The following is a 56,780-nucleotide window of genomic DNA, read 5'->3' as shown; positions in this document are numbered from 1 at the left end:
AGGCCGCCGGCGGAGGCGTCGACGCAAGTGACGCCGTACTGAAGCGCCGCGAGGGTGTTGGCCAGCGCCTGGCCGTAGGTGTCGTGGAAATGGACCGCGAGCCTGGTCGCCGGGATGCTTGCCTCGCTCAGGGCGGACAGCAGCTCCAGCACATGGCCGGGGGTGGCCACGCCGATGGTGTCGCCCAGGCTCAGCTCCTCGCACCCCATGTCCAGCAGGCGGCGGGCGACCGAGACCGTCTGCGAGACGGGGACCGCGCCCTCCCACGGGTCGCCGAAACACATCGACAGATAGCCGCGCACCCCGGCGCCCGCGGCGCGGGCCTCGGCGACCACGGGCTCGAACATCTCCAGCACCTCGCTCACCGAGCGGTTGAGGTTGGCGCGGGCGAAGGACTCGGTGACGCTGGCGAAGACGGCGACGTCGCGCGCGCCGAGCGCCAACGCGCGCTCCAGGCCGCGCTTGTTCGGCACCAGCACGGGCAGCCGGGCCTCGGTGCCCTCCAGCAGCGGCATCAGCTCCTCGGCGTCGGCCAGCTGGGGCACCCACTTGGGGTGGACGAAGCTCGTCGCCTCGACGGTGGTCAGCCCCGCCTCGACGAGCCGCCGGATGAACTCCGCCTTCACCGCCACGGGGACCAGCGTCTTCTCGTTCTGAAGCCCGTCCCGGGGGCCCACTTCATGGATGCGCACCCGGGCGGGCAGCCCGGGGGCCGGGAAGGTCATGGGGAGGCTGTCGGGGAGGGCCATCACTCACGCTCCTCGGTGTCGTGCGGGGTGACGACGGCCAGCGGCTGGTCCATGGCGACCGTGGAGCCGGGGGTCACATCGAGCTCGGTGACGGTGCCGTCGTGCGGGGCGGAGATGACGTGCTCCATCTTCATGGCCTCGACCACCACCAGCCCCTGCCCGGCGGTGACCCGGTCGCCGACGGCCGCCTTGACCACCGTGACCGTGCCGGGCATGGGCGCGGTGAGCTCCCCGGCGTGGGCGCCGGCCGCCCCGCCGCGCAGCGCCGCCTCCACCGGGTCGTGGTCGGCGACCTGCCAGGCGTCGCCGTCCCGGCCCAGCCAGTGGCCGGCGCCCCGCGCGGCGTACGCGAAGGTGTGGGTGACGCCGCCCCAGTCCAGCACGGCCCTGTCCACGGCGCCTGCCTCGGACAGGGTGAGCCGCGCGCGGACCGTCGCGTCGGCGGTGGGCGTCTCGGGCGTCTCGGGGGCGTCCGGGCCCGCCACCCATACCTCCGCGTCATGGGCCCGGCCGCGCACTCGGACGGTCACCGGGGGGTGTCCGGGCACCCGCAGCGCATGGACGGTCCAGGCCGGCTCGCCGCCCAGCCGCCAGCCGGTCGGGACGGAGAACGGGTCGACCCAGCCCGAACCGGCCATGGCGGCAGGCCCGCCCGGCTCCAGCGCCGCCTGGCGCAGCAGGGCCGCCGCCGCGTACACCTCGTCCGGGATGGTGGCGGGGACCAGGCCGGGGGCCTCGCGGTCGACGAGGCCGGTGTCCAGGTCGCCGGAGGCCACGGCCGGGTGGGCGGCGAGGCGGCGCAGAAAGCCGGTGTTGGTGTCCAGGCCCAGGGTGGTGGTGCGGGCCAGCGCCGCGCGCAGCCGGCGCAGGGCGGTGGGGCGGTCGGGGCCGTGGGCGACGACCTTGGCGAGCATCGGGTCGTACACCGTGCCGACCTCGGTGCCGACGGCCAGCCCGGAGTCGACCCGCAGGCCCTCCCCGTCCGGCTCGGACAGCGCCAGCACGGTGCCCGCCGAGGGCAGGAAGTCGACGGTGCCCGACGCGGTGATACGGGCGGTCTCCGCGCAGATGCGGGCCTCGACGGCGTGGCCGGTGAAGGTGATGTCGTCCTGGGCGAGCGGCAGATGCTCGCCGGCCGCGATCCGCAGCTGCCACTCCACCAGGTCGAGCCCCGTGATGAGCTCGGTCACCGGGTGCTCGACCTGGAGGCGGGTGTTCATCTCCATGAAGCAGTACGCCGCCGGGTCGTCGCCCGGGACGATGAACTCCACCGTGCCCGCGCCCACATAGCCGCAGGAGCGCGCCGCCTGGACCGCGGCCTCGCCCATGACCGCCCGGGTGGCGGCGTCCAGAAGGGGGCTCGGCGCCTCCTCGATGATCTTCTGATGGCGGCGCTGCAACGAGCACTCGCGCTCACCGAGGTGGATGACGTGGCCATGGCCGTCGGCCAGCACCTGGATCTCGATGTGCCGCGGGCGGTCGATCCAGCGCTCGACCAGCAGCGTGTCATCGCCGAACGCGCCGCGGGCCTCGCGCCGCGCGGCCGCGATCTCATCCGCGAGCCGCGCCTCCTCCCGCACCAGCCGCATGCCCTTGCCGCCGCCGCCCGCCGAGGGCTTGAGCAGCACCGGCATGCCGATCTCGCGGGCGGCGTCCGCGAGCTGGGTGTCGGTCAGGGCGCTGCCCGTGGAGCCGGGCACCACGGGCACGCCCGCCGCCCGCACGCTCTCCTTGGCGCGGATCTTGTCGCCCATCAGCTCGATCGCGGCCGCGGGCGGGCCGATGAAGGCGAGCCCGGCGCCGGTGCAGGCGCGTGCGAAGGCCGCGTTCTCCGCGAGGAAGCCATAGCCGGGGTGCAGGGCCTGGGCGCCGGCCCGGTCGGCCGCGTCCAGCAGCCGCTTGGCCGACAGATAGCTCTCGGCGGGGCTCGCCGGGCCCAGCCTGACCGCCGTGTCCGCCTCGCGCACATGCAGCGCGTCGGCGTCGGCGTCGCTGAACACGGCGACCGAGCGCACACCGAGCCGCCGCAGCGTACGGATCACCCGGACGGCGATCTCCCCGCGGTTGGCCACCAGGACTGTCTCGAACATCGGGCTCACACTCTTCAGCTCCACGGTCCCTCACATCCGGAAGACGCCGAAGCCGGGCGTCACGGGATCCTGGCCGGGCTTGCCGGGAAGCGGCGCGTTCGCACAGGCGGTGAGGGCGAGGCCCAGCACCGTGCGGGTCTCCAGGGGGTCGATCACGCCGTCGTCCCACAGCCGCGCCGTCGCGTAGTAGGCGTTTCCCTGGGTCTCGTACTGCTCGCGGATCGGCGCCCGGAACGCCTCCTCCTCGTCCGCCGGCCACTCCTCGCCGCGCGCCTCCAGCTGGTCGCGCTTGACGGTGGCCAGCACGGAGGCCGCCTGCTCGCCGCCCATCACCGAGATCTTCGCGTTCGGCCACATCCACAGGAAGCGCGGCGAATAGGCGCGCCCGCACATCGAGTAGTTGCCCGCGCCGTACGAGCCGCCGACGACGACCGTGAGCTTGGGCACGCGGGTGCAGGCCACGGCGGTGACCATCTTGGCGCCGTGCTTGGCGATGCCGCCCGCCTCATAGCTGCGGCCGACCATGAAGCCCGAGATGTTCTGAAGGAACACCAGCGGGATGCCGCGCTGGTCGCACAACTCGATGAAATGGGCGCCCTTCTGGGCCGATTCGGAGAACAGGATGCCGTTGTTGGCGACGATGCCCACCGGATGGCCCATGATGTGCGCGAAGCCCGTCACCAGGGTCGTGCCGAACTCGGCCTTGAACTCGGCGAACCGCGAGCCGTCCACCACCCGCGCGATCACCTCGCGCACGTCGTACGGCGTGCGCGAGTCGACCGGCACCGCCCCGTAGAGCCCCGCCGGGTCGACCGCGGGCTCCTCGGAGGGTGTCACCTGCCACGGCAGCTCCCCGCGCGCGGGCAGGGGCGCGGGGAGCGTCGAGACGATCGTGCGGACGATGCGCAGGGCGTGGGCGTCGCTCTCCGCGAGGTGGTCGGTGACGCCGGAGACCTTGGAGTGGACCTCGCCGCCGCCCAGCTCCTCGGCCGTGACGACCTCGCCCGTCGCCGCCTTCACCAGCGGCGGCCCGCCCAGGAAGATGGTGCCCTGCCCGCGCACGATGACCGCCTCGTCGCTCATCGCCGGGACATACGCCCCGCCCGCTGTGCAGGACCCGAGCACCGCCGCGATCTGCGGGATGCCGGCGCCCGACATCCGCGCCTGGTTGTAGAAGATCCGGCCGAAGTGGTCCCGGTCGGGGAAGACCTCGTCCTGCATGGGCAGGAAGGCTCCTCCGGAGTCGACCAGATACACGCACGGCAGGCGATTCTCCAGCGCGACCTCCTGGGCGCGCAGATGCTTCTTGACCGTCATCGGGTAGTAGGTGCCGCCCTTGACCGTGGCGTCATTGGCGATCACGACCACCTCGCGGCCCGCCACTCGCCCGATCCCCGCGATCACGCCCGCCGCCGGGGCCTGGCCGCCGTACATCCCGTCGGCCGCGAGCGGGGCCAGCTCCAGGAACGGCGAGCCCGCGTCCAGCACGGTGTCGACCCGGTCGCGGGGGAGCAGCTTGCCGCGCGCGGTGTGCCGCGCCCGCGCCTTTTCGCCGCCGCCCAGCCGCGCCGCGGCCAGCTTCTCGCGCAGCCGCGCGGCCAGCTCGCGGTGCGCGGCCTCATTGGCCGCCCAGGCGTCGGACGCCGGATCGGCGGCGCTGCCCAGCACCGGTGCCTGCTCCATGACTACGGGCTCCCTTGCTCGTGGTCCGGTTAATGAGCGTTAACCCATCCCTGCCAGGTTAACGACCACTAACGCCGCTGTCTAGAATCTCTTCCATGAGCACGCAAGCCCCTGCCCCCACCCGCCGCGAGCAGATCCTGAAGGAGGCGGCGCGCCTGTTCGCCGAGCGCGGCTTCCACGGCGTCGGCGTCGACGAGATAGGCGCGGCGGTCGGCATCAGCGGACCGGGCCTCTACCGCCACTTCGCGGGCAAGGAGGCCATGCTGGCCGAGCTGCTGGTCGGCATCAGCGGCCGGCTCCTGGCGGGCGGCAAGCAGCGCGCCGCCGAGGCCTCGGAGCGGGAGCGGGACCCGGCCGCGGTACTGGACTCGCTGGTCCGGAGCCATATCGACTTCGCCCTCGACGACCGCCCGCTGATCATCCTCCACGACCGCGAGCTGGACCGGCTCCGGGACACCGACCGCAAGCTGGTGCGCTCGCTCCAGCGGCAGTACGTCGAGCTGTGGGTCCAGGTGGTGCGCGAGGTCCATCCGCGGCTCGCCGAGCCCGAGGCGCGGGTGTGCGTCCACGCCGTGTTCGGCCTGCTCAACTCCACCCCGCACCTCAGTCGCCCCGGCACCCTCCCGGGCCGCGCGGCCGCCGCCGAGCTGCTGCACCGCCTGGCGCTCGGCGCCTTCAGCGCCGCGGCGGACGGGGGCGCTCCGGACGCCGGGGGCGAAGCCGGATCCGAAGCCCGGTCCGAAGCCGGGTCCGGGGCCTGAGCCGCGGGCCCGCCGGGCGGGGGCGGACAGGCCTGGACAGGCGGCCGACCGGCCGGTAGCTTTCGCTGAGCAAGCGCTTAGCCAGCTGACCGAGGAGGCCGCCGCAGATGCGCCGCACGGTGTTCAACGAGGACCACGAGGCGTTCCGGGAGACCATCCGCGACTTCATCGCCGCCGAGGTCGTGCCGTACTACGAGGAGTGGCGGGAGGCCGGCCAGGCCCCGCGCGCGTTCTACAAGAAACTCGGCGAGCTGGGCATCTTCGGCATCGAGGTGCCCGAGGAGTACGGCGGCGCGGGCGAGACCAGCTTCAAGTTCAACGCGATCATCACCGAGGAGACCGCCCGGGCCGGGGTCAGCTTCGGCGGCAGCGGCGTGCACACCGCGCTGTGCCTGCCGTACCTCCTCAAGTACGCCACCGAGGAGCAGAAGCGGCGCTGGCTGCCCCCGTTCGTCTCCGGCGACCTGATGACCGCCATCGCCATGACCGAGCCGGGCACCGGCTCCGACCTGGCGGGCATGAAGACCACCGCCAAGCTGTCCGAGGACGGCACGCACTACGTCCTCAACGGCGCCAAGACCTTCATCACCGGCGGCGTGCTCGCCGACCGCGTCCTGGTCTGCGCCCGCACCGCCCCCGCCACCCCCGAGGACCGCCGCGGCGGCATATCCATCCTCGTCGTCGACACCAGGAGCGAGGGCTACGCGGTCGGCCGCAAGCTGGAGAAGCTGGGCCTGAAGACCTCCGACACCGCCGAGCTGTCCTTCACCGACGTCAGGGTGCCGGCCCGGGACCTGCTGGGCGAGGAGGGCCGGGCGTTCGAGTACCTCGCCCACAACCTCCCGCAGGAGCGCCTGGGCATCGCCGTCAGCGCCTACGCGCAGGCCGCGGCGGCCGTCGAGTTCGCCAAGGCGTATGTGGCGGACCGTACGATCTTCGGCAAGACGGTGGCGTCCTTCCAGAACACCAAGTTCGCGCTCGCCGACTGCAAGTCCGAGGTGGACGCGATGCAGGCGGTCGTCGACCGGGCCCTGGAGGCGCACGACGCCGGCGAGCTCACCGCCGCCGACGCCGCCTCCGCGAAGCTCTTCACCACCGAGCGCGCGGCCGTCGTGATCGACAAGTGCCTCCAGCTGCACGGCGGTTACGGCTACATGATGGAGTACCCCATCGCCCGGCTGTACGCGGACACCCGCGTCACCCGCATCTACGGCGGCACCAGCGAGGTCATGCGGTCCATCGTCGCGAAGTCGATGGGCCTTTGAGCCCCGCAAGACCTGTAAGACCCGAGCCATCTTGGTCTGCAAAACTCCTTAAACCATGAACGAAGCACCACAAGGAGCACCGCGGGGCGCATCGCCCAGCGCGCTCCAGAACCTGCTGGATCTGCTCGACCTCGAGCGGATCGACGAGGACATCTTCCGCGGCACCAGCGGCGCGGCACCCCTGGTGCCGCGCGTCTTCGGCGGCCAGGTCGCCGCCCAGGCCCTGATCGCGGCCGGCCGTACCGTCCCGGCCGACCGCCCGGCGCACTCGCTGCACTCCTACTTCCTGCGCCCCGGCGACCCGAACGTGCCCATCGTCTACACCGTCGACCGCATCCGCGACGGCTTCTCCTTCACCACCCGCCGGGTGGTCGCGGTCCAGCACGGCCGGCCGATCTTCCACCTCTCGGCGTCCTTCCAGCGCCACGAGGAGGGGCTCGAGCACCAGGAGCCGATGCCCGAGGTGCCCGACCCGCTCACCCTCCCGGCGGGCGAGGAACTGCTGCCCCGGTACGCGCACCTCTTCAGCGGCCCGAGCGTGATCGAGCGGATGCTGGAGGCGCGGGGCGCGATCGACCTGCGGTACGTGGACGCGCCGCCGTACGCGAGCGTGGGGCAGCCGCGCGAGCCGAAGTCGCAGGTTTGGTTCCGGACGAACGGCAAACTGGACGGTGTCGCCGACGACCCCCTGATGCACATCTGCCTGGTCACCTACGTCTCCGACATGACGCTGCTGGACTCGGTGCTGCTCGCCCACGGCCGCGGCGGCTGGGTGGTCGGCGACATCGTCGGCGCCAGCCTGGACCACGCCATGTGGTTCCACCGCCCGTTCCGCGCGGACGAGTGGCTCCTGTACGACCAGGAGAGCCCCTCCGCGTCCGGTGGGAGGGGCCTGGCCAAGGGTCGTATCTTCACCGCCGACGGTCAGCTGGCGGTCTCGGTGATCCAGGAAGGCGTCATGCGCGTCCCGCGCCCCCGTTGACGACGGGCCCTGGGGTCCGGTTCGGGCCCGCTCGGGTCAGAACCGGGCCGTGAGCCCCGCCGCGTCCAGCAGATAGGCGACCATCGGGTCGTAGAACCGCGGGTTGGTGACATGGTCGTCCAGCGGCACCACCACCTGGAGCGTGCCCTCCGCCTCGCCGAGGAACAGCGCCGGGTCGTTGCAGTCCGCGTACCCCACCGCGTCGATGCCCCGCTGCCCCGCGCACCCCGCCCAGCCGTGGTCGGCGACCACCAGATCGGGCAGTGGCCGCCCCTCCCGCTCCAGCCCGTCCAGGATCGCGGCCATCGGGGCGGGGGAGTGGGTGTGCCACAGCGTCGCGCCGCGCTCCAGCATCGCCACGTCGCAGAACTGGAAGACGTACCCCTCGTCCGCCTCCAGGCCGCCCGGGATCTCCACGATCTCGCACCCCGCGGCCCGCAGCGCCGCCGCCGTGGAGCGGTGCACCTCCAGCAGCCCGCCCGGGTGCCCGGTGGCGAACAGCACCCGCTCCTTCGCCTCGGCCGCCTTGCGCAGCACCGAGGCCATCCGGTCCAGCGCCCCGACCGTGAGCTCGGGGTCGATGGTGTCCTGCCCCATCCGGTGCTGCGGGTCGTCGACCACGCCGCAGCGCTCCGCCATGACCGCCAGCACGTCCTGTTCATCGGCCCAGCGGTCGCCCAGCTCCAGACCCAGCCAGTAGTGGCGGTCGCCGTTCGCGAGCTTGCGGTAGTGGGAGAGGTTGTTGTCTCTGGGCGTGGCGACGTCGCCGGCGATGCGAGTACGGACCAGGTGGTCGATCAGTTCGGCCCGGCCGGGCACGGAGCTGGGTATCGGCATGGGGCCTATTGTCGCCCCTGACGCGAGGAAATGGGGGCGACTACCGAGGTGCGGGCCCTGACAGGATCATGATGCCGACCTCGGCCGGGACGCCCCCGCCCGGCGGCCGCGCCGCCGGCCACGGCCCCGGCGCTGCCCGCCGGCGCCCGGGGCCGCCTGATCCGGGGCCGGTGCGCTGATGGTGACGGGGACACCCGAGGGGGCCTGCGCGCCGGTGATCCGGGCCAGCTCCGCGTCCTCGGAGTGGACCCGGGTGATGTGCGGGGAGATGCCCGCGTCCGTCATCAGGCCGTTCATCGCACGGCGCTGGTCGGGCAGGACCAGCGTGACAACGGTGCCCGAGCCGCCCGCGCGGGCGGTGCGGCCGCCGCGGTGCAGATAGTCCTTGTGGTCGGCCGGCGGGTCGACGTTGACGACGAGATCGAGGTCGTCGACGTGGATGCCCCGGGCGGCGACATTCGTGGCCACCAGCACGCTGACATGGCCGGTCTTGAAGTAGTCCAGCGTCCGGGTGCGCTGCGGCTGGGACTTGCCGCCGTGCAGCGCCGCCGCCCGCACCCCGCTGGCCAGCAGATGCTTGGTCAGCCGGTCCACCGCGCGCTTGGTGTCCAGGAACATGATGACGCGGCCGTCGCGGGCGGCCACCCGGGTGACGACGGTGCGCTTGTCGGTGTCCGCGATGTGCAGCACATGGTGCTCCATCGTGGTGACGGCGCCCGCGGAGGCGTCGACCGAGTGCACGGCCGGATCGTCGAGGAAGCGGCGCACCAGCTGGCCGACGTTGTGGTCGAGGGTCGCCGAGAACAGCATGCGCTGACCGTCGGCCGGGACCTGCCGCAACAGCCGGGTCACCTGGGGGAGGAAGCCCATGTCGGCCATCTGGTCGGCCTCGTCCAGAACCGTGACGCGCACCTGGTCCAGGTGGCAGTCGCCGCGTTCGATCAGATCGTGAAGCCGTCCCGGGGTGGCTATGACCACCTCGGCGCCGTCGCGCAGCGCGCCCGCCTGGCGGCCGATCGACATCCCGCCGACCACGGTGGCCGCGCGCAGCCGCAGCGGCCTGGCGTACGGGGTGAGCGCGTCGGTGACCTGCTGGGCCAGCTCCCGGGTGGGCACCAGGACCAGGGCCAGCGGGTGGCGGGGTTCGGCGCGCTGCCCGGCGGTACGGGCCAGCAGGGCCAGGCCGAAGGCCAGGGTCTTGCCGGAGCCGGTCCGTCCACGGCCCAGGACATCGCGCCCGGCGAGCGCGTTGGGGAGCGCGGCCGCCTGGATCGGGAAGGGCACGGTCACGCCCTGGCGCGCCAGCTCGGCGGCGATCCCGTCCGGCAGGTCCAGCTCGGTGAAGGAGTCGACGGCGGGCAGCAGCGGGGTGGTGCTCGGCGGCAGGGCGAACTCGTTCCCGTCGGCCGGTATGGGGGCGGGCGCGGGGGATGTGCGACGGTTGCGGGGGCGCGCGGAGGCGCTGCGGGACGAGGCGCTGCGCGAGGAAGCGCTGCGGGACGAGGCACTGCGGGGCGAGGCGCTGCGGGACGAGCGGGCGGGGCGGTTCATGCGGAGCCTTCCTCGTACGGCGCGTTTCGAGGGGGACTCCTCAGCGGGGATGATCCCGGGGACGAAAGAATGCAGAACGTGCCGGAGAGCGAAATGGGTGACGGGCAGGCGCGAGCCGGGGCCCGCACCCTTTCGGGCGCGGGCCCCGGCTCACTCACTGTGTACTACGTCAGGCGGGCACGATGTTCTCGGCCTGCGGGCCCTTCTGGCCCTGCGTGACGTCGAACGAGACCTTCTGGCCCTCGTGGAGCTCGCGGAAGCCCTGGGTGGCGATGTTCGAGTAGTGGGCGAAGACGTCGGCGCCGCCGCCGTCCTGCTCGATGAAGCCGAAGCCCTTTTCCGCGTTGAACCACTTCACGGTGCCAGTCGCCATGTCATTCTCCTTTGACAGGTGCAGAACCGAAATCCGAACCTTACGGATTCCGCGTCGCCGCAATGACCCCATCCGGAATGACCGGAAAAACAAAATGCGCCTGATCGCTACATACTCGTCAGGCGCACATAACGTTCATGGGTACCAAAACTGCAACTGCTAACACGCTAGCACGTGTGGTACCCGGGCGGGGGAGCCACGCCGTGTGATTCTGCGCGTCCGCATCGGGCCGCGGGCCGGCAGCGCGTCGCCAAAACGGGGCGGGACATGGACGTGGCGTCCAAAACGGCGGCCGTGATCATCGGGAACGTACATGTGCCGGGATGCCCGGCCTGCCTACCCTCTGAGCCATGACCACAGCAGACCGCCGCCCCCTCGGCCCCGTCGACTCCTCCCGCGTCCCCCGCTACGCGGGCCCCGCCACCTTCGCCCGGCTCCCGCGCGTCGACGAGGTCGGCGGCGCGGCGGACGTCGCCGTGGTCGGCGTGCCCTTCGACAGCGGCGTCTCGTACCGCCCCGGCGCCCGCTTCGGCGGCAACGCCATCCGCGAGGCGTCCCGGCTGCTGCGCCCCTACAACCCGGCCCAGGACGCGTCCCCCTTCGCCCTCGCCCAGGTCGCGGACGCCGGTGACATCGCCGCGAACCCCTTCAACATCAACGAGGCCGTCGAGACCGTCCAGGCCGCCGCCGACGACCTGCTCGCCACCGGCGCCCGCCTGATGACCCTCGGCGGCGACCACACCATCGCCCTGCCCCTGCTGCGCGCCGTCGCCCGCAAGCACGGCCCGGTCGCCCTCCTCCACTTCGACGCCCACCTGGACACCTGGGACACCTACTTCGGCGCCGAATACACCCACGGCACGCCCTTCCGCCGGGCCGTCGAGGAGGGCATCCTCGACACCTCCGCCCTCTCGCACGTCGGGACGCGCGGCCCCCTCTACGGAAAGCGGGACCTGGACGACGACGCCAAGATGGGCTTCGGGATCGTCACCTCCGCCGACGTCATGCGGCGCGGCGTGGACGAGGTCGCCCAGCAGCTGCGCGAGCGCATCGGCGACCGCCCCCTCTACATCTCCATCGACATCGACGTCCTCGACCCCGCCCACGCCCCCGGCACCGGCACCCCCGAGGCGGGCGGCCTCACCTCCCGCGAGCTCCTGGAGATCCTGCGCGGCCTGGCCTCCTGCCACCTGGTCTCCGCCGACGTCGTCGAGGTCGCCCCGGCCTATGACCACGCCGAGATCACCTCCGTCGCCGCCTCCCACACGGCGTACGAGCTCACCACGATCATGGCCCGCCAGATCGCGGCGGGGCGCGCTTCCGGCGGCGCGTGACGCCTGGCGGGTGTGGTTCGGCGACGGCAGGTAGCAGGTAATAGCGTCGGGCCGCATGGCGATCGAGGACTTGAAACACGGCCGGTGTGCTTCTTGCGGCAGCCAGGAGATCCACCAAGCGGAGATCAGCGGGCAGCTCCGCATCTACAAGCCCGGTGGCATCACGTCGAAGCAGTCCAGGTTCGCGGCCTTTGTCTGTGCCGCGTGCGGCTTCGTCCAATGGCATCTGAAGCTCAACGATCAGGCGCGCCACTGGCTGCGGGCGAAGTTCCCCCGTGTCCCGCCGAGGTGACGGTCGTCGCCGCCGGTGTCGGCGGGCCCGGGGTGTCGGACAGCGAGAACCACACGCTCTTGCCGGTGCGCTGGATCCCGCCATGCCACACCGTCCCCCAGGCGTCCGCACACGCCTGCACCAGCAGCAGCCCACGCCCGTGCTCGGCGTCGGCCTCCGCCTCGGGGGTGCGGGGTTCGGGTGGCCAGGGGGCGCCGTTGGGGTCGTCGTCCCGTACGGACACGTGGAGTCGGTGGCCCCGGATCGTCGCTTCGAGCGAGAGCAGCGGCACCTTGGTGTGCAGGTGGACGTTTGCGACGACCTCGCTGACCAGGAGGCGCGCGGTCTCGACGAGGGCGGGGTGGCCGGTGGCCGCCAGCAGGCCCGCGACCATGTCGCGGGCCACTTCGGCGGTTTCGGGGATGTTGGGGGCGCGGAGTCGGTAGCGGTGGGCCGGTTCCGTTGCCTCGGTGAGGAGTTGGGGTGGCAGCTCTGCCATGGTGGTCCCTTCCGGCGCCGCGCGCGTGTCATATCGGTAGCGGTACGATCACAGACGGTATGGATAAACTCTGTGCCGGTACAAGGTTTTTCTCCGTGTCTCACTCATGTGGGTGGTGGAGAAGGAAGGACTGTGACGGCCAATGCCCCCAAGGGACACTCCGACGGTTCGACAGATGCGCCTCGGGTCCGAGCTGCGGAGAATGCGGGAGCGAGCGGGCCGGACCGCCCGGGAGACCGCGGCGCTGCTCGGCGTCGACCAGGCCAGAGTGAGCAACATCGAAGCGGGCCGGATCGGGATCAGCGGCGAGCGCATCCGCCGGCTCGCCACCTTCTATGCGTGCGCTGACGCCGCGTTGGTCGACGCGCTGTGCGCCATCGCCGAGGAGCGGCGGGGGCAGTTCTGGTGGGACGAGTATCGCGGAATCCTTGCACCGGGCTTTCTGGATGTCGCCGAGATGGAACACCATGCGGTGTACGTCAGGTCCATGCAGGCGATGGTGATCCCGGGTCTGCTTCAGATCGAGGACTACGCGCGGGCTCTCTTCCGGGGCGTTGTTTACGAGCTGCCGACCGAGGAGATCGACGCGAGGGTTGAGCACCGCATGAGGCGGCAGGCGATCCTGATGCGCGAGGAGCCGGTGCGACTGACGGCGACGATTCACGAGGCTGCGCTGCGTATGCGGTTCGGCGGCCGCAAGGTAGCTCGCGCGCAGCTTGAGCATCTGGTGGAGGTGTCCGGATGCGACGTCGTCACCGTGCGCGTTGTCCCTTTCACGAACGAACACTTCGTCGAGACCACCGACCAAATCGCCTACGCCGCTACGACGGTTCCCCGTCTGGACACGGTTCAGGTGGACAACATCGTCGGGGGACACTTCCTGGACACCGAGGCCGAGCTTCAGAGGTATCGAAAGCTGCTCGACAAGGCTGAGAGCATGGCGCTCAGTACGGAAGAATCGCGGCAACTCGTTCATCACATCGCGCGAGAACTGTGAGAGGCGTGGTCATGAGTACTTCGATCCGGTGGCGGAAGTCGTCCTTCTCGGGCGGCGACGGGCCGAACTGCGTCGAGTTCGCCCGGCGCGCCGACACCACCCTCATACGCGAGAGCGACGACCCCCACGTCGTCCTCGCCGCCACCCGCCCCGGCCTCGCCGCGTTCATAGCCGCCGTGAAGGCAGGGGACTTCGACCACCTGGCCGTGGCACGAGGAGGATCCGCGGGATGAGGACGAACCGGCTCGGGCGCAGCGCGGTCGAGGTTACGGAGCTGGGGTTCGGGGGCGGGCCGCTGGGTGGGCTCTTCGAGGCGCTGGACGACGAGACCGCGGCCGGGGCGCTGGCCGAGGGGTGGGACCTCGGCATCCGGTACTTCGACACCTCGCCCCACTACGGCATCGGCCACTCCGAGCGCCGGATGGGCGAGCTCCTCCGTGACAAGCCGCGCGACGAGTTCACGCTGTCGACGAAGGTCGGCAGGCTGCTCGTCCCGCAGGACCCGGCGGGCCGCATGGACGACGCGTTCCAGGTGCCCGCCACACACCGCCGCGTGTGGGACTTCTCCCGCGACGGTGTACGCCGCAGCGTCGAGGACTCCCTCACCCGTATGGGCGTCGACCGCATCGACATGCTCTTCCTCCACGACGCGGAGAAACACTTCGAGGACGCGCTGCGCACGGGCTACCCCGCGCTCGCCGAGCTGCGCGCCGAGGGCGTCGTAGGAGCCATCGGGGCGGGGATGTACCACACCGGCATGCTCACCAAGCTGGTCCAAGAGGCGGACGTGGACGCGGTGATGCTGTCCGGCTACTACACCCTCCTCCAGCACAACGCCCTCGACGACCTGCTGCCCGCATGTACCGAGCGCGGCGTCTCCGTACTCGCGGCGTCGATCTTCAACTCGGGTCTGCTCGCCACCCCGCGCCCGGCCGAAGGCGCGCACTTCGAGTACGCGCCCGCCTCGCAGGAGCTGGTCGGCCGGACGCATCGCATCGCGGATGTCTGCGAGGCACACGGCGTGACGTTGCCGCAGGTGGCGATGGCGTTTCCGCTGCGGCATCCGGTCGTCGCGGGCATCGTCGTGGGCATGCGCACCGTCGAGGAGGCGCGGAGCAACGTCGAGTCGTTCGGGGCCGAGATCCCGGACGGGGTGTGGGCCGATCTGCGGGGCGAGGGGCTGCTCGACGAGCGGGCGCCAACCACTGCATAGGGCCTGAATTCAACCGGCGTGCTCGAAGGCGGCGTTGATGACGGCCATGACGTAGGGCCGTTCGGAGGCGGTGCCCGTGGGGTTGAGGGAGTAGACCACACGGCGTGTCAGGTCGCGGGTGGCGAACACGCCGTTGGTCCACCCCGGGAGGGAGCCGGTCTTGCCCCACACGGTGACGCCGTTGTCGAGCGTGACCCGCATCAGGCCGCCGGCGCTGAAGCAGCTCGTTCCGTTGATGCAGTGCGTGTTGGTCGGCGCGCTGGCTACGTTGGGCACGGTGAACGCCAGCTTCTGCTGGGCGGGCGGGAGGAGCCGGCCGCGGAACAGGGCGGTCATGAACCGGTCCAGATCGGCGGCGGTGGAGATCATTCCGCCCTCGGCCCAGGCCCAGGGGCTCTGCTCGGTCACCTCGTCGGCACCGACGTAGACGCGAGCGTGCGGTGTGGCGATCGACAGGTCGTCCGATGCGGGGAGGCTGGTGTCGCGCAGCCCCAGCGGCAGGATGATGCGGCGGGTGAGTTCGTCGTTGAAGCTGCGGCCGGTCACCTTTTCGACCAGCAGGCCGAGGACGAATGTGTTGACGCCGTTGTACTGCTGGACACTGTCGGGCTCGGTCGGCTGCGTCCCCTGGCTCGCGGCGGCTGCGAACGCATTGCGCACCACGTCCCGCGGCGACACGCTCTTCTGCCACCAACCGGGACCGTCGGCAGGCCCGGGTATGCCGGCCGGGGCCGGCAGGCCGCTGGTGTGGTCCATGAGTTCGCGCACGGTGACCGCGCCGTATGCGGCCGGGATGAGGTCGGGCAGATAGCGCCGGACGGGCGCGTCGACGGCGATCCGGTGCCCGGCGGCCAGCTGGAGCACGACCGTGCTGGTGAAGATCTTCGTCACGCTGCCGATGCGGAAGTGAGCGTCCCGGGACACCTCCCCCGCGGTTCCGGCCCACGGCATCGCCGGGCCGTCCCCCGCCACCCTGACCAGCGCACCGGCGACAACCGGATCGGGGAGGCGGGCGAGCAGATCGCGCATCGGCGCGGGGTCGAACGAGTCGGCGACCGCCGCCTGTTGCGGCCCCGCGGCAGACGCCATCGCTGCGGGAACGCACGTACCCGCGGTGATCGCGGCGAGGGCGACGCCGGTCACGGCCAGGCGGCGGAGGGCGGACGGGCGGTGGTGCATCAGGCTGCTCCCAAGGGTGTTGCCACAGAACCGGGTAACGGTGAACCGCGGGCAACTCTGCCCGGCCCGACCGCAGGAGCCATCGGGGATCACCCTGAGCAGTCCCCCGGGACACACCCCTGAAAGTCCCCTCGGCCACAGGGGCCCGCCCGTAAGGGTTGCCTCCCGGTGCCTCGCAAGAGAACACCAGGAAGCTCCGGAATGACATGTTCGCCCCGGGCAGCCGAAGCGCGTTTTCCGGCACAACCCCCGCCCCCGGAGCCATGTCTACGCGGGTGTTCGAAAGTCACCGGCCGAAGACACCGGCCGATTCACCCCCGTTCCGCGAAGGATCACTTCTGCATGCGTAGCAAGCACGGAATCATCGCCGCCACCTCCACGCTCGCCCTCGCCCTCGGCGGAGCCTTATTCGCGGCACCCGCCGCCCAGGCGGCCACACCGGTGGCCTCCGTCGTCCACGAGGACGGCGAGCTCTGGTACAAGGGCGCCCCCGGACAGACGAACAAGCTCACGATCTCCGAAGAGATCGAACAGCGGGGCGAGTGGGAGTCGTACTACATCATCACCTTCCGCGACCGGGGTGCCATCACCATCGACCCGAGCGCGGCGACCGCCGACGAGTGCACGTACCCCTCGGCGGCCGACCACACCGTCGTCCGGTGCGCGACCATGGTCCCCCTGGGCTCCGACGACTCGGACAACTTCGACGTCAACCTCGGTGACGGCGACGACACCGCGACCGTCGACGCCGACAGCCCCGCCTACTCCTCGATCTACGGCGGTGCCGGCGACGACGTCATCAAGGGCTCCGCGCGGGATGTGCTCCACGGCGGCGACGGCGACGACCGCCTCGACGGCGGCGGCGGTGTCTGGAGCGTCGGCCCCTACGGCGATGCCGGCGACGACACCATCACCAACTGTGCGATGGACTGCTACGGCGGTCCCGGCAACGACTCCATGTCCGGAGGCACCAACGACACAGAGAACAACATGTACGGCGAGGACGGGAACGATGTGATCCACGGCCTGTCCGACGCCGACCACATCTACGGCGGCCGGGGCGACGACATCCTCTACGGCGAGCAGGGCAACGACACGATCTACGGCAACAGCGGAAACGACACGCTGTACGGCGGCCCGGGCACGGACACGCTCTCGGGCGGCCCGGGCACCAACAAGGTCTACCAGGACTGACCCGAGCGGGGTCGCCCTGATTCTGTGGTGGATATGGGACAGCGACACGCCGTCGCCACGGCGTGTCGTTGTCCTGAACTCACCGCAAACTCAGACGCCGAACCAGCGTTGGACAGCCGACCGCAGGCCGGCCAGCTCGGTTGCGTCGGGTCGGGGCGAGCCGCAGGCCCAGGCGACATAGCCGTCCGGGCGGATCAGCAGGCCGGTGAGGCCGACCGGGCCGCCCTGCGCGACAACGGGGGAGACGGCGTCCTGATCGCCCGCCAGTATGGCCGCCAGTGAATGGTCCTCGGTCAGGTCGACGAGCAACGGTCGGGCGTCTCGCGCTATTTCGGCGATCCGGACCTTCCCCGTGTCGGCGATCAGCTCCAGTTCCGGTGCGAAGTAGCCGACTGCGGGGTGGGGGTCGGCGATGCCCATGTCGTAGCGCACATCGGTGCCCGCGATCAGGTCGGCGAGGTGCTGGACGACCGGCTTGTGGCTGAGCAGTTCGGTGAAGAGTTCGCGCAGGCCTGTGGTGTCGCTGCCCGGGGCGTCGAGCGCGGACTGCGCCTGGGCGTTGAGCACCATGCGGCGGGCCGCCTGGCGGCGCTCGGTGTCGTAGGTGTCGAGCAGGCCCTGTGGGGCGGTGTCGCGCAGCGTCGCGGCGAGCTTCCAGCCGAGGTTGACGGCGTCCTGGAGGCCGAGGTTCAGCCCGGGGCCGCCGCCGGAGGCGTAGACGTGGGCGGCGTCGCCGATCAGAAGGACCCGGCGGTCCCGGAACCGGTCGGCGACCCGGGTGTTGCCGCCGGTCAGCCGCCGCAGCACATGCGGGCCCGCTCCGTCCGGCGGGCCGAGCGGCAGGTCCACGCCGAGGACCCGCCGGATACTGGCCTCCATTTCGGCCAGGGTCATCGGCTCGTCCGTGGCGGGCTGGTCCCACTCGGTGGTGCTGACCAGCGGCGGCAGTCCGGGGAACGGCGCGTAGGAGAAGCCGCCCTGTTCGGTGCGGTGCGGCAGGAAGGGCAGGACCGGCCCATGGCCGGGGATGGCGAGGGCGCCGTTGACCGGGTCGATCCAGTCGGCCGGGACGGTGGCGTGGGCGGTGCGGTTGGTGCGGCGGTCGTAGCTGACGCCGGGGAAGTCGATGCCGGTGAGCTTGCGGATCACGCTGTGCGCACCGTCCGCGCCGACCACGTAGTGGGCGTGGAGCCGCTGGTCGCCGTCGGGTCCGGTGACGTCGAGCGTGACGGCGTCCTCGTCCTGGGTGACGGCGCTGACCCGGTGTCCGCGTCGCAGGTCGACGCCGAGGGTACGGGCGTGCTCCTCCAGGACCTCGACGATGCGGTGTTGCGGGGCGGCGAGGCCGAACACCGGACTGTCGTCCAGCAGGCCGAGGTTGAGGCCCATGGCGGCGAACATGAAGTAGGCGGTGTTCGGCTGCGGGGGTTCCGGGCTGCCGCTGAGCCGCTCGTGCAGACCGCGGTGGTCCACCAGGCGCACTACCTGGCCCAGCAGGCCGTTGGCCTTGGGTTCGGTGCTGGGCTGAAGGAGCTGCTCCAGGACGATCGGGCGGATGCCGGCCAGGCTGAGTTCGCAGGCCAGCATCAGCCCGTTAGGACCGCCTCCCACAATGATCACGTCGGCTGTCACGTCGGCTGTCACGGTCGGATCTCCTTGGTGCGAACGGGGAAGGGCGGCACCGGAAGCGCGTCGGCCGCCGCTGTTGGCTACGGGACGGGCAGGCCGGCGGCGAGCTGCTCGAAGACCTGGGCCAGGATCGCGCCGAGCGGCGCGGGCTTCTCGGCGCGCAGGCTGTGCTCGACCGCCACCGCGCTGCCGGCCGCGACCACGGAGGCGACCAACTTCGGGTAGACGTCGCGTTCCGCGTCGGTGCCGGTGCGCCGCGCGACGGCCTTGGTCAGCTCCTCCTGGGCGGCCGCGTTGGCCTTGACGATCTCACCGGCCAGCGCGGGTTCGGCCAGCATCAGCCGCACCCCGGCACGCCAACGCTCGTTCTGCGGCGCGGAGTCCTGCTGCGCCGAGCCCTCCGGCGGTACGAACTGGTCCAGGACGGCGTGCAGCAGCGAGTCCCACAGCGGTTCGCCGGCCGGGCGGGCGAGCAGGTCGTCGGCCACCCGGAGCATCCGCTCCACGTGGCTGGCGGCGATCGCCTCGGCCTTGCCGGCGAAGTAGTTGCGGAAGGTGCGCACCGAGACGTCGGCCTCGGCGGCGATCTGTTCGACGGTCACGTTGGCCCAGCCGTGCAGGACGCACAGTCGGATCGCCGCCTGGCTCAGCGCGACCCGGGTCTGCCGCTTCTTGCGCTCGCGGAGTCCGGGCTGCCCGGTCGTGCGGTTCTCGTCTGCGGGTGCCATGCGAGCAGCGTAGGGCAAATATTGCCGATGAGGCAAGATTTCCAGAACGGCAAGTTTTTGGGCTGGCTGCGATGACCGGTGCTCATGGCTCTGTCACCGGACCCGCCGGGGCGGCCTCACGCCCCGCGGGTCCGCTGCGCGACCCAGCCCGCCATCGCCCGTACGCCGACGCCGATCGCGCGCTCGTCCGGGAGGAAGTCGGGGTAGTGCGGGTAGCAGGCGGTGATGGGCGCGCCGGGGGCGCGGACGCCGAGGAAGGTGTAGGTGCCCGGGACGCGGTCCAGGTAGAGGGCGAAGTCCTCGCCGTTGAACGGGAAGGCGGCGTGGAGTTCGGTGACCGGGTCCCCGCCGAGTTCGCGACGGAGGTGGCGAGCGAGGGCGCGGGCGTCCGGTTCGGGGCAGACCATGGCGGGGAACGGCTCGCCGGGGAAGCTCACCCCGGTCCCTGCGTACGACATGGCCAGCCGCCGGATGTCCGCGCGGACCTCCGCGTAACGCTCCTGCGGCCAGCAGCGGTAGGACACGCTCACCTTGGCCTCCTGCGCCCTGGCCCGGACGGCCACGAACCGGGCCAGCGGCCCGTCGGGCGTCTGGACGTCGGCGACCATGCGCTCCAGGTCGGCGGGGGTCTGCGGCGGCGCCACCGTGGCGAGCGCGCCGATCTCGGCGGCCAGGCGCCGCGCGGCGTCGGGCGCGTCCGGCCCCGAGAGGGTCACCTCCGCGCGGTCCTGGCCCGGCAGCCCGTAGCCCGGGGTCACGGCGAACCGCCCGACCGGGAACGGCCCGCAGTGCAGCGCGTGGATCTCCTCGACGCGGGTGTGCTCGAGCACGCCCGCGTCGATCATCGCGCGAGCCCCGGCCAGGGCCTCCTCGGCGGGCTGGAAGAGGAACACCACCGTCCCGCTGAGCTGACGCCGCAGCCGGGCCAGGACCTTCGCCACGCCGAGGGCCACCGTGGTGTGGATGTCGTGGCCGCAGAGGTGGGCCGCCGCCGGGCCGCCCCCGACGATGTCCCCGGGCGGCACCGCGTCCATGTCCGCCCGGTACGCGACGGTGCGGCCCGGCAGCGAGCCGTGCAGGACGCCGACGACGCCGTGGCCGCCCACCCCGGTGGTGACGGCCAGCCCGGCGGCCCGCAGCTCCCGGGCCACCACGCCCGCGGTCCGCTGCTCCTGCCCCGGCGCTTCGGGGTGTTGGTGGATGTCGCGCCGCAGCTCGATCAGCCCGGGCTCCAGGCGCGCCACTTGGGCGTCCACCGCCCCCTGCGCCACCGGCCGCCCCCGCCCGCCGGCGGCGGCCGTCCCCGCGGTTCCCCAGCCGATTCCCGCGGCGGTGGCCGTCGCGCCGGTGAGCAGTGAGCGGCGCGTGAGGGCGTGCTTCATGGGCTCTTTCACCGTTTCCTGATCCTTCATGTGGTCTTCCGGAACGTTCGACACACCATCGCCGCTCGCGGGTGCCACCGCCCATCCGGCTGACCACCACGTGGGGGTGGGGGTAGCCCCAGCACGGCCATCACGAGGCGCCGCGGCCCGCCCGGTTCGGTGCCGCCAGCAGTGCCAGGGCCAGGACCGCCAGGCCGCACCAGGACACCACCGGCAGCCGCTCGCCCACGACCGTGACGCCCAGCAGCGCCGCCACCGCGGCTTCGGCCAGGCTGAGGGTGGTGGCCACCGCCGCCGGGGTGTGGCGCAGGCCGTGGCCGAAGAGGCGATAGGCGAGGAAGGCGGGGAACACTCCGAGGTGGAGGGCCACCGCGGCACCTCGGACGGTGGCGAGCCAGGCCGTGCCGGCGGCGAGCAGGACGGGCAGCACCAGCAGCCCCGCCGCGCCGAACATCGCACCCATGACCACACCGGACGGGTGCCCCCGCCGGATGAGCCGCCCGCCGATGAGCGAGTACGCGGCGTAACAACAGCCCCGAGAGCGTGGCGAGCGCGATCCCCGCGGCGTCCCACAACCAGCGGCCAGGGCCGAGCCGACAGGGCCGCTCGGCCCTCGCCCCGTCCGCGCGCTCGGTGTGACAATCCGGCGATGGGACGGACCTCTCGGCAGGCCCCGCCGCCCCCGCTGCGCGCGGGCACCCTCTGGGCCCGGGTGGCTTTCGACGGGAAGGCGGTGAGCGTCACATGGCGGCTCCACCCCGTCCCCGGCCTGCGGACCCGGCGCTATCCGCTGGCCCAGGTGCTGGCCGCGGACTACGCCTGGCTCGGCGGGGAGGGTGAGCGGCGCCGCTTCGACCTGGCCCTGCGCGGACGGAAGCCGGTCCGCGTCGGCGTCCACCCGGGGCTGAGCGGGCGTGGCAGGCGGAAGGAGAGCCGCTGGCAGGAGCTGGTCGCCACCGTGAAGGCGGCGGTGGGGCAGCGGATGCGGTGCGTTCTGTACGGGACGGTGGGGCGCCCGCCGTGGAGCGAGGAGGTGTGGCGGCGGGTCGAGGCGCTGGTGCCGGAGCTGACGTGTTTCGCGTACAGCCGTTATCGCTGGGACTGGGACCGGGTCGAGGAGGTGGGCCACCGCCGGGCGATCGAAGAGGGCGTGCTGGCGGACCTGTCCCGGGCGGGCTCCGACGTGCCGCCCCCGCCCTATCCGCCTCCCCGCGAGGAGTGGCACGAACGTCCGCATAGGGGCGGCGGCGCGCTTGCCGGTTTCATCGGAGACCCCTGGGACGATCCGCGCGAGCGCGAGCCCGAACTGCGCCGGGCCGAGGCCTGGCACGATCTCATCGACGCGCTCGGGCAGGGGCGGGAGGTCACGCTCTCGGCGCGGTGGGCGGCCGAGGAGGCCCCGGCGCTTCTGGCCTGGGGGCACTACTACCTTCGGCGCACGCTCGACCGCCCGAAGCCGCGTATCGTCCACACTCGTGTTCCGCGGCCGAAACGCTGACGTGATGTGTTGTATCGTCCCGTTCGCCTCCTTGTGGCCGCTATGGTCGCTGCGACCGTCACCGGCGAACCACGACGGAGAACCATGACGCACGCGCCCCGGCTGCCCCGCCCCGCCCGGCTGATCGCCCCGCTGCTCGCGGGCGCGCTGATCGCCGCGGTCCCCCCGGATTCCCCGGCGTCCGCCGCCCCCGCCGAGTACAACGCCCCTTGTGCACAAGGCGACGGCTGGGCGCTGTCGGCGACGCGGATCGATCCGGACAGCGGCTTCGACGCCGTCGTCGGCAACGGCTATCTCGGCCAGCGCGTGGCCCCCCACGGCACCGGCTACGCCGCCACCGGCGCCAAGACCGGCTGGCCGCTGTTCACCCCGCGCTACGACGGCTCCTTCGTCGCGGGGCTGTACGCGCACAACATCGCGACGACCGAGGACCGGCAGGTCGCCGCGGCCATCCCGACCTGGACGTCCCTGGACGTGACGACCGGCGGCGCCGGCGCGGAGACCTTCTCCTCCGACACCCCCACCGGCCGCGTCTCCCGCTACCGCCAGACGCTCCACCTCCGCTGCGGCCTCGTCCGCACCTCCCTCACCTGGACCGCGTCCGACGGCCGCGCCACCGACCTCGTCTACGACGTGCTGGCCGACCGCGTCAACGCCCATGTGGGCGCCGTACGGCTGCGCATGACCCCGCACTGGAGCGGCGAGGCGACCGTCACCGACCGCATCGACGGGCGCGGCGCCCGCCGGATCAGCCAGACCGGCGGCAGCGGCTACAGCTACGGCGGCCGCACGATGGACGTCGCGTTCCGTACGGACGGCACGGACACCGACGGGGCGGTCGCCTCCACGCTGCGGCCCGGCGCGGGCGTACGCGACGAGGGGCCGCACCGGGCGGGCCCCGTCAAGGATCTGTCGGCCCGTCAGTACGTCACCTTCCCCGTCGAGCGCGGCCGCAGTTACGAACTGGCCAAATACGTCGGCGTGGACACCGCCCTCACCTCCCGCACCCCGCGCGGCGCCGCCCGCGCCGCGGCGGAGGGGGCGGCGGGGCGGGGCTGGGCCGCGCTGTTCGCGGGCCACGCCGCCGCGTGGGACCGGCTGTGGCGGGCGGACATCGAGGTGGCCGGGCGCGGGCAGGAGGCGGGGGAGCTGCGGCGGTGGCTGCGCTCGGCGCAGTACGGACTGCTGTCCGCGACCCGCCCCGGCACCCGCGACAGCATCTCCCCGACCGGCCTGACCAGCGACAACTACGCCGGGCTGATCTTCTGGGACGCCGAGACCTGGATGTATCCGGGGCTGCTCGCCGCCCACCCCGAACTCGCCGCGACCGTCGTCGAGTACCGCTACCGCACCCGCGCCGCCGCCCGCGCCAACGCGCGCGCGCTCGGCTACCCCGGCCTCTTCTACGGCTGGACCAGCGCGAGCCGGGGCGATCTGTGGTCCGAGTGCCACAGCTGGGACCCGCCGCACTGCCGCACCCAGAACCACCTCCAGAGCGATATCGCGCTCGCGGCCTGGCAGTACTACCTGGCCACGGGGGACACCGACTGGCTGCGCGGGCGCGGCTGGCCGGTGCTCAAGGGGATCGCCGAGTTCTGGGCGGGCCGCGTCACGCGCAACGCCGACGGCAGCTACTCCATCAACGACGTCGCGGGCCCCGACGAGTACAGCAACGGCGTCGACGACGGCGTCTTCACCAACGCCGGCGCGGCCACCGCCCTGCGCGCCGCGACCCGCGCCGCGCGCGTCCTCGGCGAGTCGGCCCCCGCCGCATGGAACCGGATCGCGGGCGGGTTGCGCATCCCGTACGACGCGCGGAAGGACGTCTTCCTCCAGTACGCGGGCTACGACGGCTCGCTGATCAAGCAGGCGGACACGGTGCTGCTCATGTATCCGCTGGAGTGGCCGATGTCCGCGCGGACGGCCGCCGCCACCCTCGACTACTACGCCGCCCGCACCGACCCCGACGGCCCGGCCATGACCGACTCGGTGCACGCCATCGACGCGGCGGGCATCGGCGCGCCCGGCTGCTCGACGTACACCTATCTGACGCGCGCCATCAGGCCGTTCGCGCGCGGGCCGTTCGAGCTGTTCTCGGAGGCGCGCGGGCAGAAGGCGGGCGCCGCGGACCCGCTGTCCGGCTCCCCGGCCCAGGACTTCCTCACCGGCAAGGGCGGGTTTCTCCAGGTCTTCACCCACGGGCTGACCGGCCTGCGGCTGCGCGAGGACCGGGTGCGGCTCGACCCGATGCTGCCGCCCCAGCTCGCCGCCGGGGTCACGGTGCGCGGGCTGCACTGGCAGGGGCGCACCTACGACGTGGCGCTCGGCCCGCACGAGACCGAGGTGCGGCTGACGGACGGCGCGCCCTTCACGATCGAGACCCCGGAGGGGGAGCGGCTGGTGAGCGCCGGCGCCCCCGCCGTCCTCAAGACCCGCCGCCCGGACCTGGCGCCGACCGACAACCTCGCCCGGTGCCGCCCGGCGATGGCGACCTCCGAGGAGCCGGGGATGTACGCGGGGGCGGCGCTGGACGGCAGCCCGGCGACGGCCTGGGTGCCCGACGGCGTGTCGGGCTCGCTCACCGCCGACCTCGGACGCGCCGTACGGATCGCGGAGATCACACCCGAGTGGACGGCGACGCGCCCGGCCTCGTACGAGGTGGAGACGTCGCTGGACGGGCGGGCCTGGCACACGTGGGGCTCTGCCGGGGGCTCGGCGCTCGCGCGCCATGTGCGGGTGACCGTGCGGTCGGCGGACGACAAGCGGCGGGCGGGCATCGCGGAGTTGAGCGTGGCGTCGGCGGGGTAGCGGCCTCCAGGCGGCCTGGTGCGTGTCCATGTGGCGCCTGTCCATGTGGCGCGCGGCGACATGGTGTAGTGGTCCAATTCTTATACCGGCATTAGTATCACGGACATGGTGCGCACCCCTCTCACTCCGCTGGAACGCGAACGCGGCCGCCACCTCGGCCTCCTCCTCCGCCAGGCCCGCGGAGAACGGAGCATGGCCGAGATCGCCGCCGCGGCCGGGATCTCCGCCGAGACCCTCCGCAAGATCGAGACCGGCCGGGCCCCGACCCCCGCCTTCTTCACCATCGCCGCCCTGGTCGGCACGCTCGGGCTCACGCTCGACGAGCTGGCCGAGCGGTGCGCGGCGGTCACGGTGGCGGAGGAGGCCGCACCGGCGGAGGCCGGCGCCGCGGCATAGTGCGGCGCTCAACCCGGGCTCCAGCTGGGCGAATTAGCGTCCGGGCCGCGTCGGCCAACTCGGCCGCGCAGGTCAGGACGCATTCCACCGAGGAGAAACGCCCATGCGCCGCCGTCTCCGCATCGCCCTCGCCACCACCACCGCCGCCCTCGCGCTCTGTAGCTCCCTGGGCGTCGAGGGTGGCAGCGCCACCGCCCGCGCCCGTGCCCAGAACGTCGACCACAAGTGCTCCGACAACGTGGACGTCGACGGCTTCTCCGACTCCCTCGACGGGACCCTCTTCCGGAAGAGGTACGTCGGAAACCTCTCCGGCCTCGCCGTCGACCACGACGGCTCCATCGCCGCGGTCTCCGACCGGTCCCTGCTGTTCCGCCTGAAGGTACAGAGCCAGAACGGGAACCCCACCGCCGAGCCGACCGGGGTGACCGACCTCAGGGACGAGCAGGGATATCCCTCACTCGACTCCGAGGCCCTGGTGATCGACAGCGACAAGACCCGCCTGGTCACGTCCGAGATCGAGCCGTCCATCCGGATCTATGACGAGTCCGGCCGCAATCCCGTCAAGCTGCCCATGCCCAAGAGGCTGCTGGTCAAGCCCGACGGGCGGGCCCCCGACAGGAACCTGACGCTCGAAGGGCTGACCCTCCAGCCCGGCGGCAAGACGCTCGTCGCCTCCATGGAGGGGCCGCTGGAAGGGGACGGCAAGGACACTGCGGGGCATACGCTGGTGCGGCTTCAGAGCTGGCAGCGGGAGCAGGGCCAGAGCGCGAAAGACTTCAAGATCGCCGCGCAGTACGGCTACGCGGTCGACAAGAATCCAGACGTCGCGAGCAAGGATCTCGGCATCTCCGAGATCGCCGCGACTCCCGACGGCCGTCTCCTCGTCATCGAGCGCGGCCATTCCCCGAGTGGCAACACCGTCCGCCTCTACCTCGCCGATCTGAGCGGGGCGACCGACGTCACCAATACCGAGAACCTGCCCGGGTCGGCCCAGCTGGTGAAGAAGACCCTGCTCGCCGACCTCGTCAAGTGCCCCGACCTCGGCGCGCCCGCCAAGCAGTCCCAGCACAACAAGCTGCTCGACAACATCGAGGGCATGGCCGTCACCAGCGCCACCGGAGGGACGCTGAAGCTCCTGCTCGTCAGCGACGACAACGCGAACGTGGCGCAGATCACCCGCCTGTACGCGCTGACCGCCAAGCTGCCCAGCAGCGGGTCCTAGGGGCGGGAACCACAGGTCACAGCGGGGTCCAGGGGCCGAGCCCCCGGGCCCCGTTTTGTTGCGGCAGGATGAAATCCGCACGCCAGGGTGTTGGTGTCTTCCGGTAGCAAAGGCGGATCGGGAGGTCACGGGTGGCGGACGCGATGGCGGACGACGCGGATACAGCGGATACGCGGGAGGGCTGGGCGCGGCGGCTGATCCGCTACTGCTGGCGGTACCGCCGCGACGTGACTCTGGCCCTCGGCGCCTCGCTCGGCGGGATGGCCGTGACGGCGCTGGTGCCGCTCGTCACGAAGCTGATCATCGACGATGTGATCGTCAAGCACGACCGCTCGCTCGCGCCCTGGGCCACGCTGCTGGTCGTCGCCGCGCTCGTGGTCTACGGGCTCACCTTCGTCCGGCGCTACTACGGCGGCCGGCTCGCCCTGGACGTGCAGCACGAGCTGCGCACCGAGATGTTCGCGGCGATCTCGCGGTTCGACGGCAGGCGCCAGGACGAGCTGAGCACCGGGCAGGTCATCGGCCGGGCCACCAGCGATCTCCAGCTCGTCCAGGGGCTGCTCTTCATGGTGCCGATGATGATCGGCAACGTCCTGCTCTTCGTGATCTCGCTGGCCGTGATGGCGGTGCTCTCGCCGGTGCTCACCGTCGTCGCGCTCGCCGTCGCCCCCGCGCTGTGGTTCATCGCCTCGCGCAGCCGCACCCGCCTGTTCCCCGCGACCTGGTACGCCCAGGGGCAGGCGGCGGCGGTCGCCGGGGTCGTGGACGGGGCGGTCACCGGCGTTCGCGTGGTCAAGGGGTTCGGGCAGGAGGAGCAGGAGACCGGGAAGCTCCGCGAGGTCAGCCGCCGGCTGTTCGCCGGCCGGCTGCGGACCGTCCGCCTGAACTCCCGCTACACCCCCGCCCTCCAGGCCGTGCCCGCCCTCGGCCAGGTCGCCATGCTGGCGCTGGGCGGCTGGATGGCCACCCGCGGCCAGGTCACCCTCGGCACCTTCGTGGCCTTCTCCACCTACCTCGCGCAACTGGTCGGGCCGGTCCGGATGCTCACGATGATCCTCACGGTCGGGCAGCAGGCGCGGGCCGGTGCCGAGCGGGTCTTCGAGCTGATCGACACCGAGCCCGCCATCGCGGAGCGCCCCGACGCGCGGGAGCTGCCCGCCGACGCCCCCGCGACGGTCGAGTTCGACCACGTCTCCTTCGGCTACGACGCCGAGCGCCCCGTCCTCGACGACCTGTCCCTGCGGATCGAGCCGGGCGAGACGGTCGCGGTCGTCGGCGCGTCCGGCAGCGGCAAGTCGACCCTCGCGCTGCTGCTGCCCCGCTTCTACGACGTGTCGGCGGGGGCGGTGCGGGTCGGCGGCCACGATGTGCGCGAGCTGACGTACGAATCGCTGCGCGCCGCGATCGGGCTGGTGCCGGAGGACAGCTTCCTGTTCTCGGACACGGTGCGCGCCAACATCGCGTACGGGCAGCCCGACGCGACCGAGGAGCAGATCCGGGCCGCGGCCCGCGCCGCCCAGGCCGACGGCTTCATCTCGGCGCTGCCCGACGGCTACGACACCGAGGTCGGCGAGCAGGGCCTGACCCTCTCCGGCGGCCAGCGCCAGCGTGTCGCCCTGGCCCGCGCGATCCTCACCGACCCGCGGCTGCTCGTCCTCGACGACGCCACATCGGCGGTGGACGCGCGGGTCGAGCACGAGATCCACGAGGCGCTGCGGGGCGTCATGGCGGGGCGTACGACGCTGCTCATCGCCCACCGCCTGTCGACCCTCGCCCTGGCCGACCGCATCGCCGTGCTCGACCGCGGCCGCCTCGCCGACATCGGCACCCACGAGGAGCTGCGGGAGCGCAGCGCGCTCTACCGGCGGCTGCTGACCGACCCGGACGAGCTCAGCGGGATCGCCCGCGACCCGGCGGGCAGCGTGGCGGCCGGCGCGGTGGGCGGCGACGGCGCGGTGGCGGTCGCCGGGGCCTTCGGCGGCGAGGCGTCGGCCACCGGGCTCGCCGTGCCGTACCTCGACGGCGTACCCGGCCCGGACGGCGAGAGCTGGGGCGCCCGTACGGTCATCAGCAGCACTCTCGCGCGGCAGGACGGCGACGACGACGCGGCGGAAAACGGCGTGACGCCCGAGCTGTGGGTGCGGCGCGCCGACGCGGACGGGGACAGCGACCTGCCCGGCGGCGGAGCGGCCCCCGCCGCCACCGCCGCGGCTGCCGCCCCCGGCCCCGGAATGGCCGGGGCGCTCGCCGGGATGCCCGCCACCCCCGAGCTGCTGGCCAAGGTCGCGGCGCTGCCGCCCGCCACCGACACGCCCGACATCGACGAGCAGCGGGCCGCGCGCCCCGAGCGGGCGTACGGGCTGCGGCAGTTGCTGCGCGGGTTCGGCGCGCCGCTCGCGGTCAGCCTGCTGCTGGTCGCGGTCGACGCGCTGGCCGGGCTGCTGCTGCCGGTGCTCATCCGGCACGGCATCGACCAGGGCGTCCAGCGGATGGCGCTGGGCGCGGTGTGGGCCGCCTCCGGGCTGGCGCTCGTCGTCGTCCTCGCGCAGTGGGCCGCGCAGATCGGCGAGACGCGGATGACCGGGCGGACCGGCGAGCGCGTCCTGTACTCGCTGCGGGTGAAGATCTTCGCGCAGCTCCAGCGGCTCGGTCTTGACTACTACGAGCGCGAGCTGACCGGCAAGATCATGACCCGGATGACCACGGACGTGGACGCGCTGTCCACCTTCCTCCAGACCGGCCTGGTCACCGCCGTCGTCTCCCTGCTGACCTTCTTCGGCATCCTGGTCGCGCTGCTGATCATCGACGTCCAGCTGGCGCTCGTGGTGTTCGCGGCGCTGCCGCTGCTCGTCGTCGGCACGATCTTCTTCCGGCGGCAGAGCGTCAAGACGTACGAGCTGGCGCGCGAGCGGGTCAGCGTGGTCAACGCGGACCTTCAGGAGAGCGTGGCCGGACTGCGCATCGTGCAGGCCTTCCGCCGCGAGCGGGCGGGCCGGGAGCGGTTCGCGGGGCGCAGCGACGCGTACCGCCGGGCGCGGGTGCGCGGCCAGTGGCTGATCTCGGTGTACTTCCCCTTCGTCCAGCTGCTGTCGTCCGTCGCGGCCGCGCTGGTGCTGATCGTCGGCGCCGGGCGGGTCGGCGACAACACGCTGACGGCGGGCGCGCTGGTCGCCTATCTCCTCTACATCGACCTGTTCTTCGCCCCGGTCCAGCAGCTCTCCCAGGTCTTCGACGGCTACCAGCAGGCCACCGTCTCGCTGCGGCGCATCCAGGAGCTGCTGCGCGAGCCGACGAAGACCCCGCTCGCCGACGCGCCGCGCGAGGTGCGGGCGCTGCGCGGCGAGGTCACCTTCGACGGGGTGCGCTTCGGGTACGGGGACGATGGCGACGAGGCGCTGGCGGGCATCGACCTGACGATCCCCGCCGGGCAGACCGTCGCCTTCGTCGGCGAGACGGGCGCGGGCAAGTCCACGCTCGTCAAGCTGGTCGCGCGGTTCTACGACCCCTCCGCCGGGGCCGTGCGGGTGGACGGCACGGATGTGCGCGAGCTCGATCTCACGGCGTACCGCAACCGCCTGGGCGTTGTACCGCAGGAGCCGTATCTGTTCCCCGGGACGGTGCGCGACGCCATCGCGTACGGGCGCCCGGACGCGAGCGACGCGGAGGTGGAGGCGGCGGCCCGCGCGGTCGGCGCCCACGCCATGGTGGCCTCGCTCGACGGCGGCTATCTGCACGAGGTCACCGAGCGCGGGCGCAATCTGTCAGCCGGGCAGCGCCAGCTCATCGCACTGGCCCGCGCCGAGCTGGTCGGCCCGGACATCCTGCTGCTCGACGAGGCCACGGCCGCGCTCGACCTGGCCACCGAGGCCCTGGTGAACCAGGCCACGGACCGCCTGGCGGGCAGGCGTACCACGCTGGTCGTCGCGCACCGGCTGACGACCGCGGCCCGCGCGGACCGGGTGGTGGTCCTGGATCACGGGCGGGTCGTCGAGGACGGTACGCACGAGGAGTTGGTGGCCCTCGATGGTCGGTACGCCGAGTTGTGGCGCACCTTCACGGGGGAGACGGCTCCGACGGCCGTCGCCTGATGGTGTCGTCGCTCGAGGGCGGCGTCGTCTGTTGACGGCGTCGTCCGACGGCATTTACCCGTAACCCCCGTGGTGACTCTCGGCATTCAGCCGATGTTACCCACCGTTACATCACGGTTCCATACCGCTGGCCCTGGCTATCCCCTCCACCTCACGCCGGTCTCGTTCCCGCTGTTCCGCGTCCGCGGCCACCCGCTGCTTGTGACGGAGGAGGAAGTCGGGGTCCTCCGCCCGGTCCTGGGGCACCAGGACCTTCATGCCCTTGGCGTGCGGGCTGTCGCCGAGGTCGACGACCACCCGCTCGTCCTGGGAGGTGAGCAGGCCGAACAGCACCAGCAGCTCCGCCTGTAGAGCGGGGGTGAACAGCTCTTTCTCCTCCGGCCCCATGCCGAGTTCGTACGTCCCCCCGTGGACGGCCGGTGAGGTGCTCAGCTCGCGCAGCAGCCGCATGAGCAGCTCCAACGAGCGAGGATCGATTCGGTTCTGCAATTCGGTCAGATACTGGGTCAGCCGCTCGGCCCGTTCGCTCCGGTCGTGCCGTTCGTCTCGGTCCATGTAGGCAGGATGAGCCATCACAGCCCGCTACGAAAGAGGGCGGAGCCCACAACTCTCCGTATTCGGGCTCCGGTTGCCGGGTCTGGCGGCCCCACCTGTGCCCCGATAGGTTCTCGGCGATCCGTGCGAACTCATGGGGAGGGCGAATGGGCAAGGCGCTCAGATGGCTGTTGGCGCTGGTGATGCTGGTGGGAGCGGTCGGCGCCGGCGTCGGCAGCGCGTCCGCGGCACCGGCCACCGCGAAACCGGCCACCGCGGAGCCTGACATCAAGGACCGAATACTCGCGATACCCGGAATGCGGCTCGTCGAGGAAAAGCCGTATGACGGCTACCGCTTTTTCGTACTGACCTACACGCAGCCGATCGACCACCGTCACCCGGCCAAGGGGACCTTCGAGCAGCGCTTCACCCTGCTGCACAAATCCACCGACCGGCCCACGGTGTTCTTCACCTCGGGCTACAACGTCAACACCAGCCCGCGCCGCAGTGAGCCGACCCAGATCGTCGACGGCAACCAGGTGTCGCTGGAGTATCGCTTCTTCACTCCGTCCCGGCCCCAGCCCGCCGACTGGTCCAAGCTCGACATCTGGCAGGCGGCCAGTGACCAGCACCGCCTCTACCGGGCCCTGAAGCCGGTCTACGGCAAGAAGTGGCTGGCCACCGGCGGCAGCAAGGGCGGCATGACCGCCACGTACTACCGCCGCTTCTACCCGAACGACATGGACGCCACCGTCGCCTACGTCGCGCCCAACGACGTGGTCAACGAGGAGGATTCGGCCTACGACCGCTTCTTCGCCTCCGTCGGCACCGCCGAGTGCCGCACCAAGCTGAACGCGGTGCAGCGCGAGGCGCTGGTGCGGCGCGAGGAGATCCTGGCCCGCTACCAGAAGTGGGCGGACGACGAGGGGCAGACCTTCACGGTCGTCGGCAGCGCGGACAAGGCGTACGAGAACGTCGCCCTCGACCTGGTGTGGGCCTTCTGGCAGTACCACGGGGTGAGCGAGTGCGCCGACGTGCCCGCGCCGACCGCCTCGACCGACGAGCTGTACACCTTCGTCGACGACATCTCCGGCTTCGCCGCCTACACCGACCAGGGCCTGGAGACCTACACGCCGTACTACTACCAGGCGGGCACGGAACTGGGCTCGCCCAGCTTCGACACCCCGCACCTGGACGGGCTGCTGCGCTACCCGGGCATCTACACCCCGCGCAGCTATGTGCCCCGCGAGATCCCGATGCGCTTCCGGCCGAACGCGATGCGGGACGTCGACACCTGGGTGCGGCACGACGCGCGGCGGATGCTGTTCGTGTACGGGCAGAACGACCCGTGGGGCGCGGAGCGGTTCCGGCTCGGCAAGGGCGCCGAGGACTCGTACGTCTACACCGTCGCCGGCGGCAACCACGGCTCCAGCATCGCCCAGCTCGCGGCCGACGAGAAGGCCAAGGCCACGGCCGCGGTGCAGCGGTGGGCGGGCGTCCAGCCCGCGGCGAAGCCGCTGGCCCCGTACGACGCGCGGCTCGACCGCCGGGACGTCGAGCGCGAGCCGGCCCTGCGGCCGTAAGGGGGCCTGAGCGCGGAGGGCGGCGAGACAGGACTCGGCGAGTGCGCCGAAGTCCGCTCGCCGCCCTTTCCGCGCATGGGGGGCTTCCGCGGCCCCGCGGACATATCGGCCCCGCAGATCATGGCTGAAAATCGACTCCCTGACGGGTGAATCGGGAGTGACAGTTAGGGCTGCCGAGGAGAACCAGTGCTTCGGCTAGTTCCAGTCCGTGCACCTTGACACACCAGGGAGAAGCATGCGCACTGAGATTGTTCTTAAGAATGATGACCTTGACCTCGACCTAGACCTCGATCTGCGCGTCTCCGACCTTCCGGAGGGAACGGAGCAGTTCGGGCAGGGCACGTTCACCTCGCCGAGCAGCTACGCGATCGGTACCCGCTGCCCCGTTTGTTGCGCGTAGGGGCCGGATGACCGGGCGGGGCAGGCAGTGCCTGCCCCGCTGTTCTGTATCCCAGGCGAGGCGAGGAAACAGGGACGTGCGACCGGAGTCCGAAATCTTCGAGGTACGTGAACCGGTGCTGGTGCGGATCGCGAGCAGGCCCCGGGACCGCGCCGAGGCCGTGATCAGCCCCGACGACCCCGTGCCCGGCATCCGCAGCCTGGCCGCCGACCCCCTGCTCCAGCAGGCCGTCCACGTCGCCAGCGGCAGTCTGGCCCTCAGTCTCCGGCGCCTGGGCGACGACGAGGAGGCGGCGGCCTACGGCCGCAAGCGCACCCTGAGCGCCGCACGGACCCTCACCCGGTACGCGCGGCGGTCCGGCGGACGCCCCACCCCCTTCGGACTCTTCGCGGGAGTGGGCAGGGCCCGCTTCGGCCCCGCCGCCAAGGCGGGGTTCCGGGGCTCCGGCGAGGTGTCGGTCCGCCTTGACGGAGCCTGGCTGCACCGCCGCGTGACGGCCTGGCTGGCCCACCCCGGGGTGCGCCGCCGGGTGGATGTGATCCTCAACGACCTGTGCGTCCTCCGGGACGGCCGACTGACGCTGCGCACCGGCGAGCGGCAGACCTCGGTCCGCGACAACGCGCTGGTCGCCGCGGTGCGCGAACTCACCGCCGGCCCAGTCCCCTACGCCGCTCTGTTCGACGAGCTGTCCCGCCGCTTCCCCACACTCGGCCCGGAGCGCCTCGACGCCCAACTCGGCGGTCTCGTCCAGCATGGCCTCCTGCTCACCTCGCTGACCCCGCACCGCATCGACGACGAGTACCTCGACCGGATCGAGGCCGCGCTCCAGGACACCCTTCCCGACACGGCCGCGGGACTGCGCTCGATCCGCTCGGCCGCCGCCGCCCATGAACAGGACCCTCCCGGCGAGGGACTCGCCTCCTGGCAGGCACTTCTCGACCGGGTCCGCCGCCTCGACGCACCCGGAGAGAGCGGTGACGGGCACCAGCGGCCACCGGTCCACGTCGATCTGCGGATGCCCGCCGACTTCGTCGTACCGCACACGGTCGGTGCGGAAGTGCGCCGCTACGCTGCCGCGATCTGGGCGATGACGCCCGAGTGGACGACGCTCGAGTACATGCGGGACTACCGGGACCGCTTCATCGAGCGGTACGGAACCGCATCGGCCGTGCCCCTCGCCGATCTCGTCGACCCGCACCGCGGTCTTGGACTGCCGCCCGAGTACGCGGATCCGCCCGCCCATCCGCGCACCGGACCGGGTGACGACGCCGACCGCACGCGCCGTGGCGTGATCGCGGAACTCGTCCAGCAGGCCGTCCTCGCCGGAACCGACATCGAGCTCACCGACGACGACGTGGCACGTCTGGCCACCGCCGCGGGACACGACCCCGACGCCAGGCCTCCGCGCACCCTCGAACTGTGCTTCCAGATTCTCGCGGACAGCCTGGACGCCCTGGACCGGGGAGACTTCCAGCTCCTCGGCAGCCCGCACATCGGCTCCTGGACGGGCGGCGCCACCGCGGGCCGATTCGCCGCCACCACCGGCCTCACCGAGGAACTCTCCCGGCTCGTCTCGCACTCCGCCGGCTCGGACAGCCTGCTGGCGCAGGTGGACGTCGCGCCCCGCGACCCTCGTTCGCTCAACATCGTCCAGGTGCCGCGCCTGCTGGCGCACCGCATCCCCATCGGCGTCGCCGACGACCGCGGCGACCCCCACTGCCTGGACTGGCGCACGTTGCTGGTGGCGGCCGGTGCGGACGGACTGAGACTGCTGCACGAACCCACGGAGCGTCAGGTCGTGCCGGTGTTCCCGCACATGCTGGCGCTCGACACCCAGGCGCCCCCGGTGGCCCGCTTCCTGTCGGATCTGGCCGCGGCCCGTCCCCGCGTATGGTCCGGCTGGGACTGGGCCGGCCTGGACGTCCTTCCCTACCTGCCCCGGGTTCGCTACGGCCGGGTCCTGGCGGCCCCCCGCCGCTGGCTGCCGGGCCGACGGCTGCGCGACGCCGCCCGCGCGCAGGGCGGATCCGCGTGGCAGGAGGGGCTGCGCGAGTGGCGGCGGCGCCTCGTCGTACCCGACCGCGTGCAGATCGCCAGGAATGATCAGATGTACCCGATCGACCTGCGCGACCCATGGGACCAGGACCTGCTGCGCTCCGAACTGACCGCCGCGCAGCCCCGCTTCGTCCTGTACGAGGACATCACCGCCGACGGTGCGCACCTGGGCTGGAACGCGGGGCACAGCACCGAGATCGTGGTGCCTCTGGTGCGCGCCTCCGAGACCCGCCGTTCCTCCGCACCGTCCGCCTCCGCACCGTCCGCCTCCACGCCGTCCGCCTCCGCGCCGTCCGCCTCCGCACCGGTCCGGCGCGCCCCGACCCGGGTCCACCTGCCCGGTGAGGACTGGCTGTTCGTCAAGGTGTACGCGGAACCGGCAGCTCACGACGGACTCTTGACCGACCACCTGCCGCAGTGGCTTTCGGACATCGAGAAGGACGTCGACCGATGGTTCTTCCTGCGCTACCGGGACCCGGAGCCACATCTGCGGCTGCGTTTCCATGGAGATCCGGACGTGTTGAACGGTCGTGTCCTGCCCGCCCTCAGCCGCCGCATCCGCGATTCGGTCGGTTCCGGTGCCCTGCGCACCATGGCCCTGGACGTGTACCGGCCCGAGACCGACCGTTACGGCGGCGACTCCCTCCAGGAGGCGGCCGAGCGTATGTTCCAGACGGACAGCCTCTCCGCACTGCTCCAGTTGCGTGCGCGCGGGGCGGGGGCGTCAGCCATGCCCGACGAGGTGCTGGCCGCCCTGGGACACGCTGTCCTGCTGGACTCCCTGGGGGACTGGGACTGGTGCGCCTGGGTGGACCGCATGATCGCCAAAGGACCGGAACACGACGCTTACCAACGGCATCGGTCGACGGCCCACCACCTGATCCGCCCCGGCGAGACCGGCGAGACCGCCCGCCTGGCCGCCGAGGAACTGTCGTCCCCGGCGCTCGCGCGGCTATGGACCGAGACACCGGAGCCGCGCGCCTACGGCCGTCTGATTCTGGCCACTTCGCCCGCCGACCGTGACGAGGCGGTGCTCTCCCTTCTCCACATGCGGCACAACCGCCTTTTCGGCGTCGGTCCGGCGGCTGAGGCCCGCGGATACGCCGTACTTCGCGGCGTGGCCCGCGCCCACATCGGAAGGAGGGCTCATGCTCCCCGCCCTGCCTCCTCCCTGCTTACCCCCGGGAGGGCCGGATGAGCGGCACAGCCCACAGCGAGCCGGCCACCGCGCGGACACGTGCCGCTGTACGTGAACGTGCGCAGGCCGTCTCCGCCCAGATCCTCGACCGGCTGGCCGACCCCGCCGCCACCATGGCCGCCACACGCATCCCCGCCGAGGCCGCCGACGACGGTGTCCCCGAAGGCATCTGGGCCGAACTGACCCTCGGCAGTGGAAGCCCCGGCCTGTCCATCGCGTTCAGCGGAGTGCACCACCGTGCGGCTGAGCAGGCGCCCCGGGCGCATGCCTATCTCGGAGTGGCGACACGGGCGGTGGCCTCCGGGACCGTGGCCCCGAGCGGCATCTTCAAGGGGCCGGGAGCACTGGCCTTCGCGGTGCTGATCGCCCATCGCGGCACCGGCGGTTACCTCTCCGCGCTCCAGCGTCTCGACGCCTACCAGCGTGATCTGGTGGGCACCGTACTGCCTCCGGTCGTGGACGACGCCCCACTTCCCACCATCGGCCACTACGAGGTGGTCCGCGGTCTGACCGGAGTCGGCCGCTACCTTCTCGCCCGCGTCGAGAGCTGCGGTGAGGCGCTCGAAAGCGTCCTCGGCTACTTGATACGCCTGGCGCGCGGGACCGTCGGGCACCGCGGGCACCGCGTGCCCCGGTGGTGGGCTCTGGACGCTCCACGGATCGGTTCGGAGGCCGCGTTTCCCGGCGGCCACCTCAACCTCGGCATCTCACACGGTGTCGCGGGCCCTCTTGCGCTGATGTCGCTCGCCTGGCAGCAGGGCGTCAGGCTGCCGGATCAGCGGGAGGCCATCGAGTCCATGGCGGACCTGCTGGTGCGGTGGTCGGTCGAAGACGGGCACGGCGTCTTCTGGCCCGGCCATCTCAGCCTCGCCCAGTGGCTGGCCGGCCCGGAGGAGTACGGCGATCCCGCCGGATGGCCGTCGTGGTGCTACGGCGCCCCCGGCGTCTCGCGCGCCCTCCAACTGGCCGGACTGGCACTGGGACGCGAAGACTGGGCGGCCCTGTCGCGAGCGTCGGTGGAGCGGCTGCTGACCCTGCCCATGCACGACTGGGGCATCCACGATCACGCCCTGTGCCACGGCTGGGCAGGCGCCCTGCACCAACTCGGCCGTCTCAACGAACACTTCCAGGACCCGCGGATCGAGGTTCTCCGGGACCGGCTGGCCACCGAGTTGACCAGTGCCTTCGACCCGGACCTGCCGTTCGGCCACCGCTTCACCATGACAGCGGTGCCCTACGGCTCCGACGTCTCGGGCTACCTGGACGGTGCCGCGGGCGTCGCCCTGGCCCTCGATTCCTACGCGGCGGGAACCACCTCATCCGGCTGGGACATGCCCTTGCTGCTGTCCTGACCTTCACCGAGTATCCGGTGCTCAGTACGACAGGCCGTGGCCTCTCGGGTAGAGCACCCCGTGCGGCGCGTCCGCGCGCCGTACCGGGACGGGCAGCCTGCCGCGCGGGTTCACCCGGCCCGCGATGACGCGCGCGGCGGCGCGCAGCTCGACGTCCGTCCAGGAGTAGGTGGCCAGGGAGGCGATGGGGACGGCGGAGGCCTCGGGGGCCGCGTCGGGGGCCGCCTCGGCCGCTCTGCCGGCGCCGACGCGGTTGGTGCTGCGGTTGTCGTTGTCGTTGCCGTTGCCGTTGCCGTGCGTGAGGTTGAGGTACGCGACGTCGTACGGGTTCCGGATGGCCACGTGGACCAGCGGGACGCCCGTGGCGGCGAGCTCGGAGACGAGCCTGCGCTGGCGGGACCCCGCGTCGACGTCGTACGTCGTCACGATCACCGCGTCTTGGTTTTTGGCCGCCGCGACCGCCGCTTTGATCCGCTCCGGTGTCGGCTCGGGTGCGGTGCCGGTGGACAGGGTCTCGGCGGTGAAGCCGAGGGCGGTCAGCGCGCGGCCCAGGACGGCCGTCGGCGGGCCGCCGGTGCCGGAGGGGGCGGCCGGGTCCGGGCCCACGACCAGCAGCTTGCGGTGGTGGGAGAGGGACAGCGGCAGCAGGCCGCCCTCGTTGACGAGGAGCGTGGTGGTGCGCTCGGCTATTCGGTCGGCGGCGGCGCGGTGTTCGCGGGTGCCGACCGTGCGGTTCACCTCGCGGTCGGAGGTGTGGGGGTCGTCGAACAGGCCCCGGCGCGCCTTGAGTTCGAGGATGCGCAGTACGGACTCCTCGATGCGGGCCTCGCTGAGCACCCCCTCCCGGACCGCCCGGCGGACGGCCGCCCAGGCGGTCGGCAGGTCCGGCGGGTTCAGCAGCTGGTCCGCACCCGCCTTCAGGGCCAGGACCGGCACCCGTCCGTCGCCGTACTTCTTCCGCACCCCGGCCATCCCGAGCGAGTCCGTCACCACCACGCCGCCGAAGCCCAGTTCACGGCGGAGCACGCCGGTGATGATGGGCTTGGAGAGCGTGGCGGGGTCGTCGACCGGGTCGAGCGCGGGGAACAGCAGATGCGCCGTCATGATCGCGTCGATGCCCGCCTCGATGGCGGCCCGGAACGGCGGCGCGTCCAGCCGCTCCCACTCGGCGCGGGAGTGCGTGATGACCGGGAGGCCGATGTGGCTGTCCACGGCCGTGTCGCCGTGCCCGGGGAAGTGCTTGGCCGTGGCCGCGACCCCGGCGCTCTGATACCCCTCGACCTGGGCCGCGACCAGGCGGGCCACGGACCTGGGGTCGGCGCCGAAGGAGCGTACGCCTATGACCGGGTTCGCCGGGTCGACATTGACGTCCGCCACGGGCGCGTAGTCCTGCCGGATGCCGAGCGCGGCGAGCTCGGCGCCCGCGATCCCGGCGGCGGTCCGGGCATCCGCGGCGCTGCGGCCCGCGCCGAGCGCCATCGCGCCCGGGAGGAGCGTGGCGGGGGCGCCGATGCGCGTGACGATGCCGTGCTCCTGGTCGGTGGACAGGAGGACGGGGACGGGGGCCGGGCCCGCGAGCGCGGCCTTCTGGATGCCGTTGGAGAGCGCGGCGAGCTGGTGGGGATCGCGGATGTTGTGCGCCCACCCGACGTACATGATGCCGCCGACGTGGTACTTCGCTATCAGCTCGGCGGCGTTGGCGACGCCGGCCTCCTTGCGGTTCTGGGCGGCGTCGGCGGGGTCGGGGGCGGTGGCGGAGTGGCCGTAGACCCGCGCCACGAAGAGCTGGCCGATCTTCTCGTCCAGAGTCATCCGGCCCAGGAGCGCGTCGATTCGCTTGCGGTCGCGTTCGCGGTGGCGGGTGGGGGTTTGGGTTGGCGCTGGGGTGGTCTTGCGGTCCCGGGTGGCGGCGGACGGCTGTGGCGAACACGCGGCGGCGGTGGCCGCGAGGGCGGCGGCCAGGAGGGCGCGGCGGGAGGCCGCCTGAGGGAATGCAGGGTTCTGCACCCGCGCTCCTTCCGTAGGGTCGGGGAGGGGGTGGCTGTGGTCCGCATGAAGCGAACATGCGGAAAATATGCGGGAAGTGAGGCTGGGTCAATTCGCGGGACGGAGGGGAACAGCCTCGGTCAATCGGTGCACGACGCCGGTCACGGGGCGGCCGGACGCTGTCGGGGAGTGGCGTGCGGCGGTCAGTCCGCGAAACGTGGCTGCGCGGGCAGCCGGTCCTCGGGCACCTGGAAGACCGCGATGGTGTGGAAGGGCGCGTAGCACTCCGGCGGCGGCTTCGGGTGCGGGGCCGGGATCAGCCTCAGCGTGTCATCGGTGCGGTGGAGGCGCGCGGACGGCCACTGGGCGCAGCCGGTGATCGTGGACCAGCCGACCAGGGGGGTGCGGGTGAAGTCGATGTCCTTGGCCCTGGCGGTGATCTCGCGTGACCGCTCGCCGAAGAGCCGGGCGAAGGCGCTCAGCTCGTCCGGGCGGCGCAGCACGGCACGGACCTCGCGGACCGCCCCGGGGGCGCTCGTGAAGTAGACGAGCCCCGTGTCGACGCGGCCCTGGCGGGAGGGCGTGCCGGGCGGGGAGCTCGGGGTGCCGCCGTCGGCGCGGTTGACGGGGGGCACGCCGACGGCGGGATGCTGCTGGCCGCAGGCCGTGGAGAGGGAGGTCAGCGACGCAGCCAGCAGCGAGGCCGACACCGCCCTGCGGAGACTCACCGGCAGCACGCCCCTTGGACGGCCCGCGCCCCCTGCCGGTTCCGCGGCGGGCGCGGCCGCGCGGAATCGGATACGGGCGGTACGCATGTGGTCATGTTGGCAGCGGCGGTCGTGCGCGGTGCGGTGGGCGCGCCGGGGTTGCGCCGTGTGGGGGGTGCGCCTGCTGTTCGGTGGTGGGTGCGGGGGCGGGGCCTCCGGGGCTGTCACCCTGGACCGCATATTTACGGCGCCGGTGCCCGGAACGGCAGGGAACCCGGAACTTGGCGCCACAAATATGCGTAAGCGTCCAGGGCACCACCCCTGCACCCCCACCCCCTCCCGTCTCGTCGGCGGCTCTCCGCCCGGTGGCCCCAATCCGTCCGGCGTCCCGCTCCCGGCGTCTCGCCGCCGGAGCCGCGTGCCGAACCGCCCACCGGGGTGCGTCGGGGGGGCCTGGGGGTGTCCCTCACGCGGCGGAGCCGCATATCGACGCTGCCGGGAAGGGGCGGGGTGGGGAAAGCCCCCTCGCGCGTCAGACCGCGCGACTCGGCCAGTGGGCGCGGAGCAGGCGCACGGTCTCCGTGATGGCCGGGCGGCGGGCCGCGCCGGTGCGCCATAGGGCGTACAGGCGGCGGATCGGCACCGGGTCGAGGGGGACGGCCAGGACGCCGTCCGGGAGGGGGCCGCGGCCGAGGCGGGGCATCAGCGCGATGCCGAGGCCCGCCGCGACCAGGGCGACCTGGGTGTGGTTCTCCGCCGCCTGGTACGCGAGGTCAGGCTCGGTGCCCGAGGCGCGCAGCGTGCGGACCAGCCAGTCGTGGCAGACGGACCCCGGCGGCTGGCAGATCCACCGCTGCCCCGACAGGTCCTCGCGGCGCAGCGGGCCGGGCCCGGCGAGCGGGTGTCCGGCGGGTACGAGGACGTCGCACAGGTCGTCGCCGAGGACGGCCCGCTCGAGGCCGTCGGGGGCGGGCAGCGGCGCGATGTCCCAGTCGTGGGCGACCGCGAGGTCGATGACTCCTTGGGCCGCCAGGTCGGGGGAGAGGTGTGGGTCGACCTCGATGAGGCGGGCGTCCAGGGAGCGGTGCCGCTCGGCGAGTTCGGCGAGGACTTGGGGCAGCAGCCCGCGGGCCGCCGACGCGAAGGCGCCGATCATCAGCCGCCCGGCGGGCAGCCCGCGCCGCTCCTCCAGCGTGGTCTCGGCCCGCTCGACGATCGCCAGCAGTTGCTGGGCGGTGGCGGCCAGGTGCTGGGCCTCGTCGGTCAGCGCGATGCCCCGGCCCTGGCGTTCCAGGAGCGTGGTGCGGGTCTCCCGTTCGAGCTTGGCGATCTGCTGGGAGACGGCGGAGGGCGTGTAGCCGAGCGCGGTGGCCGCCGCGCTGACCGAGCCGTGGACGGAGACGGCGTGCAGTGCGCGGAGCCGGGCCAGGTCGAGCATGGCGACTCTTTCTTTTAGAGATACTGCATCCAACCATGAAGGAATCCGCGCTGGTGCTACAAGGTCGGCTGCCGTGATGCTCGACTCATGCGACCTGCACACGTGCTTCTGGCCGTCCTTGTCACCGCGGTTTGGGGCGTCAACTTCGTTGTTATCGATATTGGGCTCGACCACTTCCCGCCGCTGCTGTTCGGCGCGCTGCGCTTTCTCGTCGCGGCGCTGCCCGCCGTTTTTCTGGTCGGCCGGCCGAAGGTCGCGTGGAAGTGGGTGCTCGGGGTCGGTCTGGCGCTGGGCGTGGCGAAGTTCGGGCTGTTGTTCATCGGCATGCACGAGGGGATGCCCGCCGGGCTGTCGTCGCTGGTGTTGCAGGTCCAGGCGGTGTTCACGGCGCTGTTCGCGGCCGTGGTGCTGGGGGAGCGGCCGGGGCGTCTGCGGTTGGTGGGCATGGGGGTGGCGCTCGCCGGTATCGGGGTGGCCGCTGTTGATGAGGGGACTTCCGGGCCGCTGCTCTCCTTTGCCCTCGTGATCGCCGCCGCTGTTTTCTGGGGGGTGTCCAACGTTCTGACCCGCAAGGCCGCGCCGCCCGACCCGGTCAACTTCATGGTCTGGGTGAGCCTGGTGCCGGTGCTGCCGCTGCTGGGGCTGTCCCTGGTGTTCGAGGGCGCGGACCCCGATCTGGAGGCCCTGCGCTCGCTCGACTGGGCCGGGGCGGGCGTGATCGTCTACGTCGCCTGGATCGTGACGCTTCTCGGGTTCGGCGCCTGGAACTTCCTGCTGCGGACCTACGACGCCTCGGCGGTCGCGCCCTTCACCCTGCTGGTGCCGGTCTTCGGGATGTCCTCGGCCGCGCTGGTGCTGGGGGAGGGCATCAGCCCGCTGCGCTGGCTGGCGGCGGCGCTGCTGGTGGGCGGCGTGGCGCTGACCTCGGTGTCCCTCAGGCGGCCTCGGCGAGCAGCCGCAGCAGATGGTCCCGCGCCGCGGGAAGCAGCCCCGGAAGCTCGGCCGCCTGTGGGTACCAACGCTTCTCGTACTCCCAGCACAGCCAGCCGTCCCAGCCCGCGCGGCTGAGCAGCTCGACGGACTCGGCCAGCGGCAGCACACCCGCGCCGAGCGGCAGCGGGGTGGTGTCCTCGGCCGAGGCGATGTCCTTGACCTGCACATAGCCCAGGTGCGGGGCGAGCGCGGCGTGGGTGGCGGAGGGGTCCTCACCGCCCAGCCAGGGGTGCATCACATCCCAGATCGCGCCCACATCGGGTCGGTCGACCCGTGCGAGGACGCGGGCCACGTCGGCCCCGGTGCGGTGGGAGTCATGCGTCTCCAGGAGCAGCCGTACGCCCAGGTCGGCGGCGTACGGCGCGGCGGCCGCGAGGCGGCGGGCGGCGTTGGTGTCGGCCTCGGCGGCGTCGAGGTCGCCGCCGCCGGGGAAGACCCGGACGTGCGCCGCGCCCAGGTCGTGGGCGAGTTGGAGGAGTTCCCGGAGGTCGTGCAGCGCGGGCTCGTCCGGGCCGGCGGCGGCGGACCGGACGTAGCCGGCGACCGTGAGCACCGCGAGCCCCGCGGCCTCGAACTCCGCCGCCACCCGCGCCCGCTCGGCGGCCCCGATCCCCGGGTGCACCGGCTCCTCGGGGTGCGCCCGCAGCTCGACGCCGTGGTAGCCGGTGTCGGCGGCGAGCCGCACCACGTCCGGGATCGGCAGGCCGGGGACGCCGAGGGTGGAGAAGGCGAGCTGCATACGGGCTCCGGTTCTTCGCAATGGATCAGGTCTCCATTCTGCTCGTTACCCGGTCGCAAGGCGCCACAGCGAGGTCACCTCCGCCGCGCGGGCCTCGTGCAGCGGGTCGCCGGGGTCGGTGGCGCGGCGGTGGACGGGGCGGGTGTCCAGCCGGTCCACGACCTTCAGGCCCGCCCGGTCGAACGCGGCGAGCAACTCGGCGCGCGGGCGCAGACCGAGGTGTTCGGCGAGGTCGGACAGGATCAGCCAGCCCTCGCCGCCCGGGGCGAGGTGGTCGGCCAGCCCGTCGAGGAAGCCGTGGAGCATCCGGCCGTCCGGGTCGTACACCGCGTACTCGACCGGGGAGGTGGGGCGGGCGGGCACCCAGGGCGGGTTGCAGACGACGAGCGGGGCCCGGCCGGGCGGGAAGAGGTCCTCCTGGACGACATCCACCTGTTCGGCCAGGCCTAGTCTTGCGATGTTCTCGCGTGCGCAGGCCAGCGCGCGGGGATCCTGGTCCGTGGCCGTGATCTTCTGGACGCCCCGGCGGGCCAGTACGGCTCCCAGGACGCCGGTGCCCGTGCCGATGTCGTAGGCGAGGGGTGGTGGGGTCTCGGGGAGGGGGGCTTGGGCCACGAGGTCCACGTATTCGCCGCGTACGGGGGAGAACACGCCGTAGTGCGGATGGATCCGGTCGCCGCCCAGCGCCGGTACCGCGACGCCCTTCTTGCGCCACTCGTGCGCGCCGATCAGGCCCAGCAGTTCGCGCAGGGACGTCACCGAGGGCCCGTCGGCCGGTCCGTACGCCTCCGCGCACGCCTGCCGTACGTCGGGGGCGCGGCGCAGCGGTACGCCGTAGTCGGCGTCCAGCGGGACCAGCAGCATGCCCAGCACCCTGGCCCGCCGGGACTGGGCCTGGCGGTGCTGGTGGAAGGCCTCGGCGGGGGAGGCCGCGGGGGCGCGCCGGTGGCGCGGCCGGCGCGGGCCGCGGTCGGCGCGCCGGGCCATCGCGGTCAGCAGCTGGCGGGCGCCCCGGTAGTCGCCGCGCCACAGCAGCGCGGTGCCCTCACAGGCGAGGCGATAGGCGGTGTCGGCCGTCATGCGGTCGTCGGCGGTGGTCACCCGCCGGGGTGGGGGCGTCTGGTTCTCGGAGCGCCAGCGGGCGTCGTGGGTGTGCCCGGCTTCGGTCCATTCGATGACCTGATGCGTACTCAGGGGGTTACCTCGTGGTTGGTTTGGTGCCGATGTCGTTCTCCCTATCGTGCTACGGGCTTTGGTGCGAGTGGTTTTCGGCCGGATGACGCCCCCTCAGGTCTCTGGTCGGCCCGGGGGTCCGGTTCTACGATGGGAGCGCTCCCGCGCATCTCGCGCACCCCGCACCAGAGGAGAACAAGGGACACTTGGAGCCGTCATGATTTGTCATGAGCACAACCGGAAAAGGTGGGTGGCGCGGGCCTCGGCCGCCGCGTCCGCCGCCGTCCTGATGATCGCCATCCCGCTGGCGGACACCGCCGCAGCCCACGGCTCGGCCATCGGCCCGGCCTCGCGCAACTACGGCTGCTGGAAGCGCTGGGGCAGCGACTTCCAGAACCCGGAGATGAAGACCAAGGACCCCATGTGCTGGCAGGCCTGGCAGGCCGACACCAACGCCATGTGGAACTGGAACGGGCTCTACCGGGAGGGCGTCGCGGGCAACCACCAGGCCGCCCTCCCCGACGGCCAGCTCTGTAGCGGCGGGCACACCTCGTCCGGCCGCTACAACGCGATGGACGTGCCCGGCAAGTGGGAGGCCACGGCCGTCAGCAACAGCTTCACCTTCAAGAACCACGACCAGGCGAAGCACGGTGCGGACTACTACCGCATCTATGTGACGAAGCAGGGCTACGACGCCACTACGCAGGCGCTGCGCTGGAGCGACCTCGAGCTGGTCGCCCAGACCGGCAAGATCGCCCCCGGTGTGGGGGAGCCCTCCACCGACCCCGCGCTCAACGGGGTCACCGTCTCGATCCCGGTCAACGCCCCCGGGCGCACCGGCCGCCACGTCGTCTTCATGATCTGGCAGGCCAGCCACCTGGACCAGTCGTTCTACTCGTGCAGTGACGTGATCTTCCCCGGCGGGTAGGTCCGGCCTCCGGCCCGTCTCGACGCCTGCGGCGAGCCGCTCCCCTTCCCCGCCCGCGTCTTTCCGTGGGGTGGCAAGGGCTCCGCCCTGGACCCCGGGGTCCAGGGCGGAGCCCCAGCTGCGGGAAGGGGCGGGCAGGGGAAAGAGCCGCCGGGCACCCCCGGTCGCGGCCCCGTTACCCGGCGCGCCGCGGCGGAGCCGTGGACGCGCGGGCCATCAGTTCGGAGCGCACCATCGCCACCCCGCCCGGCGGCTGCGGCTCGCGGCCCAGCGCCAGGCGGCCGGCGCGGGCCCCCGCCTCGTGGAGGGGGAGCCGGACCGTGGTGAGCGCCGGGACCGCGTCCGCGCTGAACGGCAGGTCGTCGAAGCCCGCGACCGACACGTCGTCGGGGATCCGCAGCCCCTGGTCGCGCAGCGCCGCGCAGACGCCGAGGGCGATCGTGTCGTTGGCGGCCACGATCGCCGTCAACGCGTCGTCGCGGCGCAGCAGTTCGAGCGTGGCGTCATAGCCGGAGGAGCGGTCGTACAGGCCGTGGACGGTCAGTCGGTCCGCCGCCTCGCCCAGGCCCGCCGCCGCCAGGGCCGCCCGGTGGCCGTCCAGGCGGTCGCGGGTCGTGGTGCGCTCGGCGGGGCCCGCGACGTAGCCGATCCGGCGGTGGCCGAGGGTCAGCAGGTGCTCGGTGAGCCGCCGGGCGCCGCCGCGGTTGTCGAAGGCGAGGGTGACCGCGTCCTCGATCGGGGGGCGGCCGCACAGCACCACGCGGGTGCCGGACGCGGCGAGGCGGGACGCCTTGGCGGCGACCGCGGCCATGTGGTCGGGGTGCTCGACCGCGCCGCCGGTGAGCACCACCGCGGCGGCCCGCTGCCGCTGGAGCAGGGTGAGGTAGTTCAGTTCGCGCTCCGGGGAGCCGCCGGTGTTGCAGACGACGGCCAGCTTCTCGCCGTGGCGCCCGGACTCCGCGACCGCGCCCATCTCGGACTGCACGGCCCCGGCGATGATCCCGAAGAAGGGGTCCGCGATGTCGTTGACCAGCACGCCCACCAGATCCGACGTGGCGGCGGCGAGCGCGCTCGCCGGGCCGTTGACCACGTACTCCAGCTCGTCCACCGCGCGCAGCACCCGGGCCCGGGTCGATTCGGCGACCGGATAGTTGCCGCTCAGGACGCGCGACACGGTGGCCGCCGAGACCCGTGCCCGTGCCGCCACATCGGCCAGGGTCACTGCCATGATTCCTCCGTTGGATGGTCCGCTGGTGGTGCGCCGCTCGGTCCGTGCCCATGCTCTCACTGGTCAGGGCCGGTGCCGGAGGACGGATGCGATTGTGCTCTCCCAGGTCTTGTCCGGTCATCAGGACCATGTCTAGGGTCCTCCCCAGCAAGCGCTTTCCCTCGGCGAGGAGCCCCGCCCATGGCCGCAGCCACCACCCGTATCCGTGCCGCCGTCGTCGGCACCGGAGGCATTGTCTCCGGCAGCCATCTGCCAGCGCTCCGCGCGCTGGCCGACCGCGTGGACCTCGTCGCGGGGGTCGACGTGGACGAGGGCCGCCTGGAGGCGTTCCGCGCCCAGGCGGCCGAGCCCGGCGAGGCGGGTCCCGGGTTCACCGTGACCGGCTACACGGATCTGTCCGCCATGCTCGAGGCCGAGCGCCCCGACCTGGTCCTCATCGGCACCCCGCCCTCGCTCCACCGCGAGCAGACCGTGGCCGCGCTGCGCGCCGGTGCCTGGGTGCTGTGCGAGAAGCCGCTGTGTCTCACGCTCGCCGAGTACGACGAGATCGCGGCGGCCGAGGCGGCCGAGAAGCCCGACGGCGGCCCGTACGCGTCGGTGGTCTTCCAGCACCGCTACGGCTCGGGCGCCGTCCACGCCCGGGAGCTGCTGTCGAGCGGCGAGTTGGGCAAGCCGCTGGTCGCCCACTGCCAGACCACCTGGTACCGCAACACCGACTACTACGCGGTGCCCTGGCGCGGCCGCTGGGACAGCGAGGGCGGCGGCCCCTCCATGGGCCACGGCATCCACCAGATGGACCTGCTGCTGCATCTCCTCGGCGACTGGAGCGAGATACGCGGCATGGCCGGGCGGCTGGTCCACGACGTGGAGAGCGAGGACGTCTCCACCGCGCTGGTCCGCTTCGCAGGCGGCGCCATGGCCACCGTCGTCAACAGCGTGGTCTCGCCGGACGAGGTCAGCCGGATCCGCGTCGACTGCGCCGACGCCACGGTCGAACTCACCCATCTGTACGGGCACACCAACGACGACTGGGCCTACACCCCCGCCCCGCACGCGGCCGACGACGCCGACCGCGTCGCCCGCTGGCGCACCCCCGCCGCCGACCTGCCCAGCTCGCACAAGGCCCAGCTGGCGGTCGTCCTCGACGCGATGCGGGACGGCGTGCGCCCCCCGGGCAGCGGCCCGGACGCCCGCCGCACGATGGAGTTCATCGCCGCGCTCTACAAGTCGGCCTTCACCGGACAGCCCGTCCACGCGGGCGAGATAGCCCCCGGGGACCCGTACTACGACGCCATGCACGGAAACCACCCCGACTGGGCCCCCGCCCCGTCCGCGAAGGAGCAGTGAGCATGACCGAGCCGATCACCGTCACCCATATCCACGGCGAGCGCGTCACGGTCGCCTCCGGGGGTGTCGAGCTGCTGGCCTACGTCTACCGGCCGGACGCCGACCCGTTCGAGTCGCTCAAGCCGTACACCCACCCGCTGCGCACCCTGGCCGGCAACGCGGTCTCCGGCTACCGGCCGAACGACCACCGCTGGCACAAGGGCCTCCAGATGACGGCGAGTCATCTGTCCGAGCAGAACTTCTGGGGCGGCAACTCCTACCTCGGCCCCGAGGAGGGCTACCGGCGGGTCGAGGAGCGCGTCGGCTCGATGCGCCACGACGGCTTCGAGGAGTTCACCGTCGCCGACGACCGGCTGCGGTTCGCCGAGAAGCTCACCTGGGTGGCCCATCCCTCTGAACAGCACAGCGGCGGCCAGGAGTGGGCCGAGGAGCTGCGCACCGTCGAGGTGCACTCCGTGGAGCCCGCCGAGGGCACCTGGGCCATCGACTGGTCCATCCGCCTCACCAACATCCGCGGCGAGGAGCTGCGCTTCGGCTCCCCGACCACCGCGGGCCGTGAGATGGCCGGCTACACCGGGCTGAACTGGCGCGGTCCCCGCGACTTCACCGGCGGCGATGTGTTCGGCCCCGGCGGGCGCGGCGGCAAGGGCGAGGAGGGCGCGTCCGGCCTGATGGGCACCCCGGCCGCCGAGGCGCCGTGGATCGCCTTCACCGGCGAGCACGACGACGTGGACGGACACTCCACGCTGCTGTTCTCGCACGCCCCCGAGAACGCCGAGGCCGTGCACGCCTCTCACTGGTTCGTGCGCTCCGAGCCCATCCCCTCGGTCGCCTTCTCCTGGGCGTTCTTCGAGGAGTTCGCGCTGCCCCCGGGCGAGAGCTTCGCGTACCGCTACCGCGTGGTGATCGCGGACGGCGCGTGGGACCAGGAGCGCGCCGAGACCTACCTCAAGTCCCATGGGTGGTGAGCCGGCGATGACCGGGATCACCGACCCGCTGCCGGGCGGGGTGGGGCTGTCCCACATCAGCGCGTATGAGTGGGAGGCCGCCGACGGGGTGTGCGGCGGCAGCCCGCACCTCCATCTGGCCTGCACCGAGGCGTATGTGGTGACCGGCGGGCGGGGCGCCGTGCAGACCCTGACCGTCGAGGACGGTTACGTCGAGACGCCGCTGGAGCCGGGCGCCGTGGTGTGGTTCTCGCCCGGCACGGTGCACCGCATGGTGCAGCGCGGCGGGCTGAAGGTGACCGTGCTGATGCAGAACAGCGGGCTGCCCGAGGCGGGGGACGCCGTGTTCACCTTTCCCCAGGAGGTGCTGGCCGACCCCGAGGCGTACGCGGCGGCCGCCGCCCTGCCCGCCAAGGAGGGGCCCGAGGCCGACGCGGCGGCCCGGCGCCGCCGGGACCTGGCGGTCACCGGCTATCTGGAGCTGAGGGAGGCCCTGGAGAAGGGCGACGACGGCCCGCTGCGCGCCTTCCACGAGGCCGCGGTGCGCCTGGTCGGGCCCAAGCTGGCCGCCTGGGAGCCCCGCTGGCGCGCGGGCGCCCTCGCCGCCGCCCGGCGCACCGGCGACCACCTGGCCGCGCTCGCGGCCGGCGACCCGGCGCATCTGGCGCAGGCCCGTGTCCGCGCGGCCGGGCCCACCCGGCGGGGCGGCTACGGCATGTGCGGCCGCCGCGACGAGTACGAACTCCCCGGGGTCACGCTGCCGTACTACGGCGAGTGACCTGAACCGCTGGATCAGCACGGCCAACTCGGCGCACAGCCCTGTCCATCACAGGGAACAACCGCGATCATCGCTGGCCGACCATATTTCGGAAAGATCAGAAGGGAGGCTGGCCACAGCATGCTTCGAATCAGGACAAAGGTGTCCTGCGCTCTGGCCCTCACCTTCACCCTCTGCGCGACCCTGACCGGGTGCGGCGGCGGTGAAGGCGGCGGCTCGGGCGGCAAGGTCACCCTGCGCTTCACCTGGTGGGGCAACCCGGACCGGGCGGCCCGCACGGAAGAAGCGGTCAAGCTCTTCGAGAAGAAGAACCCCAACATCAACATCAGCACCTCGTTCGCGGGCTTCGACGCGTACAAGCAGAAGCTCGCCACCCAGGCGGCGGGCGGTGACGCCCCCGATGTGATGCAGCTCGACTACCGCATGATCAACCAGTACGCGGACGGCGGTGTGCTGCTCGACCTGGGTGAGCACAAGGAGCTGAGCACCTCCGAGATGGACAAGGGGCTGCTGGCCACCGGCGTCGTGAACGACAAGCAGTACGCGATCCCGGTGGCGCGCGGCTCGGAGACCGTGGTGTACGACTCGGTCCTGTGGCGCAAGGCCGGGGTGCCCGAGCCCAAGGTCGGCTGGACCTGGGACGACTGGGCGGACGCCATGGTCAAGCTGTCCAAATCCAAGGCGACCGGCGGCCGGGTGGGCGGCACCGATCCCGGCCAGAGCGAGGACGTCTTCGAGATCTGGCTGCGCGGCCAGGGCAAGGTCCTCTACACCGACGACTACAAGCTCGGCTTCACGGCGGACGATCTGGCGCGCTACTGGGAGTGGTGCACGGGGCTCCGCAAGCAGGGCGCGGTCAGCTCCGCCCAGCAGACCACCCAGATGGACGGCTCGGTGGAGAACACCCCGTTCGGCCGGCTCACGGCCGTCTCGGACTTCAACTGGGACGCCCCCGCCAGCGGCTATCTGGCGATCATCGGGGAGGGCGTGAAGCTCGCGCCGATGCCGGCGGGCGAGAACGGCACGCCCGGCCAGTACTTCAAGCCGTCGATGTTCTTCGGGGCTTCGTCGAAGACCGGCCACCCCAAGGAGGCGGCCCAGTTCATCGACTTCCTGCTGAACGACCCCGACGCGGGCGCCATCCTCGGCAACTCCCGCGGCATCCCGGCCAACGACTCCATCCGCAAGGTGGTGACGCCCAAGCTGGAGGGGTTCGACGTGGTGGTCTCCGCGTACCAGAAGCAGTTCGAGGGCAAGCTCAAGGATCCGCCGCCCGCGCCGCCCAAGGGCGACGCGTCGTTGCAGACCACCTTCAGCCGCGACTACGACCAGGTGTCGTTCGAGCAGATGTCGCCGCGTGAGGCGGCCGAGGACTTTGTCACCGAGGCGAAGGCGGAGCTGAGGCAATGAGCGCGACCGCAACCCGCCCCCAGCCGGCCCCGGCGAGCGCCGGCCGGCCGGGCAAGCGCCCCCCGAAGCGCGAGCGCCAGGGCGCCGCCTGGGTGTTCCTGTCCCCGTGGGTGCTCGGCGCCAGTGTGCTGACGCTGCTGCCCATGGCCGTCTCGCTGTATCTGTCGTTCACCAACTACGACATGTTCAACAGCCCCAGCTGGGTCGGGGTCCGCAACTACGTCCAGATGTTCACCGAGGACCCCCGCTACTGGCGGTCGGTCACCTCGACCCTCACCTATGTCGTGATCGCGGTGCCGCTTCAGCTCGCGCTGGCCCTCACGGTCGCGCTGGCGCTGAAGTCGGTCAAGCGCGGCAAGGGCTTCTACCGCTCCGCCTTCTACGCCCCCTCGCTGCTCGGCGCGTCCATGAGCATCGCCCTGGTCTGGCGGGCGATCTTCAACGACGGCGGCACCGTGGACAACATGCTGTCCTGGTTCGGCCTGGACATCGGCGGCTGGATCAACAAGCCGGGCTGGGCCCTGCTGGCCGTCGCGCTGCTGACCGTCTGGCAGTTCGGCGCCCCCATGGTGATCTTCCTGGCCGGGCTCCAGCAGATACCCGGCGAGCTGTACGAGGCGGCGGCCATGGACGGGGCCGGATGGTGGCGGCAGTTCCGCTCCATCACGCTCCCCATGCTGTCCCCGGTGCTCTTCTTCAACCTGGTGCTCCAGACCATCCAGGCGTTCCAGGTCTTCACCCCGGCCTTCGCGGTCAGCGGCGGCAAGGGCGGACCCGCGGACTCCACGCTCTTCTACACGCTCTACCTCTACGACCGCGGCTTCACCGCCTCCCACATGGGCTACGCCTCGGCCATGGCCTGGGTGCTGCTGGCGGCCATCGGCATCGTCACCGCGGTGCTGTTCCGCACCTCCCGCTCCTGGGTCTTCTACGCCAACGACGACAATGAGGGGGCCCGATGACCACCGTGGACACCACCGTGGCGGCGGGCGCCACGGCCCGCCGCCGCCCGCGCCCCGCCCGGATCGCCCTGCACGTCGTGCTGATCGCCGTGCTGCTGGTGATGCTCTACCCGCTGGCCTGGCTGGTCGCGACCTCCTTCAAGCCGGCCAACGAGGTGATCGCCAGCCTCAAGCTGCTCCCCAGCCATCTGGAGTGGAGCAACTACTCGACCGCGCTGGACGGCGTGAACGAGGTCAGCGTCGGCCAGTTGCTGTGGAACTCGCTGCTGATCGCGGGCGGCGCGGTGCTCGGCAACGTCATCAGCTGCTCGCTCGCCGCGTACGCTTTCGCGCGGCTGCGGTTCAGGATGCGCGGCCCGCTGTTCGCCTTCATGATCGCGACGATCATGCTGCCGCACCACGCGGTGCTGATCCCGCAGTACATCGTCTTCAACCAGCTCGGCATGGTGAACACCTACTGGCCGATGATCCTGCCGAAGTTCCTGGCCACCGACGCCTTCTTCGTCTTCCTCATCGTGCAGTTCATGCGCTCGCTGCCGCGCGAGCTGGAGGAGGCGGCGCGGATCGACGGCTGCGGGCCGTTCCGCTCGTTCTTCAGCGTCATCCTGCCGCTGACCAGGCCCGCCCTGATCACCACCGCGATCTTCACCTTCATCTGGACCTGGAACGACTTCTTCACCCAGCTCATCTACCTCTTCGAGCCGGAGAAGTTCACCCTCACCCTGGCCCTGCGGTCCTTCGTGGACGCCTCCAGCCAGTCGGCCTTCGGCCCGATGTTCGCCATGTCGGTCTTCGCGCTGCTGCCGATCGTGCTGTTCTTCCTCGCCTTCCAGCGCTTCCTGGTGGAGGGCATGGCCAACTCCGGACTGAAGGGCTGAGCCGCCATGCCCCACGCCACCACCCGGGAGCCGGGGGAGCTGGTCGGCCCCCGCTTCGCCCTGTTCTCCGATGTGCTGCTGCTGGGCCTGTCGACCGCCGTCGCCTGTCTGCCGGTGCTCACCGCGCCCGCCGCGATGTCCACCGCCTGCGCCGTCCTCGAGCGGCGGGTCCGCCACGACGAGACGGTCACCGTCACCGGCTACTTCCGCGCCTTGCGGGCCCGGCTGCGCACCGGCGACCTGCTGGCCGGCGCGGCCGTCGTGGCGGGCGGCGCGCTGGTGCTGTTCAACGCGCTGGTGGCCGGGGCGGGACTGCCGGGCGCGGCGGTCTTCCGCCCCGCCCTGCTGGCCGCCGGAGCCCTGCTGGCCGTCGTCCTGCTGCGCGCCTGCGCCCGCCCGGAGTCGGCCATCAGCTGGAGGCAGGCGGCGCGCGCGGCGGCGTACGAGACGGTGCGCGCGCCGCGCGGCAGCGTCGTCCTGCTGCTGGCCGTGGCCACCGCGGCGGTCTGCGCCTGGGCCTACCCGCCCCTGGCCCTGCTCGTCCCCGGCCCCCTCGCGCTGGCCGCGCGGGCCGTCGAGCACTCGGGGGCCGGCTCGGCCACTCCTGAGCATTCCCGAACCACCACGGAGCGCCACAGATGACCCTGCACCGCCGCCACTTCCTCGCCGGGACCGCCGCCGTCGGCGGACTGCTCGCCGCCGCGCCGGAGTCCGTCGCGGCCCCGGCCGGCGCCACGGATGTCGACAAGGACTTTCTGGCCGTCCTCACCAAGGCGGCCGACGGCCGGGTGGCCGAGGTCCTGGACGGGCGCGCCGCCGCCATCGCCGAGCTGACCAACCAGGGCAAGGCCCGCTGGGCCGCCCGGAGCCTGCGTCTGCTGGTCTCGGTGTATGTGTGGGCCGACGCCGACCATCACCACGACGCCGCGCTGATCGCGCCGCTGACCGAACTGGCGGACGCGCTGGCCGCCGCGCAGTTCGACGACGGCCTCTACGACCAGGGCGCGGTGCACTCCCCGCCGGACACCGGATTCTCGATCGTCGACCTGGGCCTGGCGTACGGGCTGCTGGACGAGGACGACCACGCGGCCACGAACGGGGTCCGCGCCACCCTCAAGAAGATCCTGCTCAAGGCGGGCAAGGGCCTGGCCGAGGGCGGGGTGCACACCCCCAACCACCGCTGGAAGATCTGCGCCGCGCTCGCCCGCGTCAACTCCTTCTGGCCGAACGACAGTTACACCCGTCGCATCGACGCCTGGCTCGCCGAGGGTGTCGACCAGTACCCGGCCGGCCAGTACAGCGAGCGCAGCGCCACCTATGCGCCGATCGTCACCAACCCCTCGCTGCTGACCGTGGCGCGGCTGACCGGCCGGCCGAAGCTGTACGCATGCGTGCGCCGCAACCTGGAGGCGACGCTCCACCTGATCGAGCCGAACGGCGAGGTGGAGACGGTGCACTCGCGCCGCCAGGACCAGAAGTCCATGAAGCATGTGTCCGAGTACTGGCTCCAGTACCGGGCCCTGGCGCTCCGGGACAAGGACGGGCGGTTCGCGGCCGTCGCCGAGACCATCCAGCGGCGCGGCAAGGACCAGATCTTCGACGAGACCCCGCTCGGGGACTTCCTCGCCGAGGTGCTCGACCACCCGGAGCTGGCCGAGCCGCTGCCCAAGGCCACGGAGGCGCCGGAGAAGTTCACCTTCCACGACAAGGAGTGCGGCCTGGTCCGGATCGGGCGGGGCGCCGCCCGTACGTCGATCTTCGGCGGGACCGACTTCCCCGATGTGCGCGCCATCGCCTCCGGTCTGTCCACCAACCCGACCTTCCTCAAGTGGCGCAAGGGCGAGGCGATCCTGGACTCGCTGCGGCTGTCCCCGCAGTTCTTCTCCACCGGCCACTTCCGCGCCGAGGACCTGGTGCGCACGTCCGACGGCTGGCGCCTGTCGGCGGAGGTGCGCGCCGCGTTCCATCTGCCGCTGCCGCCCCAGCACCGGCGCTCCGACGGGCAGTACCCGCTGACCGACGACGGCCGGTTCTGGTCCGCGATGGACTTCCCGCACCGGCCCAAGCAGTGGCGCACGCTGCGGACGGAGGTGCGGCTGAGGGAGTCCGGCGGCGGCTGGGACCTGGACTTCTCGGTGGGCCCCTCCGAGGTCCCGCTCGCCCTGGAGCTGTGCTTCCGGCCGGGCGGCACGCTCGGCGGCGTGGAGCCGGTCTCCGGCCAGACGGACACGTACCAGCTGGTGAAGGGGTACGGGACGTACACCGTGGGCGATGACGTGATCACCTTCGGGCCGGGCAACGGCAGCGGACCGCGTCAGCCGGCCACCGTGGACGCGGGGGAGCGCTACAGCTGGATGGCCGGCAGCCTCAATGTGTCCGGCATCCGGGTGCTGATCACCGGGCGCACGCCCTTCAGTTACCGCCTGACGCTGCGCTGATGCGCCGACCGCCCCGCGCCCGCTCTCTGTACAGACGCGGGCCGGGGCGGCTAGCGTGGTAGAAAGAAAGCGCTTGCTATAACTCTGGCGACGTCTGATGAGGACCTCGGTGAGGAGAAGAAAACCGTGACACGCAAGACAGTGCGGATCGCCATGAACGGCGTGACGGGGCGTATGGGCTACCGCCAGCACCTCGTCCGCTCCCTCCTCGCCATCCGCGAACAAGGCGGCCTCGACCTCGGCGACGGCACCGTGCTGTGGCCCGAGCCGGTCCTCGTCGGCCGCCGGGACCACGCCCTGAAGGCCCTGGCCGAGCGCCACGGCCTGGACCACTGGACCACCGACCTGGACGCCGTCCTCGCCGACGACTCGATCGACATCTACTTCGACGCCCAGGTCACCGCCGCCCGCGAGGAGGCCCTCAAGAAGGCCATCGCGGCCGGCAAGCACATCTACACCGAGAAGCCCACTGCCACCGGCCTGGACGGCGCCCTGGAGCTGGCCCGGCTCGCCGACGCGGCCGGCATCAAGCACGGCGTGGTCCAGGACAAGATCTTCCTCCCCGGCCTGCTCAAGCTGAAGCGGCTCATCGACGGCGGCTTCTTCGGCAAGATCCTGTCGGTGCGCGGCGAGTTCGGCTACTGGGTCTTCGAGGGCGACTGGCAGAGCGCCCAGCGGCCCTCCTGGAACTACCGCGCCGAGGACGGCGGCGGCATCGTCGTCGACATGTTCCCCCACTGGGAGTACGTGCTGCACGAGCTGTTCGGCGCCGTGCGGTCCGTCCAGGCCCATGTCACCACCCACATCCCCACCCGCTGGGACGAGCAGGGCAAGCCGTACGACGCCACCGCCGACGACGCGGCCTACGGCATCTTCCAGCTCGAAGGCGGCGCCGTCGCGCAGATCAACTCCTCCTGGGCGGTCCGCGTCAACCGCGACGAGCTGGTCGAGTTCCAGGTCGACGGCACCGAGGGCTC

At 72.2% G+C, this 56,780-nt stretch carries 46 protein-coding genes and 1 pseudogene (2 of these 47 running past the window's edge); 28 read left to right on the top strand and 19 right to left on the bottom strand.

Features of this window, described 5'->3' with window-relative positions; translation table 11 throughout:
• The 3 genes in view from ACZ4WQ_RS06160 to ACZ4WQ_RS06150 are tightly spaced (at most 30 nt apart) and all read right to left on the bottom strand, a layout consistent with a single transcriptional unit that may run on beyond the window.
• Nucleotides 1–749, bottom strand: partial view of a hydroxymethylglutaryl-CoA lyase gene (locus tag ACZ4WQ_RS06160; protein WP_468022077.1) — the 5' portion only. It extends 196 nt beyond the left edge of the window; 749 of the gene's 945 nt are visible here — the first part of the coding sequence; the start codon lies at nt 747–749; the stop codon falls past the left edge of the window.
• A complete protein-coding gene (locus ACZ4WQ_RS06155; protein ID WP_398369194.1) occupies nt 749–2,839 on the bottom strand; it encodes an acetyl/propionyl/methylcrotonyl-CoA carboxylase subunit alpha in 2,091 nt (696 codons plus the stop codon). The genes ACZ4WQ_RS06160 and ACZ4WQ_RS06155 overlap by 1 nt, the downstream gene beginning before the upstream one ends.
• 30 nt (nt 2,840–2,869) lie before the next feature.
• The gene (locus tag ACZ4WQ_RS06150) at nt 2,870–4,522 is read right to left on the bottom strand and encodes a carboxyl transferase domain-containing protein (RefSeq protein ID WP_311729696.1); all 1,653 of its coding nucleotides are present in this window, start codon (nt 4,520–4,522) and stop codon (nt 2,870–2,872) included.
• A 95-nt stretch (nt 4,523–4,617) separates the two neighbouring features.
• On the opposite strand from ACZ4WQ_RS06150, the gene ACZ4WQ_RS06145 reads away from it, so the two are divergent.
• The 3 genes from ACZ4WQ_RS06145 (at nt 4,618) to ACZ4WQ_RS06135 (ending at nt 7,530) form a co-directional block, all read left to right on the top strand.
• Entirely contained in the window at nt 4,618–5,283 is a 666-nt protein-coding gene (locus ACZ4WQ_RS06145) for an SACE_7040 family transcriptional regulator (RefSeq protein ID WP_398369196.1), read from the top strand.
• 107 nt (nt 5,284–5,390) lie between these two features.
• Nucleotides 5,391–6,548, top strand: coding sequence for an acyl-CoA dehydrogenase family protein (locus ACZ4WQ_RS06140; RefSeq protein WP_398369198.1), 1,158 nt, complete (start codon nt 5,391–5,393; stop codon nt 6,546–6,548).
• A 55-nt stretch (nt 6,549–6,603) separates the two neighbouring features.
• Entirely contained in the window at nt 6,604–7,530 is a 927-nt protein-coding gene (locus tag ACZ4WQ_RS06135; protein ID WP_311729693.1) for an acyl-CoA thioesterase, read from the top strand.
• Nucleotides 7,531–7,566: 36 nt separating this feature from the next.
• Here the strand turns inward: ACZ4WQ_RS06135 and ACZ4WQ_RS06130 are convergent, their stop codons facing one another.
• From ACZ4WQ_RS06130 to ACZ4WQ_RS06120, 3 genes are all read right to left on the bottom strand, one after another.
• The gene (locus tag ACZ4WQ_RS06130) at nt 7,567–8,367 is read right to left on the bottom strand and encodes a phosphatase (RefSeq protein ID WP_311729692.1); all 801 of its coding nucleotides are present in this window, start codon (nt 8,365–8,367) and stop codon (nt 7,567–7,569) included.
• Between the two features lie 66 nt (nt 8,368–8,433).
• Nucleotides 8,434–9,918, bottom strand: coding sequence for a DEAD/DEAH box helicase (locus ACZ4WQ_RS06125; protein ID WP_398369201.1), 1,485 nt, complete (start codon nt 9,916–9,918; stop codon nt 8,434–8,436).
• 169 nt (nt 9,919–10,087) lie between these two features.
• On the bottom strand, nt 10,088–10,291 hold the full coding sequence (locus ACZ4WQ_RS06120) for a cold-shock protein (protein ID WP_311729690.1): 204 nt from the start codon (nt 10,289–10,291) through the stop codon (nt 10,088–10,090).
• Nucleotides 10,292–10,641: 350 nt separating this feature from the next.
• On the opposite strand from ACZ4WQ_RS06120, the gene speB reads away from it, so the two are divergent.
• Nucleotides 10,642–11,625, top strand: a complete 984-nt coding sequence (gene speB, locus ACZ4WQ_RS06115) for an agmatinase (protein ID WP_311729689.1) — start codon at nt 10,642–10,644, stop codon at nt 11,623–11,625.
• A gap of 233 nt (nt 11,626–11,858) precedes the next feature.
• Here speB and ACZ4WQ_RS06110 read toward each other — a convergent pair whose 3' ends face one another.
• Entirely contained in the window at nt 11,859–12,395 is a 537-nt protein-coding gene (locus ACZ4WQ_RS06110; RefSeq protein ID WP_398369204.1) for an ATP-binding protein, read from the bottom strand.
• Between the two features lie 142 nt (nt 12,396–12,537).
• On the opposite strand from ACZ4WQ_RS06110, the gene ACZ4WQ_RS06105 reads away from it, so the two are divergent.
• From ACZ4WQ_RS06105 to ACZ4WQ_RS06095, 3 genes are read left to right on the top strand one after another with little or no spacing between them, the layout of a single operon-like run.
• On the top strand, nt 12,538–13,392 hold the full coding sequence (locus ACZ4WQ_RS06105; protein ID WP_361182824.1) for a helix-turn-helix domain-containing protein: 855 nt from the start codon (nt 12,538–12,540) through the stop codon (nt 13,390–13,392).
• A gap of 11 nt (nt 13,393–13,403) precedes the next feature.
• A complete protein-coding gene (locus ACZ4WQ_RS06100) occupies nt 13,404–13,625 on the top strand; it encodes a DUF397 domain-containing protein (protein ID WP_361182822.1) in 222 nt (73 codons plus the stop codon).
• Nucleotides 13,622–14,605 carry an aldo/keto reductase gene (locus ACZ4WQ_RS06095; RefSeq protein ID WP_311729684.1) on the top strand — a complete coding sequence of 328 codons (984 nt, stop codon included), beginning with the start codon at nt 13,622–13,624 and terminating at the stop codon, nt 14,603–14,605. Before ACZ4WQ_RS06100 ends, ACZ4WQ_RS06095 begins: the two co-directional genes overlap by 4 nt.
• Nucleotides 14,606–14,614: 9 nt before the next feature.
• Here the strand turns inward: ACZ4WQ_RS06095 and ACZ4WQ_RS06090 are convergent, their stop codons facing one another.
• Nucleotides 14,615–15,784, bottom strand: coding sequence for a serine hydrolase domain-containing protein (locus ACZ4WQ_RS06090; protein ID WP_398369207.1), 1,170 nt, complete (start codon nt 15,782–15,784; stop codon nt 14,615–14,617).
• 342 nt (nt 15,785–16,126) lie between these two features.
• On the opposite strand from ACZ4WQ_RS06090, the gene ACZ4WQ_RS06085 reads away from it, so the two are divergent.
• Complete coding sequence (locus tag ACZ4WQ_RS06085; RefSeq protein WP_385340706.1) at nt 16,127–16,978, top strand: calcium-binding protein; 852 nt, start codon at nt 16,127–16,129, stop codon at nt 16,976–16,978.
• Between the two features lie 90 nt (nt 16,979–17,068).
• On the opposite strand, the gene ACZ4WQ_RS06080 is transcribed toward ACZ4WQ_RS06085, so the two are convergent.
• The 4 genes from ACZ4WQ_RS06080 to ACZ4WQ_RS06065 all read right to left on the bottom strand — a co-directional run bounded on the left by ACZ4WQ_RS06080 (nt 17,069) and on the right by ACZ4WQ_RS06065 (nt 21,186).
• Nucleotides 17,069–18,622, bottom strand: a complete 1,554-nt coding sequence (locus ACZ4WQ_RS06080; protein WP_468022076.1) for an FAD-dependent monooxygenase — start codon at nt 18,620–18,622, stop codon at nt 17,069–17,071.
• A gap of 65 nt (nt 18,623–18,687) precedes the next feature.
• Nucleotides 18,688–19,335 carry an acyl-CoA-like ligand-binding transcription factor gene (locus ACZ4WQ_RS06075; protein WP_358846941.1) on the bottom strand — a complete coding sequence of 216 codons (648 nt, stop codon included), beginning with the start codon at nt 19,333–19,335 and terminating at the stop codon, nt 18,688–18,690.
• A gap of 116 nt (nt 19,336–19,451) precedes the next feature.
• A complete protein-coding gene (locus ACZ4WQ_RS06070) occupies nt 19,452–20,717 on the bottom strand; it encodes a M20 family metallopeptidase (RefSeq protein ID WP_398370486.1) in 1,266 nt (421 codons plus the stop codon).
• A 130-nt stretch (nt 20,718–20,847) separates the two neighbouring features.
• Nucleotides 20,848–21,186 carry an EamA family transporter gene (locus ACZ4WQ_RS06065; RefSeq protein ID WP_468022075.1) on the bottom strand — a complete coding sequence of 113 codons (339 nt, stop codon included), beginning with the start codon at nt 21,184–21,186 and terminating at the stop codon, nt 20,848–20,850.
• A gap of 180 nt (nt 21,187–21,366) precedes the next feature.
• On the opposite strand from ACZ4WQ_RS06065, the gene ACZ4WQ_RS06060 reads away from it, so the two are divergent.
• The 5 genes from ACZ4WQ_RS06060 to ACZ4WQ_RS06040 all read left to right on the top strand — a co-directional run bounded on the left by ACZ4WQ_RS06060 (nt 21,367) and on the right by ACZ4WQ_RS06040 (nt 30,729).
• Complete coding sequence (locus tag ACZ4WQ_RS06060) at nt 21,367–22,215, top strand: hypothetical protein (RefSeq protein WP_398370558.1); 849 nt, start codon at nt 21,367–21,369, stop codon at nt 22,213–22,215.
• Between the two features lie 84 nt (nt 22,216–22,299).
• Nucleotides 22,300–25,023, top strand: coding sequence for a discoidin domain-containing protein (locus tag ACZ4WQ_RS06055; protein ID WP_398369212.1), 2,724 nt, complete (start codon nt 22,300–22,302; stop codon nt 25,021–25,023).
• A 105-nt stretch (nt 25,024–25,128) separates the two neighbouring features.
• A complete protein-coding gene (locus ACZ4WQ_RS06050; RefSeq protein WP_311729677.1) occupies nt 25,129–25,419 on the top strand; it encodes a helix-turn-helix domain-containing protein in 291 nt (96 codons plus the stop codon).
• 103 nt (nt 25,420–25,522) lie between these two features.
• Nucleotides 25,523–26,641 (top strand): esterase-like activity of phytase family protein, encoded by a 1,119-nt coding sequence (locus ACZ4WQ_RS06045; protein ID WP_398369214.1) that lies wholly within the window; start codon nt 25,523–25,525, stop codon nt 26,639–26,641.
• A gap of 143 nt (nt 26,642–26,784) precedes the next feature.
• Entirely contained in the window at nt 26,785–30,729 is a 3,945-nt protein-coding gene (locus tag ACZ4WQ_RS06040; protein ID WP_398370488.1) for an ABC transporter ATP-binding protein, read from the top strand.
• Nucleotides 30,730–30,840: 111 nt separating this feature from the next.
• Here the strand turns inward: ACZ4WQ_RS06040 and ACZ4WQ_RS06035 are convergent, their stop codons facing one another.
• Nucleotides 30,841–31,284 (bottom strand): hypothetical protein, encoded by a 444-nt coding sequence (locus ACZ4WQ_RS06035; RefSeq protein ID WP_311729675.1) that lies wholly within the window; start codon nt 31,282–31,284, stop codon nt 30,841–30,843.
• A gap of 146 nt (nt 31,285–31,430) precedes the next feature.
• Between ACZ4WQ_RS06035 and ACZ4WQ_RS06030 the strand changes: the two genes are divergently transcribed.
• From ACZ4WQ_RS06030 to ACZ4WQ_RS06015, 4 genes are all read left to right on the top strand, one after another.
• Complete coding sequence (locus tag ACZ4WQ_RS06030; protein WP_398369217.1) at nt 31,431–32,846, top strand: S28 family serine protease; 1,416 nt, start codon at nt 31,431–31,433, stop codon at nt 32,844–32,846.
• Between the two features lie 235 nt (nt 32,847–33,081).
• The gene (lanA, locus tag ACZ4WQ_RS06025) at nt 33,082–33,246 is read left to right on the top strand and encodes an SCO0268 family class II lanthipeptide (protein ID WP_311729673.1); all 165 of its coding nucleotides are present in this window, start codon (nt 33,082–33,084) and stop codon (nt 33,244–33,246) included.
• A gap of 76 nt (nt 33,247–33,322) precedes the next feature.
• Nucleotides 33,323–36,499, top strand: coding sequence for a lantibiotic dehydratase (locus ACZ4WQ_RS06020; RefSeq protein WP_398369219.1), 3,177 nt, complete (start codon nt 33,323–33,325; stop codon nt 36,497–36,499).
• Complete coding sequence (locus ACZ4WQ_RS06015) at nt 36,496–37,851, top strand: lanthionine synthetase C family protein (RefSeq protein ID WP_398369221.1); 1,356 nt, start codon at nt 36,496–36,498, stop codon at nt 37,849–37,851. Before ACZ4WQ_RS06020 ends, ACZ4WQ_RS06015 begins: the two co-directional genes overlap by 4 nt.
• 21 nt (nt 37,852–37,872) lie before the next feature.
• Here the strand turns inward: ACZ4WQ_RS06015 and ACZ4WQ_RS06010 are convergent, their stop codons facing one another.
• From ACZ4WQ_RS06010 to ACZ4WQ_RS06000, 3 genes are all read right to left on the bottom strand, one after another.
• Nucleotides 37,873–39,858, bottom strand: a complete 1,986-nt coding sequence (locus ACZ4WQ_RS06010; protein ID WP_398369223.1) for a glycoside hydrolase family 3 protein — start codon at nt 39,856–39,858, stop codon at nt 37,873–37,875.
• A 182-nt stretch (nt 39,859–40,040) separates the two neighbouring features.
• Nucleotides 40,041–40,565 carry a hypothetical protein gene (locus ACZ4WQ_RS06005; protein WP_385340725.1) on the bottom strand — a complete coding sequence of 175 codons (525 nt, stop codon included), beginning with the start codon at nt 40,563–40,565 and terminating at the stop codon, nt 40,041–40,043.
• 511 nt (nt 40,566–41,076) lie between these two features.
• Nucleotides 41,077–41,982 (bottom strand): LysR family transcriptional regulator, encoded by a 906-nt coding sequence (locus tag ACZ4WQ_RS06000; protein ID WP_398369226.1) that lies wholly within the window; start codon nt 41,980–41,982, stop codon nt 41,077–41,079.
• Between the two features lie 87 nt (nt 41,983–42,069).
• Here ACZ4WQ_RS06000 and ACZ4WQ_RS05995 point away from each other — a divergent pair, with 87 nt between their 5' ends.
• Entirely contained in the window at nt 42,070–43,050 is a 981-nt protein-coding gene (locus tag ACZ4WQ_RS05995) for an EamA family transporter (RefSeq protein WP_398369228.1), read from the top strand.
• Here ACZ4WQ_RS05995 and ACZ4WQ_RS05990 read toward each other — a convergent pair.
• Nucleotides 43,040–43,714: pseudogene (locus ACZ4WQ_RS05990) on the bottom strand (sugar phosphate isomerase/epimerase family protein); the annotation flags it as partial. The gene ACZ4WQ_RS05995 and the pseudogene ACZ4WQ_RS05990 overlap by 11 nt on opposite strands.
• A 45-nt stretch (nt 43,715–43,759) precedes the next feature.
• Nucleotides 43,760–44,908, bottom strand: coding sequence for a methyltransferase (locus tag ACZ4WQ_RS05985; RefSeq protein ID WP_398370490.1), 1,149 nt, complete (start codon nt 44,906–44,908; stop codon nt 43,760–43,762).
• Between the two features lie 196 nt (nt 44,909–45,104).
• Here ACZ4WQ_RS05985 and ACZ4WQ_RS05980 point away from each other — a divergent pair, with 196 nt between their 5' ends.
• Complete coding sequence (locus ACZ4WQ_RS05980; RefSeq protein ID WP_398369230.1) at nt 45,105–45,815, top strand: lytic polysaccharide monooxygenase auxiliary activity family 9 protein; 711 nt, start codon at nt 45,105–45,107, stop codon at nt 45,813–45,815.
• A 175-nt stretch (nt 45,816–45,990) separates the two neighbouring features.
• Here ACZ4WQ_RS05980 and ACZ4WQ_RS05975 read toward each other — a convergent pair whose 3' ends face one another.
• The gene (locus ACZ4WQ_RS05975) at nt 45,991–47,043 is read right to left on the bottom strand and encodes a LacI family DNA-binding transcriptional regulator (protein ID WP_311729665.1); all 1,053 of its coding nucleotides are present in this window, start codon (nt 47,041–47,043) and stop codon (nt 45,991–45,993) included.
• A 180-nt stretch (nt 47,044–47,223) separates the two neighbouring features.
• Between ACZ4WQ_RS05975 and ACZ4WQ_RS05970 the strand changes: the two genes are divergently transcribed.
• The 9 genes from ACZ4WQ_RS05970 to ACZ4WQ_RS05930 all read left to right on the top strand — a co-directional run.
• Nucleotides 47,224–48,390, top strand: a complete 1,167-nt coding sequence (locus tag ACZ4WQ_RS05970) for a Gfo/Idh/MocA family protein (RefSeq protein WP_311729664.1) — start codon at nt 47,224–47,226, stop codon at nt 48,388–48,390.
• 2 nt (nt 48,391–48,392) lie between these two features.
• The gene (locus tag ACZ4WQ_RS05965) at nt 48,393–49,358 is read left to right on the top strand and encodes a DUF6807 domain-containing protein (protein WP_311729663.1); all 966 of its coding nucleotides are present in this window, start codon (nt 48,393–48,395) and stop codon (nt 49,356–49,358) included.
• Nucleotides 49,359–49,365: 7 nt separating this feature from the next.
• On the top strand, nt 49,366–50,115 hold the full coding sequence (locus ACZ4WQ_RS05960) for a cupin (protein ID WP_398369233.1): 750 nt from the start codon (nt 49,366–49,368) through the stop codon (nt 50,113–50,115).
• A gap of 120 nt (nt 50,116–50,235) precedes the next feature.
• Entirely contained in the window at nt 50,236–51,525 is a 1,290-nt protein-coding gene (locus ACZ4WQ_RS05955; RefSeq protein ID WP_398369235.1) for an ABC transporter substrate-binding protein, read from the top strand.
• Entirely contained in the window at nt 51,522–52,487 is a 966-nt protein-coding gene (locus tag ACZ4WQ_RS05950; RefSeq protein WP_311729660.1) for a carbohydrate ABC transporter permease, read from the top strand. Before ACZ4WQ_RS05955 ends, ACZ4WQ_RS05950 begins: the two co-directional genes overlap by 4 nt.
• On the top strand, nt 52,484–53,365 hold the full coding sequence (locus ACZ4WQ_RS05945) for a carbohydrate ABC transporter permease (RefSeq protein ID WP_385340734.1): 882 nt from the start codon (nt 52,484–52,486) through the stop codon (nt 53,363–53,365). The genes ACZ4WQ_RS05950 and ACZ4WQ_RS05945 overlap by 4 nt, the downstream gene beginning before the upstream one ends.
• Nucleotides 53,366–53,371: 6 nt before the next feature.
• Entirely contained in the window at nt 53,372–54,007 is a 636-nt protein-coding gene (locus ACZ4WQ_RS05940; RefSeq protein ID WP_311729659.1) for a hypothetical protein, read from the top strand.
• Nucleotides 54,004–55,803 (top strand): hypothetical protein, encoded by a 1,800-nt coding sequence (locus ACZ4WQ_RS05935; protein WP_398369238.1) that lies wholly within the window; start codon nt 54,004–54,006, stop codon nt 55,801–55,803. Before ACZ4WQ_RS05940 ends, ACZ4WQ_RS05935 begins: the two co-directional genes overlap by 4 nt.
• A gap of 126 nt (nt 55,804–55,929) precedes the next feature.
• Nucleotides 55,930–56,780: the 5' portion of a Gfo/Idh/MocA family protein gene (locus ACZ4WQ_RS05930; RefSeq protein ID WP_311729657.1), read on the top strand. The gene runs 301 nt beyond the window's last position; 851 of the gene's 1,152 nt are visible here — the first part of the coding sequence; its start codon is at nt 55,930–55,932; the stop codon falls past the right edge of the window.

Source organism: Streptomyces sp. NPDC028305, from assembly GCF_055569495.1.
The sequence above is the reverse complement of the archived record's forward strand: the minus strand, read 5'-3'. Positions and strand labels throughout refer to the sequence as shown.

Coding starts and splice junctions, on each gene's coding strand:
- ACZ4WQ_RS06155 (WP_398369194.1), bottom strand. CDS start 2,839: ATGTTCGAGACAGTCCTGGTGGCCAACCGCGGGGAGATCGCCGTCCGG.
- ACZ4WQ_RS06150 (WP_311729696.1), bottom strand. CDS start 4,522: ATGGAGCAGGCACCGGTGCTGGGCAGCGCCGCCGATCCGGCGTCCGAC.
- ACZ4WQ_RS06145 (WP_398369196.1), top strand. CDS start 4,618: ATGAGCACGCAAGCCCCTGCCCCCACCCGCCGCGAGCAGATCCTGAAG.
- ACZ4WQ_RS06140 (WP_398369198.1), top strand. CDS start 5,391: ATGCGCCGCACGGTGTTCAACGAGGACCACGAGGCGTTCCGGGAGACC.
- ACZ4WQ_RS06135 (WP_311729693.1), top strand. CDS start 6,604: ATGAACGAAGCACCACAAGGAGCACCGCGGGGCGCATCGCCCAGCGCG.
- ACZ4WQ_RS06130 (WP_311729692.1), bottom strand. CDS start 8,367: ATGCCGATACCCAGCTCCGTGCCCGGCCGGGCCGAACTGATCGACCAC.
- ACZ4WQ_RS06125 (WP_398369201.1), bottom strand. CDS start 9,918: ATGAACCGCCCCGCCCGCTCGTCCCGCAGCGCCTCGCCCCGCAGTGCC.
- ACZ4WQ_RS06120 (WP_311729690.1), bottom strand. CDS start 10,291: ATGGCGACTGGCACCGTGAAGTGGTTCAACGCGGAAAAGGGCTTCGGC.
- speB (WP_311729689.1), top strand. CDS start 10,642: ATGACCACAGCAGACCGCCGCCCCCTCGGCCCCGTCGACTCCTCCCGC.
- ACZ4WQ_RS06110 (WP_398369204.1), bottom strand. CDS start 12,395: ATGGCAGAGCTGCCACCCCAACTCCTCACCGAGGCAACGGAACCGGCC.
- ACZ4WQ_RS06105 (WP_361182824.1), top strand. CDS start 12,538: ATGCCCCCAAGGGACACTCCGACGGTTCGACAGATGCGCCTCGGGTCC.
- ACZ4WQ_RS06100 (WP_361182822.1), top strand. CDS start 13,404: ATGAGTACTTCGATCCGGTGGCGGAAGTCGTCCTTCTCGGGCGGCGAC.
- ACZ4WQ_RS06095 (WP_311729684.1), top strand. CDS start 13,622: ATGAGGACGAACCGGCTCGGGCGCAGCGCGGTCGAGGTTACGGAGCTG.
- ACZ4WQ_RS06090 (WP_398369207.1), bottom strand. CDS start 15,784: ATGCACCACCGCCCGTCCGCCCTCCGCCGCCTGGCCGTGACCGGCGTC.
- ACZ4WQ_RS06085 (WP_385340706.1), top strand. CDS start 16,127: ATGCGTAGCAAGCACGGAATCATCGCCGCCACCTCCACGCTCGCCCTC.
- ACZ4WQ_RS06075 (WP_358846941.1), bottom strand. CDS start 19,335: ATGGCACCCGCAGACGAGAACCGCACGACCGGGCAGCCCGGACTCCGC.
- ACZ4WQ_RS06070 (WP_398370486.1), bottom strand. CDS start 20,717: ATGAAGCACGCCCTCACGCGCCGCTCACTGCTCACCGGCGCGACGGCC.
- ACZ4WQ_RS06060 (WP_398370558.1), top strand. CDS start 21,367: ATGGGACGGACCTCTCGGCAGGCCCCGCCGCCCCCGCTGCGCGCGGGC.
- ACZ4WQ_RS06055 (WP_398369212.1), top strand. CDS start 22,300: ATGACGCACGCGCCCCGGCTGCCCCGCCCCGCCCGGCTGATCGCCCCG.
- ACZ4WQ_RS06050 (WP_311729677.1), top strand. CDS start 25,129: ATGGTGCGCACCCCTCTCACTCCGCTGGAACGCGAACGCGGCCGCCAC.
- ACZ4WQ_RS06045 (WP_398369214.1), top strand. CDS start 25,523: ATGCGCCGCCGTCTCCGCATCGCCCTCGCCACCACCACCGCCGCCCTC.
- ACZ4WQ_RS06040 (WP_398370488.1), top strand. CDS start 26,785: ATGGCGGACGACGCGGATACAGCGGATACGCGGGAGGGCTGGGCGCGG.
- ACZ4WQ_RS06035 (WP_311729675.1), bottom strand. CDS start 31,284: ATGGACCGAGACGAACGGCACGACCGGAGCGAACGGGCCGAGCGGCTG.
- ACZ4WQ_RS06030 (WP_398369217.1), top strand. CDS start 31,431: ATGGGCAAGGCGCTCAGATGGCTGTTGGCGCTGGTGATGCTGGTGGGA.
- lanA (WP_311729673.1), top strand. CDS start 33,082: ATGCGCACTGAGATTGTTCTTAAGAATGATGACCTTGACCTCGACCTA.
- ACZ4WQ_RS06015 (WP_398369221.1), top strand. CDS start 36,496: ATGAGCGGCACAGCCCACAGCGAGCCGGCCACCGCGCGGACACGTGCC.
- ACZ4WQ_RS06000 (WP_398369226.1), bottom strand. CDS start 41,982: ATGCTCGACCTGGCCCGGCTCCGCGCACTGCACGCCGTCTCCGTCCAC.
- ACZ4WQ_RS05995 (WP_398369228.1), top strand. CDS start 42,070: ATGCGACCTGCACACGTGCTTCTGGCCGTCCTTGTCACCGCGGTTTGG.
- ACZ4WQ_RS05980 (WP_398369230.1), top strand. CDS start 45,105: ATGATTTGTCATGAGCACAACCGGAAAAGGTGGGTGGCGCGGGCCTCG.
- ACZ4WQ_RS05975 (WP_311729665.1), bottom strand. CDS start 47,043: ATGGCAGTGACCCTGGCCGATGTGGCGGCACGGGCACGGGTCTCGGCG.
- ACZ4WQ_RS05970 (WP_311729664.1), top strand. CDS start 47,224: ATGGCCGCAGCCACCACCCGTATCCGTGCCGCCGTCGTCGGCACCGGA.
- ACZ4WQ_RS05965 (WP_311729663.1), top strand. CDS start 48,393: ATGACCGAGCCGATCACCGTCACCCATATCCACGGCGAGCGCGTCACG.
- ACZ4WQ_RS05960 (WP_398369233.1), top strand. CDS start 49,366: ATGACCGGGATCACCGACCCGCTGCCGGGCGGGGTGGGGCTGTCCCAC.
- ACZ4WQ_RS05955 (WP_398369235.1), top strand. CDS start 50,236: ATGCTTCGAATCAGGACAAAGGTGTCCTGCGCTCTGGCCCTCACCTTC.
- ACZ4WQ_RS05950 (WP_311729660.1), top strand. CDS start 51,522: ATGAGCGCGACCGCAACCCGCCCCCAGCCGGCCCCGGCGAGCGCCGGC.
- ACZ4WQ_RS05945 (WP_385340734.1), top strand. CDS start 52,484: ATGACCACCGTGGACACCACCGTGGCGGCGGGCGCCACGGCCCGCCGC.
- ACZ4WQ_RS05940 (WP_311729659.1), top strand. CDS start 53,372: ATGCCCCACGCCACCACCCGGGAGCCGGGGGAGCTGGTCGGCCCCCGC.
- ACZ4WQ_RS05935 (WP_398369238.1), top strand. CDS start 54,004: ATGACCCTGCACCGCCGCCACTTCCTCGCCGGGACCGCCGCCGTCGGC.